This window comes from Streptomyces sp. NPDC054863 (assembly GCF_053610825.1).
Map to the genome: position 1 here is coordinate 1 of NZ_JBSGZD010000025.1, position 51,294 is coordinate 51,294.

General features: G+C 70.1%; 42 protein-coding genes and 7 pseudogenes. 20 read left to right on the forward strand and 29 right to left on the reverse strand.

Annotation, left to right across the window (positions count from 1 at the left end; translation table 11 throughout):
• Positions 1 to 793, reverse strand: a 793-nt coding sequence (locus ACWGIG_RS07695) for a LacI family DNA-binding transcriptional regulator (protein WP_453320665.1), incomplete at its 3' end; no start/stop codon positions are given.
• 261 nt (positions 794 to 1,054) lie between these two features.
• Here ACWGIG_RS07695 and ACWGIG_RS07700 point away from each other — a divergent pair.
• The 7 genes from ACWGIG_RS07700 (at position 1,055) to ACWGIG_RS07730 (ending at position 9,297) form a co-directional block, all read left to right on the forward strand.
• Complete coding sequence (locus ACWGIG_RS07700) at positions 1,055 to 2,551, forward strand: ABC transporter substrate-binding protein (protein ID WP_453320626.1); 1,497 nt, start codon at positions 1,055 to 1,057, stop codon at positions 2,549 to 2,551.
• Positions 2,552 to 2,574: 23 nt separating this feature from the next.
• On the forward strand, positions 2,575 to 3,609 hold the full coding sequence (locus ACWGIG_RS07705; RefSeq protein WP_453320627.1) for a hypothetical protein: 1,035 nt from the start codon (positions 2,575 to 2,577) through the stop codon (positions 3,607 to 3,609).
• Between the two features lie 249 nt (positions 3,610 to 3,858).
• Complete coding sequence (locus tag ACWGIG_RS07710) at positions 3,859 to 4,719, forward strand: isocitrate lyase/phosphoenolpyruvate mutase family protein (protein WP_453320628.1); 861 nt, start codon at positions 3,859 to 3,861, stop codon at positions 4,717 to 4,719.
• Positions 4,720 to 4,836: 117 nt separating this feature from the next.
• Positions 4,837 to 5,808: an NAD(P)-dependent oxidoreductase gene (locus ACWGIG_RS07715; RefSeq protein ID WP_453320629.1), complete on the forward strand. Its 972-nt coding sequence runs from the start codon at positions 4,837 to 4,839 to the stop codon at positions 5,806 to 5,808.
• Between the two features lie 42 nt (positions 5,809 to 5,850).
• Positions 5,851 to 6,957 (forward strand): N-acetyl-gamma-glutamyl-phosphate reductase, encoded by a 1,107-nt coding sequence (gene argC, locus ACWGIG_RS07720; RefSeq protein WP_453320630.1) that lies wholly within the window; start codon positions 5,851 to 5,853, stop codon positions 6,955 to 6,957.
• Positions 6,958 to 7,010: 53 nt separating this feature from the next.
• Complete coding sequence (gene pgk / locus ACWGIG_RS07725) at positions 7,011 to 8,180, forward strand: phosphoglycerate kinase (RefSeq protein ID WP_453320631.1); 1,170 nt, start codon at positions 7,011 to 7,013, stop codon at positions 8,178 to 8,180.
• A 1-nt stretch (position 8,181) separates the two neighbouring features.
• The gene (locus tag ACWGIG_RS07730) at positions 8,182 to 9,297 is read left to right on the forward strand and encodes an iron-containing alcohol dehydrogenase (protein ID WP_453320632.1); all 1,116 of its coding nucleotides are present in this window, start codon (positions 8,182 to 8,184) and stop codon (positions 9,295 to 9,297) included.
• A 674-nt stretch (positions 9,298 to 9,971) separates the two neighbouring features.
• Here the strand turns inward: ACWGIG_RS07730 and ACWGIG_RS07735 are convergent.
• Positions 9,972 to 11,357 carry a sporulation protein gene (locus tag ACWGIG_RS07735; RefSeq protein ID WP_453320633.1) on the reverse strand — a complete coding sequence of 462 codons (1,386 nt, stop codon included), beginning with the start codon at positions 11,355 to 11,357 and terminating at the stop codon, positions 9,972 to 9,974.
• Between the two features lie 357 nt (positions 11,358 to 11,714).
• Positions 11,715 to 12,110 (reverse strand): hypothetical protein, encoded by a 396-nt coding sequence (locus tag ACWGIG_RS07740; RefSeq protein WP_453320634.1) that lies wholly within the window; start codon positions 12,108 to 12,110, stop codon positions 11,715 to 11,717.
• Between the two features lie 1,479 nt (positions 12,111 to 13,589).
• On the opposite strand from ACWGIG_RS07740, the gene ACWGIG_RS07745 reads away from it, so the two are divergent.
• Positions 13,590 to 15,305 carry a GAF domain-containing protein gene (locus ACWGIG_RS07745; RefSeq protein WP_453320635.1) on the forward strand — a complete coding sequence of 572 codons (1,716 nt, stop codon included), beginning with the start codon at positions 13,590 to 13,592 and terminating at the stop codon, positions 15,303 to 15,305.
• 7 nt (positions 15,306 to 15,312) lie between these two features.
• Here the strand turns inward: ACWGIG_RS07745 and ACWGIG_RS07750 are convergent, their stop codons facing one another.
• The 5 genes and pseudogenes from ACWGIG_RS07750 to ACWGIG_RS07770 all read right to left on the reverse strand — a co-directional run.
• Positions 15,313 to 16,002 (reverse strand): response regulator, encoded by a 690-nt coding sequence (locus ACWGIG_RS07750; protein WP_453320636.1) that lies wholly within the window; start codon positions 16,000 to 16,002, stop codon positions 15,313 to 15,315.
• 234 nt (positions 16,003 to 16,236) lie between these two features.
• Positions 16,237 to 16,986, reverse strand: a pseudogene (locus ACWGIG_RS07755) (Rv1733c family protein); the annotation flags it as partial.
• Positions 16,987 to 17,051: 65 nt separating this feature from the next.
• Entirely contained in the window at positions 17,052 to 17,570 is a 519-nt protein-coding gene (locus tag ACWGIG_RS07760) for a flavodoxin domain-containing protein (protein ID WP_453320637.1), read from the reverse strand.
• Positions 17,571 to 17,586: 16 nt separating this feature from the next.
• On the reverse strand, positions 17,587 to 18,318 hold the full coding sequence (locus tag ACWGIG_RS07765) for a CBS domain-containing protein (protein ID WP_453320638.1): 732 nt from the start codon (positions 18,316 to 18,318) through the stop codon (positions 17,587 to 17,589).
• Between the two features lie 40 nt (positions 18,319 to 18,358).
• Positions 18,359 to 18,788: pseudogene (locus ACWGIG_RS07770) on the reverse strand (acetate--CoA ligase family protein); the annotation flags it as partial.
• Positions 18,789 to 19,502: 714 nt separating this feature from the next.
• Here ACWGIG_RS07770 and ACWGIG_RS07775 point away from each other — a divergent pair.
• Positions 19,503 to 21,140, forward strand: coding sequence for an ATP-binding SpoIIE family protein phosphatase (locus ACWGIG_RS07775; protein ID WP_453320639.1), 1,638 nt, complete (start codon positions 19,503 to 19,505; stop codon positions 21,138 to 21,140).
• A 31-nt stretch (positions 21,141 to 21,171) separates the two neighbouring features.
• On the opposite strand, the gene ACWGIG_RS07780 is transcribed toward ACWGIG_RS07775, so the two are convergent.
• Complete coding sequence (locus ACWGIG_RS07780) at positions 21,172 to 21,501, reverse strand: HypC/HybG/HupF family hydrogenase formation chaperone (protein ID WP_453320640.1); 330 nt, start codon at positions 21,499 to 21,501, stop codon at positions 21,172 to 21,174.
• 5 nt (positions 21,502 to 21,506) lie between these two features.
• Positions 21,507 to 21,878 (reverse strand): annotated as a pseudogene (locus ACWGIG_RS07785) (Kae1-like domain-containing protein); the annotation flags it as partial.
• A gap of 236 nt (positions 21,879 to 22,114) precedes the next feature.
• Here ACWGIG_RS07785 and ACWGIG_RS07790 point away from each other — a divergent pair.
• The 4 genes from ACWGIG_RS07790 (at position 22,115) to ppk2 (ending at position 27,181) form a co-directional block, all read left to right on the forward strand.
• Positions 22,115 to 22,987, forward strand: a complete 873-nt coding sequence (locus tag ACWGIG_RS07790) for a universal stress protein (RefSeq protein ID WP_453320641.1) — start codon at positions 22,115 to 22,117, stop codon at positions 22,985 to 22,987.
• Between the two features lie 68 nt (positions 22,988 to 23,055).
• Positions 23,056 to 25,392: a phosphoketolase family protein gene (locus ACWGIG_RS07795; RefSeq protein ID WP_453320666.1), complete on the forward strand. Its 2,337-nt coding sequence runs from the start codon at positions 23,056 to 23,058 to the stop codon at positions 25,390 to 25,392.
• A 40-nt stretch (positions 25,393 to 25,432) separates the two neighbouring features.
• Complete coding sequence (locus ACWGIG_RS07800) at positions 25,433 to 26,284, forward strand: universal stress protein (RefSeq protein WP_453320642.1); 852 nt, start codon at positions 25,433 to 25,435, stop codon at positions 26,282 to 26,284.
• Between the two features lie 54 nt (positions 26,285 to 26,338).
• Positions 26,339 to 27,181: a polyphosphate kinase 2 gene (gene ppk2 / locus ACWGIG_RS07805; RefSeq protein ID WP_453320643.1), complete on the forward strand. Its 843-nt coding sequence runs from the start codon at positions 26,339 to 26,341 to the stop codon at positions 27,179 to 27,181.
• A 37-nt stretch (positions 27,182 to 27,218) separates the two neighbouring features.
• Here ppk2 and ACWGIG_RS07810 read toward each other — a convergent pair whose 3' ends face one another.
• On the reverse strand, positions 27,219 to 27,416 hold the full coding sequence (locus ACWGIG_RS07810) for a hypothetical protein (protein WP_453320644.1): 198 nt from the start codon (positions 27,414 to 27,416) through the stop codon (positions 27,219 to 27,221).
• Positions 27,417 to 27,664: 248 nt separating this feature from the next.
• Between ACWGIG_RS07810 and ACWGIG_RS07815 the strand changes: the two genes are divergently transcribed.
• From ACWGIG_RS07815 to gap, 3 genes are all read left to right on the forward strand, one after another.
• Positions 27,665 to 28,174 carry a flavodoxin domain-containing protein gene (locus ACWGIG_RS07815; protein ID WP_453320645.1) on the forward strand — a complete coding sequence of 170 codons (510 nt, stop codon included), beginning with the start codon at positions 27,665 to 27,667 and terminating at the stop codon, positions 28,172 to 28,174.
• A gap of 150 nt (positions 28,175 to 28,324) precedes the next feature.
• Complete coding sequence (locus ACWGIG_RS07820; RefSeq protein WP_453320646.1) at positions 28,325 to 29,197, forward strand: universal stress protein; 873 nt, start codon at positions 28,325 to 28,327, stop codon at positions 29,195 to 29,197.
• 41 nt (positions 29,198 to 29,238) lie between these two features.
• The gene (gap, locus tag ACWGIG_RS07825) at positions 29,239 to 30,249 is read left to right on the forward strand and encodes a type I glyceraldehyde-3-phosphate dehydrogenase (RefSeq protein WP_453320647.1); all 1,011 of its coding nucleotides are present in this window, start codon (positions 29,239 to 29,241) and stop codon (positions 30,247 to 30,249) included.
• A gap of 72 nt (positions 30,250 to 30,321) precedes the next feature.
• On the opposite strand, the pseudogene ACWGIG_RS07830 reads toward gap, so the two are convergent.
• A pseudogene (locus ACWGIG_RS07830) lies at positions 30,322 to 30,591 on the reverse strand (response regulator transcription factor); the annotation flags it as partial.
• 462 nt (positions 30,592 to 31,053) lie between these two features.
• On the opposite strand from ACWGIG_RS07830, the gene ACWGIG_RS07835 reads away from it, so the two are divergent.
• The 4 genes from ACWGIG_RS07835 to ACWGIG_RS07850 all read left to right on the forward strand — a co-directional run bounded on the left by ACWGIG_RS07835 (position 31,054) and on the right by ACWGIG_RS07850 (position 34,533).
• On the forward strand, positions 31,054 to 31,560 hold the full coding sequence (locus ACWGIG_RS07835; RefSeq protein WP_453320648.1) for a hypothetical protein: 507 nt from the start codon (positions 31,054 to 31,056) through the stop codon (positions 31,558 to 31,560).
• A gap of 209 nt (positions 31,561 to 31,769) precedes the next feature.
• The gene (locus ACWGIG_RS07840) at positions 31,770 to 31,907 is read left to right on the forward strand and encodes a hypothetical protein (protein WP_453320649.1); all 138 of its coding nucleotides are present in this window, start codon (positions 31,770 to 31,772) and stop codon (positions 31,905 to 31,907) included.
• A gap of 144 nt (positions 31,908 to 32,051) precedes the next feature.
• A complete protein-coding gene (locus ACWGIG_RS07845) occupies positions 32,052 to 32,219 on the forward strand; it encodes a hypothetical protein (protein ID WP_453320650.1) in 168 nt (55 codons plus the stop codon).
• 187 nt (positions 32,220 to 32,406) lie between these two features.
• Positions 32,407 to 34,533 (forward strand): BTAD domain-containing putative transcriptional regulator, encoded by a 2,127-nt coding sequence (locus ACWGIG_RS07850; RefSeq protein ID WP_453320651.1) that lies wholly within the window; start codon positions 32,407 to 32,409, stop codon positions 34,531 to 34,533.
• A gap of 19 nt (positions 34,534 to 34,552) precedes the next feature.
• On the opposite strand, the gene ACWGIG_RS07855 is transcribed toward ACWGIG_RS07850, so the two are convergent.
• From ACWGIG_RS07855 to ACWGIG_RS07935, 17 genes and pseudogenes are all read right to left on the reverse strand, one after another.
• Positions 34,553 to 34,837, reverse strand: a complete 285-nt coding sequence (locus ACWGIG_RS07855; RefSeq protein WP_453320652.1) for a LysE family translocator — start codon at positions 34,835 to 34,837, stop codon at positions 34,553 to 34,555.
• Positions 34,780 to 35,211, reverse strand: a complete 432-nt coding sequence (locus ACWGIG_RS07860; RefSeq protein WP_453320653.1) for a LysE family transporter — start codon at positions 35,209 to 35,211, stop codon at positions 34,780 to 34,782. Before ACWGIG_RS07860 ends, ACWGIG_RS07855 begins: the two co-directional genes overlap by 58 nt.
• Complete coding sequence (locus tag ACWGIG_RS07865) at positions 35,208 to 36,470, reverse strand: ATP-grasp domain-containing protein (protein ID WP_453320654.1); 1,263 nt, start codon at positions 36,468 to 36,470, stop codon at positions 35,208 to 35,210. Before ACWGIG_RS07865 ends, ACWGIG_RS07860 begins: the two co-directional genes overlap by 4 nt.
• The gene (locus tag ACWGIG_RS07870) at positions 36,457 to 37,413 is read right to left on the reverse strand and encodes an alpha/beta hydrolase (protein WP_453320655.1); all 957 of its coding nucleotides are present in this window, start codon (positions 37,411 to 37,413) and stop codon (positions 36,457 to 36,459) included. Before ACWGIG_RS07870 ends, ACWGIG_RS07865 begins: the two co-directional genes overlap by 14 nt.
• Positions 37,414 to 37,495: 82 nt before the next feature.
• A complete protein-coding gene (locus tag ACWGIG_RS07875) occupies positions 37,496 to 38,809 on the reverse strand; it encodes an MFS transporter (protein ID WP_453320656.1) in 1,314 nt (437 codons plus the stop codon).
• Complete coding sequence (locus ACWGIG_RS07880; protein ID WP_453320657.1) at positions 38,806 to 40,056, reverse strand: ATP-grasp domain-containing protein; 1,251 nt, start codon at positions 40,054 to 40,056, stop codon at positions 38,806 to 38,808. Before ACWGIG_RS07880 ends, ACWGIG_RS07875 begins: the two co-directional genes overlap by 4 nt.
• A gap of 92 nt (positions 40,057 to 40,148) precedes the next feature.
• Complete coding sequence (locus tag ACWGIG_RS07885) at positions 40,149 to 40,532, reverse strand: Rieske 2Fe-2S domain-containing protein (RefSeq protein ID WP_453320658.1); 384 nt, start codon at positions 40,530 to 40,532, stop codon at positions 40,149 to 40,151.
• Positions 40,520 to 41,938 (reverse strand): iron-containing redox enzyme family protein, encoded by a 1,419-nt coding sequence (locus ACWGIG_RS07890; RefSeq protein ID WP_453320659.1) that lies wholly within the window; start codon positions 41,936 to 41,938, stop codon positions 40,520 to 40,522. The genes ACWGIG_RS07885 and ACWGIG_RS07890 overlap by 13 nt, the downstream gene beginning before the upstream one ends.
• Positions 41,939 to 42,004: 66 nt before the next feature.
• Positions 42,005 to 43,051 carry a 50S ribosomal protein L11 methyltransferase gene (locus ACWGIG_RS07895; RefSeq protein ID WP_453320667.1) on the reverse strand — a complete coding sequence of 349 codons (1,047 nt, stop codon included), beginning with the start codon at positions 43,049 to 43,051 and terminating at the stop codon, positions 42,005 to 42,007.
• Between the two features lie 306 nt (positions 43,052 to 43,357).
• Positions 43,358 to 43,549, reverse strand: a pseudogene (locus ACWGIG_RS07900) (2OG-Fe(II) oxygenase); the annotation flags it as partial.
• Positions 43,550 to 43,594: 45 nt separating this feature from the next.
• Entirely contained in the window at positions 43,595 to 44,308 is a 714-nt protein-coding gene (locus ACWGIG_RS07905) for an alpha/beta hydrolase (RefSeq protein ID WP_453320660.1), read from the reverse strand.
• Between the two features lie 169 nt (positions 44,309 to 44,477).
• Positions 44,478 to 45,386 (reverse strand): helix-turn-helix domain-containing protein, encoded by a 909-nt coding sequence (locus ACWGIG_RS07910; protein ID WP_453320661.1) that lies wholly within the window; start codon positions 45,384 to 45,386, stop codon positions 44,478 to 44,480.
• A 41-nt stretch (positions 45,387 to 45,427) separates the two neighbouring features.
• Positions 45,428 to 46,279, reverse strand: coding sequence for an alpha/beta fold hydrolase (locus ACWGIG_RS07915; RefSeq protein WP_453320662.1), 852 nt, complete (start codon positions 46,277 to 46,279; stop codon positions 45,428 to 45,430).
• 168 nt (positions 46,280 to 46,447) lie between these two features.
• Positions 46,448 to 47,695 (reverse strand): PucR family transcriptional regulator, encoded by a 1,248-nt coding sequence (locus ACWGIG_RS07920; RefSeq protein ID WP_453320663.1) that lies wholly within the window; start codon positions 47,693 to 47,695, stop codon positions 46,448 to 46,450.
• Between the two features lie 137 nt (positions 47,696 to 47,832).
• Positions 47,833 to 50,709 carry an AAA family ATPase gene (locus tag ACWGIG_RS07925; RefSeq protein WP_453320664.1) on the reverse strand — a complete coding sequence of 959 codons (2,877 nt, stop codon included), beginning with the start codon at positions 50,707 to 50,709 and terminating at the stop codon, positions 47,833 to 47,835.
• A gap of 63 nt (positions 50,710 to 50,772) precedes the next feature.
• Positions 50,773 to 51,108 (reverse strand): annotated as a pseudogene (locus ACWGIG_RS07930) (NAD(P)H-dependent oxidoreductase); the annotation flags it as partial.
• A pseudogene (locus ACWGIG_RS07935) lies at positions 51,093 to 51,294 on the reverse strand (hypothetical protein); the annotation flags it as partial. The pseudogenes ACWGIG_RS07930 and ACWGIG_RS07935, both read right to left, overlap by 16 nt.

Below are 51,294 nucleotides of genomic sequence, written 5' to 3' on the forward strand. Positions count from 1 at the left end.
CGGCTCGTCTGTCCTGGCGCAGCAGACTGAGCAGTGGTTCCAGCGCCTGTTCGTTCTGGACGACGAAGCCCGTGACGTCGGGGCGTTCGGTGAAGATCTGGCCGAGGGTGCCGGCCATCGCGGCGTAGGAGCCCTCGCTCGGTCGGTGCAGCACACGCAGTCCGACCTCCCGCGCACGCGTGCGCAGGCCGTCGATGGTGCGCTCCGCGAAGCCGGTCCTGCGCTCGTACACGGCCGGCGCCTCACCGATCACGGCGATCTGACGGTGCCCCAGCTGCGCCAGATGTTCCGCACACAGGGCTCCGGCCTCGGCGAAGTCGAGATCGACGCAGGTGAAGCCGGCGGTCCGGGCGGGCAGCCCGATGAGCACGGCGGGCCGGCCGCTCTCCCGCAACGGGGCGAGCCGGGCGTCGTCGAGCTCCACGTCCATCAGGATGATGGCATCGGCGAGTCCGCTGCCGACCACCCGGTGCACGGCGGCGGGCCCCTCCTCGCCGGTGAGCATCAGGACGTCGAAGCCGTGTTCCCGCGCCTGGGTGGCGACGGCGATGGCGATCTCCATCATCACGGGCACATACATGTCCGTCCGCAGGGGCATCATCAGCGCGATGATGTTGGACCGGCTGCTCGCCAGCGCCCTGGCACCGGCGTTGGGGTGGTAGCCGAGCTCCTGGATACTGCGCTCCACCCGTTGCTTCGTCGTCTCGGAGATGGTCCGCTTGCCGCTGAGGACGTAGCTCACGGTACTGGCGGAGACTCCGGCGTGTTGCGCTACTTGGGCGAGGGTGACCAACGGGAGCTCCATCTGATGAAGCGCTTCGACAGCGCGTTTCGCGTTTAAATTGCCAGTTTGAACGCATAGTAATCCGAGCCAACGACACTTGTCCAGACCATTTAATCGAAGCGCTTTCCTGGGGAAGCGTGGGCCCGCGTCCGCACCGTCGTCCCGAACCCGGGCAACCACAGCCAGGTTAATGAAAACGATTATCATCCTGCTATGGTCTGCCGGACGTACCCCTCCCGGGCCCGGCCCGGCACTCCTGGAAGAAGTCCCGTGCGCCTCCCCAAGCTGCTGCCTCCCGCCGCCCTGGCCCTTGCCTGCGCACTCACCCTCACCGGGTGTTTCTCGGCGAGTACGTCCGACACCGCCGAAGGATCGGACGGCAAGCGCATACGCGTGGCGATGATGAACCCGCCCCGCTCCGGCCTCTCGCCGCTCACCGACGACGCGTTCAAGCTGTCGCGCTGGTCCACCGCCGAGACCCTGACCACGCTGGACAAGGAGGGCGACGCCAAGCCCTCGCTCGCGGCCAAGTGGCAGCGGACCGGAGAGCGGACCTGGACCTTCACCCTCCGCAAGGGCGTGATCTTCCACGACGGCACCGCGCTGACCGCAGAGGCCGTCGAACGCTCCCTCACCAGGGCCGCCACCGCCTCCCCCAAGCCGCGCATCCTCGACGGCGTCGACTTCAAGGCCGAGGCCGAGGGGGACACCGTCGTCGTCACCACGGGCAAGGCCGATCCGCTCGTGCCCCAGCGGGTCTCCTCGCCGCAGTTGTCGGTCCTGGCCGCCAAGGCGTACCGGGGCAAGACGGTGGACCCGATCGGGGCGGGCACCGGGGCCTTCGTCCTGAAGAAGGCCGACGGCACCTCGTCCGCGACCCTCGACCGCAACGAGAAGTACTGGGGCGGGCGCGCCAGGGCCGCCGGGATCGACGTGACCTTCGTCCCGGACGGCGCCGCCCGCGCGGCCGCCCTGCGCAGCGGCGACGCCGACATCGTCGAGGCGATCCCGGTCTCCCAGGCTTCCCTCCTGGAGAAGGACCAGATCACCGAGGTGCCGATGCCGCGCACCAACACCCTGTACCTGAACACCGGCAGGGGTGTCTTCAAGGACGCCGGGCAGCGGGCCGCCGCCCGCGCAGCCATCGACGCGAAGGCCCTGGTCAAGGGCGTCTACGAAGGGCGCGCCGATGTCGCCGATGGGCTGCTCGGGCCCGCTCTGCCGTGGGCGGCCGAGCAACGCGCCGGGCGCACCGGGGCGGCGAAGCCCGCGAAGCCGTCGGGACGGACCCTCACCATCGGCACCTTCACCGACCGGGCCGAACTGCCGGAGGTGGCCGCCACGCTCCAACAGCAGCTCCAGGACGCCGGGTTCAAGGTGAAGCTCGACGTGCGCGAGTACTCCCACATCGAGGCGGACGCGCTGGCGGGGAAGTTCGACGCGTTCATCCTGTCCCGCGCCACGGTCATCGACTCCGGCGACCCGGCCGCCTACCTGCGCAGCGACTTCGCGAGCGACGGCTCCTTCAACCTCCCGCAGCTCGCCGACGCCGCCGTGGACAAGGCCGTCCGCACCGCCGAGGAGGCCCCGGCGGGACAGACCCGGCGGACCGCGGTCCTCGACGCCGAGACTGCCGTCCTCAACACCGACGCGGCCGTCCCGATGCTCCACGAGCGCGTCATCCAGGGCGACGCCACCCACGTCGTGGGCTCCGCGAAGGACCCGCGTGAGCGTGAGCTGATCACCCTCGGCACGTACGTCAAGTGAGACGCCTGAGACGCGTACGTCGCGTGATACGGAACACCGGCCTGCCGCGCCCCCGGCGGTGGACCGGGCGGACCGGGCGGTCCGGGCGGTCCGGGCGGTCCGGGAAGACCCCGTCCACCGCCTGGCGGGCAGGGCTCGCCCGCGCCGCCGCGCTCGCCGTCGTCGTCGCCGTCGTGGGCCTGCTGCCCTGGCTCTCCGGCAGGGATCCCGCGCTCACCGTGCTGCGCGCCCGCTCGGCCGAACAGGAGCCCACCGCCGAGGCCTTGGCCGCCGTCCGCCGCGACCTCGGCCTGGACGCGGGCCCGCTCGCCCTGCTGACCGACTGGGCGAGCGGCCTCCTGAACGGCGACCTCGGTCTCTCCTGGGTCTCCGGCACCGCGGTCCTGCCTTCCGTCCTGTCCGGCCTCGGCGTCTCGCTGACCCTGATGGCCGCGTCGCTCGCCGTGGCGCTGCTCGTCGCGTCCGCCCTGTGTGCGCCCACCCTGACGCGCGGCGCGCGCGGCACCCTGCGGGGCTCCGGCGGCGGGGTGGGGGCGATGCTCGCCGCGCTGCCCGAATTCCTGCTCGCCACCGTGCTGTTGATCGTGTTCGGCGTGTGGTGGGGGCTGCTGCCGGTCTCCGGCTGGCAAGGCCCGCGCCACCTCGTGCTGCCCGCGCTCGCCATGGGCATCCCGGCGGGCGGGCTGCTCGGACGGCTCGTCTGCGACGGGCGCGGAACCAAGCCGAACTCGCCACCGAGACCCGCCGGTTCTTCCGCAGGCGCCAACGCCAACCGCACACCGTCCGCGGCTACTTCGGCGACCCACACGCCCGCTACACCCTGGACGAGAGCCCCATCAGTTTCTGATCAATATGCAGGAGTGGAAGCCGGACACACCAGCATCGCGGTGGACCAACTGCCGCTCCTGCGCAATTACGTCCACGGCAGGATCGTCGTCGAGGGTCCCATACAGGCCATCCGTGCGACTCGGCGCGAGTGGGTCCGGCAGCGACAAGTGATGGGCATGAACGCGGCTGACCTCTGGTTCACCGCCTTCCCCACCACACTCCTCAGATAGCTCTGCGCACGCAAGTTGTCGTGCGCGGCAGCTTGAATAGGCCAGATAGTCAACAAGCAGTTGACTCATAATTGAACACCAGGTTAACGTGTTTGGAGGTATTGCCTCTTAAAGCTTCTTGTGCGGAGCGATGCATCCTACTCTCCGAATTGGCCTTATCGGGTACGTCGGAAAATCGCCACCCCAGTGCAGTTGACCCTGAGAGCGTCTCGGTAAAGTCGTCTTAGCCGGCACGTATTGGAGAAACAGATGCTGAGGCGTTCGTACTCCTCCTTCCGATCGCTGGTGGAAAAGGGAGAATTGGTTCGTGTCGTCGGAGCGCACGATGCACTGGGTGCTGTGATTGCGCAGCAGGCGGGCTTCGATGCCGTATGGTCTTCCAGCCTTGAGGTGTCGGCGGCCCGGTGCATTCCCGACGCTAGCTTACTCACGATGACGGAGTACCTGGAGGCGGCCTCGAATATGCAGAAGGCTCTAGGCATACCGGTCATCGCTGACTGCGACACAGGATACGGAAACAACCTCAACGTAGTGCATATGGTCCACGAATACGAGGCTGCCGGCATTACCGCCATCTGCATGGAGGACAAACTTTTTCCGAAGCTCAACAGCTTCGCAGAGGGGGACCAAACGCTGCTGAGCACGGAGGTCTTCTGTGGCAAGATCCAGGCTGCGAAGAGCGCCCAGGCCACGGAGAGTTTCTTCGTCGTCGCGCGCACCGAAGCTCTCATCAGCGGCTTGAACGTGGACGTCGCCCTAGAGCGATGCCACGCATATTGCGAAGCTGGCGCTGATGCGGTTCTCATTCATTCCAAGTCCAAGACGAAGGATCAGGTCGAGGAATTTCTCTCGCGTTGGGATGGCCGCCGTCCGGTCGTCATTGTTCCTACCACCTACCCGGACTGGCACGCGGATGACATCGCTGGTGCTGGTGTTTCCGTCGTCATCTACGCAAACCATGGGCTGCGTGCCATCGTCACCTCGCTTCGCGAGACGTTCGAGTCGATCCGCCGACGCGGTGACTCCACCGAGCTGGAGGACCGCATCGCCGCAGTGAGTGACGTCTTCGAACTCCAGCAACTCAAGATGTGGCAGAAGCTCGATGCCTGATCACGTCGACTCGACAATTCGCTGTGGGACACACCGGCTTGGGGTTTCCTCGTGCCCCTTCGAGCCTGCGACGGATAGTCCATCGCAGGCATCCAGGCCGACAGGGGGAGACGACTCGTGAACTCAGATGCGCCTTCTTTGCCCGTTCGTCACAAAATCTTGGTCGTCGACCCCATCGCTCCCCAAGCGCTGGAGCAGCTCCGCGCGGCTTACGACGTTACCGTCCGCATGCAGCCGTCCGAAGCTGAACTGGTCCACCTCATGCCAGGCATGGAGGCGATCGTGTTGCGTAGCGGCGTGGAGGTGTCGGCCAATGTCATAAACGGCGCCCGGCAGCTCAAGGTGATCGCCCGAGCGGGCAACGGAACCGACAACATTGATCTCAAGGCGGCCAAGCGTGCGGGTATCCAGGTCTTCAACATCCCCAGCGTGTCCTCCGGTTCAGTAGCGGAACTGGCGCTCGGACTCACCTACGCAGTGACGCGCCACATCGCCCTCGCTGACCGACAGATCCGTAGCAACATATGGAGGAAGTCCGAGCTGGCGGGGATTGAACTGGCTGGCAAGACGATGGGTGTCGTCGGGCTGGGCAACATCGGGTCCCGACTAGCTGCACTGGCGTGCGGTGTCGGAATGCAAGCGGTGGGCTCAGTAGGCCACCCCACCCAGGAGCGTAAAGCGAAGTTTACGCGTGCGGGTATCACTCTCATGAGCATCGGCGAAGTGCTCCGCAACGCGGATGTCGTGGCCTTGACATGCCCCCTCAACGACCGCACTCGCAACCTCATCACCGCGACAGAGCTGGCCACAATGAAGCCCGGCGCCTACCTCGTGAACGTCTCCCGCGGAGGAGTCGTCAATGAGAACGACCTCTACGACGCCCTGGCTCGACGACACATCGCCGGCGCCGCCATCGATGTCCTCGCCATCGAACGGGAGCCAAGCCGACTGTCCGAGCTGGACAACGTCGTCCTTACGCCTCACATCGGAGCCATGTCAGTCGATTCCCAGACCCGCATCGGGGCGATGCTCCTCGACGGTCTGGCTTTGAGTCTCACCTGTCAGGACGCTCCCACCCGCATCGTCTGACCGTTCCGGACAACGTCGCTTCATTATTTAGAAGGCAGGTCCATGCCACTCAAGAACGACAGCTTGAGCGTGGGCGTCGTTGGCGCTACCGGCTACACCGGCGGCGAGCTGTGTCGACTCCTGCTCAACCATCCTCAGGTCAATCAGATATCGCCAACTGCACGGGGCGACGAACAATTCGACCGTGTCCACCGTAACCTCATGGGCAGTGGTCTGGAGTTCCTCGGCGTCGACGACCTCAAGCGCCAGGAAGATGATCTCGACGTCGTCTTCTTCTGTACGCCCTCGGGCGAAGCGATGCGCAACGCACCCTGGTTTCTTGAGCGTGGAATCCGCGTGATCGATGTCAGCGCCGACTTCCGGTTCTCCGACCCCGACGTCTACTTACAGGTCTACGGTTTCGAACACACCGCTCCCGAATTGCTGCCCGAAGCAGTCTACGGGCTCACGGAACTGAACCGCGAGAACATCGCCAAAGCCCGACTTCTCGCCAATCCAGGGTGCTACGTCATCACCGCGATCCTGGCACTAACGCCCCTGTTGCGTGCTGCATGGGCCAATCTGGATATCCCCGTCCGCATCAGTGCCGTCAACGGCACCACCGGGGCCGGTAATAAGCCGAAACGGTCCATCATGCACGCTGAGGTGGTCAACTCCATGCTGCCCTACAGCATGGAGGGACATCGGCATGGCCCGGAACTGGAAACCCACCTCGCTGCTGAAGCAGGCCGCCCACTGACCCTGGACTTCAACACCGCCCACGGCAATTTCGCCCGTGGCATCTTCGTGCAGGCGAGCCTGGCCGTGCATCCCGCCGTTCGAGAAACGATGACACGTGAGCGGATCCTCGCACTTCTCACCGACTTCTACGGTCAGGGAAGCGATAAGGAGTTCTTCGTGCGGGTGAACACACTCCCCAAGACAGGAGAGATGAACTCCAAGGAGTATGAGGTCTATCCCAGTTTGGTCAGTGTCATTGGCTCAAATTTTTGCCACATCGGTGCAGACTATGATGCGCAGCGGGGCCTTATCAAGCTCCTGTCCGTCACCGACAACCTGGTTAAAGGAGCTGCAGGTTCTGCCATCCAGAACATGAACGTAATGTTCGGGTTGCACGAGACGGCGGCCCTGCGGACGTACGGGCTATAACTGTGCCCCCCTTGATAAAGTCCATTGCGAAGCAGGACGCAACCCGGTCGCTCATGAACCGGCGCATCGTCTGGGGTGAACGCTGGGTTTTCTCGGCCGGTTTCAACGTGGCGTCAGGCATGCGTGACACGAGTCGCATAGACGCTGAGGTGGCCGACATTGCCCGTCTCGCCAACGCAGGAGCGCGAATCTCGATACTCTCTCACCAAGGGCGCCACAAGGACGGTTCAGCGCAGCACCTGGGTGACGTCGCTACCTATCTGAGCGGTCGCCTCGGCAAGGACGTGATCTACGTTCCCGAGAACACCACCGACTCGGCAGTAGACCACTCTCGTGCGCTTCCTCCTGGCGGCGTGGCGCTCTTCGGAAACACACGGCATCATCCTGGCGAGGAGACCAACGATCCGATCCTCGCCGCACAGTTCGCCCGTCTGGGAGATGCCGTGGCGGTGGGTGGATTCTCCAAGGCCCACCGCGAGCACGCTTCCAATACCGGACTGTTGAAGTGCCTTCCCGGGTGGGCCGCGCACAGCCTGCTCATAGAGCTTGAACGGCTTTCTCCCTGGTCCGGTGCCGATCCGTCCGTGCCCTCTCTTGCGGTGCTGGGTGGCGTGAAACCCGAGAAGACTCTCGTCGGACTGCGTAGTTTCTCCCAGACGTACGACGTCGTGGTGCCGGCTGGAGCTGTCTTGAACCATGTGCTCCGGGCGCAGGGCTACCAAGTGGGCAACTCCGAACTCGGCGAAGAGCCCGAGCGTTGCACGAAGGCGACCCTTGAGATCTTGGGCTCTGCAGCGGCTCGTATTCACGTACCCCATCGCGTAATTATTGCCCGCAGATCCGGGAACTCCTTCACAGATCCGCGAGAGATCCAAATCGCCGAGGGCATTCCATCCGGATTCGCCATAGTGGACTTTTTCCTGGAGAGTTGGCTGCTGGACCTCATACGGGAGTTCGCCAGCATCGGATGCCGTGCCGTGATTGCCGGAACGCCAAGTCTGTATCTCCAAGGGTTCGGACATGCTTCGACGCAATTGCTGGACTGGGCCTCAGCTCGGAGGGTCAAGGCAATCCTCCTGGGCGGGGACACCGTTTCCGAGCTTCCCTTCGACGGACCCACCTCGACCGGAGGCGGTTCTGCTCTGTGCTATCTGGGCGAGGTTGACCTCCCCGTCCTTCGCGCCCTGCGCGAGAACGCCGCCACGCCTTGGACGGAGACCTGAAATGTTCGACTTCCACGTTCCGACCCGGATCATCTTCGGCCGCGGCCGCATCGAAGAGCTGGGAACACTCGCTCAGGCCTGGGGAGATCACGCTTTGCTCGTGTGTGGTCGTTCCGCCATGCGGGCATCGGGTGTGCTGGCACGTGTCCAAACGATCCTTTCCACTTCGGGTGTCAAAGCCGACATATGCGACTGGATTTCATCCAACCCTCGGTCCGACGAGGTGGATGCTGCGATACAGCAGGCCAGGCGGTTCGGCGCTCGTGTGGTTATCGGGCTGGGTGGAGGCAGCGCGCTCGACGCCGCGAAGGCCGTGTCAGTTGGAATGGGACACGAGTCGGTTGCCGGACTCGTAGGGCGTACCCTGAAGCCCTCCCTCGACTCCTTGCCGGTCATCGCGGTACCGACCACGGCCGGAAGCGGTGCAGAGGTCACCAAGGGGGCGATCATCACGGACGTGGTGCGGGACTTCAAGTCAGGCATACGTGGCGACGATCTCTTCCCGAAAGCCGCGCTCATCGACCCGTCACTGACCGATACGCTTCCCCGCCGCGCTGCTCTTGACTCGGGCTTCGACGCCATGGCCCACGCCGTTGAGGGCTTCCTGGCACGCCGTTCCGGCGAAATGAATAAGGCGCTCTCCGAGCGGGCCATCGAGCTCTTGGCACCGGCCCTGCGCCGCTTGTCCGCCGGTGATGCAAGTACGGAAGTCCGGGACGCAATGGCGTTCGGTGCTCTGCTGGGCGGCATCAATGTGGCCACAGCCAGCACCTGTCTCCCGCACAGAATGCAGCAGGCGCTTGGAACCACTGAGCGCGTAGGCCCATCCCATGGCTCTGGCCTGGCGATGCTGTATCCAGCCTGGCTTGACTCCGTTGAGCAAGTGGCCAGTGACGAGGCGACAGCTATCGCACGCCTTCTCGGGGAAACCGACCTTCGTCACGCTGTCCAGTCCCTGCTTCAGGACATCGGGATGACGGAGAAGCTGGGAGATCACGGCTACATGTTGCGAGATGTCCACGACTTCGTGAACCGCATTTCTGGCAACCTCGACAACGACCCTTCCCCCGAGCCGGGGAACGCTCTGATCGAGAAAATCTACCTCTGCTCACTCTGAGCGTGTCAGTAGGGCAGCCCGAGATGCTCCATGTGACAGGAAGCAGGGCCCAGGGGCGAGGAACCATGAGCCCCCAACAGCAGTGTCCACAGCATGCGTAGTCGCAATGGTGCGGAGGGCGGCCCGACGCGAACAGCGGTCTGAATGATCCAGCGCCGGATGTCCCGTTCGAGTTCAAGGCCGATGCCGTGGCCCTGTACGAGTCCACACCCGGGACGACGTACAAGAGCATCTCCGCTGTCGTGGGCGTCCATCTGGCGCCCCTGCGCGAGTGGGCGCTGCGGGCCCGCGAACGCCTGGCCGTCGGCAAGGGTGAACACCCTGCCACCGCCGTCACTTGGACCGGAAGGAAGGCGTCCGACAAAAGCCTGCCCAACACCGAGCCGAAGCTACGTGAGCTGTCCGCGAAGCACGAACCGTCTCCTCCTTCATCCCGGGCGGGACACCCGGCACAGAGCAAACCCATCGCCGGCTGGGAGCCTGGCCAAGCCGCCGCACGGGAAAGGTGGCCCGGCCCCGGGCCCGCCCGTGTGTCGGCCGCCCGAGCCGGCGCTTCGTACGGAGGCCCTGAAAATCCGGGCCCGAGGCTACGCCACCTCGGCCGGGGGTGACATCCCGGGAGTGAACTGGTGTCCGGTGCACGGCGCGGGCACTGGACAGCCGACAGCCAGAGGTCAGGTCGCGGCCAGTGAACGGGCGGCCTTGCGGACGTCCGCACTGAAGGCCACCACCTGCGCGTCCCTGGGCCAGGACTCCAAGGAGCGGCTATAGACGCGCAGGTACTCCATTCCCCGCAGGCTGCCCAGCCGAGTGAACAGGGCCAGTGACTCGCGGCCCAGGCGCAGGCTCTGGTCCAGGTCGCCGTTCTGGGCGTGGGCGGAGGCCAGCATGGAGAGCCGGACGCTACGGGAACGGAGGAACGCATCGGAGGGCATGGGGCCCGTCGCGTTCCAGGCGAAGACGGCCCGGTGATTCCCCAGGTCACGGAATGCTTCCAGCGCGTCGGTGACGATCCTCTGCTGGGTGAAGAAGCCGATCCACGCGGGGCTCTCCATTCCGTTCGCGCGTTCCTGGAGGCGTTCGGCCTCGGCGATGCACGCGCTCGTCGCCCGCCCGTCGGACGCACGGGCGTGTGCCCTTGCCTCCATCATCTTGGCGAACCCTGCCACTCGCGGATTCAGGCCGCGCCCGCGCTGGAAGGCGCCCTGGGCCATGTCGATCGCCTCGGACGTGAAGCCACGCGTCATCGACTGCATCGCCATGGTGCTGAGGATGTACGAGCCGAGTTCGGCGTCGCCGCCGGCCCGGGCGAGCCTCAGCGCCTGGATGAAGTGACGCTGGGCGACGTCGTGCTGGCTCGCGTCGAACGCCGTAAATCCGGCCAGCCGCGCCATCTCTGCGGTGACACGGAACAGATCACGGCCCACCGGCTCGGAGTAGCTGCCCTGCAACAGCGGGGCCACCCGGTCGTACAGATACTCCGTGAGCGACTTGGCCATGCGATTGGCTCCACCGAACCGCGAGTCCCACAGACGCGCATGGTCGGAAGCCTCCCTGAGCTCCGCGATGTGCTCCCGGTCGACCACCGGCCCCGAGGCACGGGCCCGGGTCGGCTCGGCCGGATCAATCAACCAGCGGGCCATCGGGGTACTGAAAGCAGAGATGGCAAACGTCTGGCTGGCGAGGAACTGACGACGATTCACTGCGCGCCAGAAGGCCGCTGCTTCGGTCACCGCTTCTTCCTGGCGCCGAACGAACTCCAGGCCCAGCTGCGCCGTGTTCCTTTCCGCGCCGGGCATGCCGATGTCCTGAAGGGTCACCGGCCTGCCCAGCACCTCGGACAACGACCGGCAGATGAGCTGCGGAGTAGGCCATTTCGGGACCATTCCACGGCGGCACCAGTTCGCGACGGACGTGTGCGTGTACTGGCTGGATTTTCCATCGGAGGCGGACAGTTCATTCACCCGATGGGCCAACCTCTTGCGGCTCATCCCCGACGCGGCCACGAGCTCCTCAAGCCGCAGATTGCTCTGACTTGCGCCGTCACGTGTGTCAGTCATGCTGCCCCGCCTCCTTCTACCCAAAGCTACCTGGGAGTTGGCTGCTCTGAGCCCCTCCACCGAGTTATGGGCCCCCTTGTGAGCCCTTCCTGCGCTCCGGCCGTTCGGATCCCATGGGGGGACCCGAGGCGCCGCCGGTGCCCCGCACGGGTGGTTCGACAATCCCTCGAAGGAGGCCGGGAAATGTTCGATCTGATCCAACTGTCAGTGATTCTCTCTCCGGCGGCGACATTGGAGCTGCATATTCCGATCGGAGCCGTCCTGTATCTGATCTTTACGCGAACCCACCGGAGGTAGCTGGGGGTTGCAGGGCCGGGCCACACCCCCTCGGGCTCGTCGCCGGTTGACCTCCACCTGTCAGCCGGTCAGCGCGTGTCGGCTGCTGTGGACGAGGATCGTGTCGATCACCGCGACGGCGCGTGGTCCCTCTGGCGCCGTTCGTCGAACATCACACCCATCCGGCCGTGCGGCAGTCCTGCCTTGCCTGTGCGACCGAGACAGCGGCGCGGCCCGGTCGTTTGCGCGGCCTCTGTCGGCCCTGAAGTCCTGCTCGATGTGGTCGCTGCGGTACTGCACGAGCAGGGCCTCGTGCAACCGGTCCTCGACCAGCTCCACCGGGCAGACCTCATCCGCCAGGATCGCCGCGCGGAACCCGAGGGCCTCACGGATCTGCGTACGGTCCCCCTTCGCGGAGCGAGACGAAAGGTCGTACTTCGCCAAATCCTCCACCGGCACCTTGCCCACCTCGGCCACGTAGTCGCACCGTGGGTCAGAGAGAGGAGACCGGAGCCGACACGTTCGGGCTCGGTGGACGGTGCAGTGCGCAGAGGGAGAGCACGTGCTGCGAGTCCCGCCCGTGCGGTACCCCCACGGCAAGGTGATCGCGCGACTCCGGGAGGAGAGCACGAGGCGATCAGCACGGACTGGGAGGGAGTTGCTGGCCGCCCAGCCAGCGAAAGAGAGGGACTCTCCAGACAGTCATGGACAGGTCGTTCGCGACCGTGTGGTTCGGCCGTTGTTCTGGGCCCGCACCACGAAGTACCCGGCGGGGCGCGGAATCCTCCTGGTGCTGCACGGAGAGCTACCGGCCGTGAGGAGCTCGGCCGAGCGGGACCATCTGTTGTTGATGATGGCGGAACTCGCGCCGGTGCGGAGCGAGGACTGTCGAAGGCTGACGCCTGAAGCTCTGCGGTACCTGCGGGCCGGTGTGCCGCCCGATTGGGGCTGAATCCACCGCCGTGATCACGTAGCTCGGCCGCCGAGTGGGATCTCTGCGATCGGCTCCGACGACAGATGCCATCCGCTGGTGTCCTGAGCGATCTCGAAGCGGACGTTCAGCAGGTGGAGGGTGTCGACGTGCAGAGGCGCCCGGCGCGGGGACGACGGTCGCGGACGGCGGGCTGGTCTACAACGGCTACACCGAGACCGTGTCCCTCCACGTGATCACCGAGACCAACATCTGGGCTGAAGTCACTACAGCGGCTTCCGGTCTTCACAGGGGGTGACGCTTCCCACCGCAGCACCCGGACAGGGCCGGCCCCGTGCGGAGTCCATGCCCGCCCTGCGCGGTATCCGGGCCGCCGTCTTCGACACGGACGGCGTGATCACGGATTCGGCCCGGGTCCACGCGGCCGTCTGGAAGGACTCCTTCGACGCCTTCCTGAGGGAGCAACCGCCTGAAGATCCTTACCAGCGCCGGCCGTTCGACGTGGCGGACGACTGTCCGCGTCTTGTGGACGGCAGGTCCCGCCAGGACGGGGCCGCCGCGTTCCTCGCCTCGCTACGACTGCTGAAGGCCCTGCGGCGGGACGGACTGCCTCTCGCCGCCGCGTCCGCTTCCCGGAACGCCTGCGAACTCCTCACCCGGACTGCGTGTCAGGGCTCTTCGACGCACGGGCGGACCGTAGCCAGGCAGGGGCGGCGGGTTCGGTCTGGTGATCGGTGTGGACCGGACGGGCGGACAGGCCGCGGGGGAGGAACTGCGGCAGCACGGTGCCGACCTGGTCGTGCGGGATCTCGGTGAGCTGGTCGCGGAAGGAGCACCGGCGTGACGGACAGCGGCGTTCCGGACACGGACTGGACGTGGAGTTACGAGGGACCAAGGGGGCCCACGGGGCGCTGTTTCCGGCCTTCTGCCACCGGCTGCGCCCCGGGGCCTTCCGTCGGCGCGCCCCGTCGTTACGGTGGAGTGCGGGCGTCCCCTCTTGCCTGCCGGACCGGATGGAGGGATCCATGGGCGGGACCGAGGGCGGGGGCAGTGGGGCGGACGGTCGGCTCGGGAGGTTCCGGCTGGACGAGCTGCTCGACGAACTCCAGGTGCGGATCGAAGCGGTGCGGGGAACGCGGGACCGGTTGCACGGCCTGTTGGAGGCCGTGCTGTCGGTGGGGCGGGAGCTGGATCTGCCGCAGGTGCTGCGGGGGATCGTCGAGGCGTCGGTGGTGCTGGTGGACGCCGAGTACGGGGCGTTGGGGGTCATCGGTCAGGATCAGCGGCTCGCGCAGTTCCTGACCATGGGGGTCGACGAGGAGCTACGGGCGCAGATCGGGGACCTGCCTTCCGGGCACGGTCTGCTGGGGGAAGTGATCCGCCATCCGGAGCCACTGCGGTTGGCAGAGCTCTCGGACCATCCGGCTTCTTCGGGGTTCCCGCCGAACCACCCGCCGATGCACTCGTTCCTGGGGGTGCCGGTCAGGGTGCGCGACGAGGTGTTCGGGAATCTCTATCTGACCGAGAAGCGCGGGGGCGCCGAGTTCGACGCGGAGGACGAGGCGGTGTTGACCACACTTGCCGTGGCGGCCGGGGTGGCGATCGAGAACGCCCGGCTGTACGGGGAGGCACAGCTGCGCGAGCAGTGGCTGCAGGCGAGCACCGAGTTCACGGCCGGGCTGCTGTCCGGGATGCCGGAGGCCCGGGTGCTGGAGGTGATGGTCGAGCGTGCGCGGCGGATCACCTCTGCCGAGCTGGGCGTGGTCGACCTGGTGGAGGGCGCGGAGACGCTGCGCGGGGTGCTGGCGCTGGGGGAAGGCGCCGAGGCTCACCGCGGGTTGACGGTGCCGCGGAAGGGAACCCTCGCGGGCATTGCCCTCCGGACGGCCGGCCTGGTGTCGTCGGTCTCCGTCGCGGACGACCCCCGGGTGACGTTCGCTCCCGAACGGTGGAAGGGAATCGGCCCTGCCGTGGCGGTGCCGATCGGCGAGCGAGGTGTGCTCGTGCTGGCCCGCACGACGGGGAGGCCCCCGTTCAGCGTGGCGGAGACGGCCCCGCTGCCCGGTTTCGCCGGACAGGCGGCCCTGGCCCTGGAGCTGGCGGACCGGCGGCGGGACGCCGAGCAGGTGAGTCTGCTGGAGGACCGGGACCGGATCGCCCGGGACCTGCACGACCTGGCCATCCAGCGGCTGTTCGCCACCGGAATGACCTTGCAGAGCGCCCGGCGCTTCGTCGAGCATCCGGAGGCGAGTGAACGGCTCGTGCGGGCGGTGGACGACCTCGACGAGACCATCAAGATCATCCGGTCGACCATCTTCGGGCTGCGGGCCCACGAGTCGGCGCCCGGTGGCGGGCTGCGGATCAGGGCGGTGCGCACGGTGGAGGAGGCGATTTCGGCGCTCGGGTTCACGCCGGCTCTGCGGATGGAGGGGCTGTTGGACACGGATGTGCCGCGTGCCGTGGCCGACGAGGTGGTCGCGGTGCTGGGTGAGGCGTTGTCGAACGTGGCCCGGCACGCTCACGCGTCGCGGACGGACGTCGCCGTGGTCGTGGGACAGGGCGTGCTGACGGTGACGGTGGCGGACGACGGCGTCGGACTGCGCGAGGAGGAGCAACGGCGCAGCGGGCTGCGCAATCTCGCCGAGCGGGCGGAGCGGCTCGAAGGCCGACTCACCGTCGAGCCGGAAGCGACGGGAGGCACGCGCTTGATGTGGAAGGTCCCGCTCAAGGGACTGAAGTAGCCCCTTGTCACTCACTCCGCGTGTCGGGCGGGGTGAACTGGGTGGCGAGGACGGCCGCCTGGATGCGGCGTTCGACGCCGAGCTTCGCCAGCAGCCGGGAGATGTGGTTCTTGACCGTCTTCTCGGAGAGGTAGAGCTGCTTGCCGATCTGCCGGTTGGTGAGTCCCTCGCCGATCAGTGCGAGGATCTCACGCTCCCGCGTGCTCAGCCCGGCCAGCCGTGAGTCCTCGGACGTGGGCTCCTGCGTGGGGCCGCGCAGACTGCTCATCAGCCGGGCCGTGGTGGCCGGATCCAGCATCGACTGGCCGGAGGCGACCGTGCGGACGGCTTCGACCAGGTCCGAGCCCTTGATCTGCTTGAGGACGTAGCCCGAGGCACCCGCCATGATGGCGTCGAGCAGCGCGTCGTCGTCGTCGAACGAGGTCAGCATCAGGCAGGCCAGTCCCGGTGCGCGCGAGAGCAGTTCGCGGCAGACGGTGATGCCGTCGCTGTCCGGCAGCCTGATGTCCAGGATCGCGACGTCCGGGCGCAGCGCCGGACCCCGGACCAGGGCCTGCTCGCTGGTGCCCGCCTCACCGACCACCACCATGTCGGGTTCGGAGTCGAGCAGGTCGTGCACGCCGCGTCGTACGACTTCGTGGTCGTCGAGGAGGAAGATGCGGATCGGCTGCTGTGGCGAGAACGCCCGTACGGTCATGACTGTCCCTCGCGTTTCTGTGGGCCCCTGGCGATCGTGCCGTGCGTGGGGGTCGACGCACCAGGGCCGGTCGGCCCCAATTGGCCTTCTGCCCAAGCCTGTTGCCCTCCCTCAGCAGATGCGCGGGAGCTGCTCGCCCACCGGCATGTCGATCACCCGCCGGGCGCCGACGAGGGTACGCATCACCACCCGTACGTCGGTACCTCTGGCCCGCAGGGCGAGGAGGTCGGTGCTGCGGGCCGGGGGCTCGTACGTGTCGATGAGGCGCAGCGCCTCGGTGACGGCATACACGACCTCGACGGCCCGCACCAGGATCGAGCGGTACGGGTTGCGGCAGACGACCCCGCCCTCCCAGGGGTCGCCGAGCCCGGCGGTGCGGGCGGCGTCCCTGGCCGTGCGGCTCAGCCACTGCCCGCTGATCGCGAACCGGGCGAGGGAGCCGATGAGATGGCGGCGCCCGTCCGGCGGGCGTCCGGCCGGTCGACGGTCACGCCCGTGTACGCGGTCGACCATTGCCCGGTCTCGACCTTCGCCATGAGGTTGGCCGGCGCGCGGTACCCACCAGGTCCCCGCCAGCGGCAGACAGCCGGCGACCACGGTGACCCAGCCGGTGCCGATGGCCACGGTCCACAGTTCGGCGCCGGTCGACGGGGCGTCGAGCCAGACGTCTGTCCCGCTGCCGACGGGTGTCCCGGCCCCGACCCGCACCACGGCGACGCGCGGGGTGCCGTCGGGACCGGTCCACCGCTCGGACACCGGGTGCACCGTCCGGCCCGTTCCGTGGGCGGCGGACGGGTCGGGGGCGTTCCGGACGACAGTGGCCCGTACGACGTGGTGGGCGGCACGCTGCCGGTCCGCCTCCGAGCGAGCGATGTCGTACGCGGAAACGCCGGTCCATACTCCGACCGACGGCGCCACGACCAGCAGCACCGTAAGCATCACCAACCGGGTCCATGCGTCGACGACGTCGCAGGGTCGGCGCAGCGGGACTGCGCCGCCACCGCCACCCTGCGAGCCGGGCGCCGGGCGGGGTCGGCGCGCTCATGGCGTCAGTCCTCCCGCGCGTCCACCAGCAGGGTGTGGAGTTCGGCGGCGATGTGCCGGGCCCAGGCGTCCATCGCCGCGAAGTCGCGGAAGTCGCCGCCCTTGCCGGAGTCGACGATCATCCGGGCCATCCGGCCCTTCGCTCCGGCGCGCAGACAGCCCCCGAAGGTGACGTGCTCCCGTGCGTCGATCCGGTCTCGGATGCGCCGGGCGCCTCGGACCGGCGGGATGTCCTGCTCGCCCGCACTCGCGTCGAGCGGGCCGCTGCTGAACAGCCACACCGGGCGGGCGGCCAGCGCCGCCCGCTGCCGTGCGGCGAACCGGCGGGCGTCCCTGAGCCACCGGCCCGCGTAGAGCGCGCTGCCGAGCACCACGGCGTCGTACTCCCGTACGTCACCGGCTTCCGCCGCCGGCCGGAGGTCGGCGACGACGCCTTCCTTGTCCAGGGTCTGGGCGATGGTGCGTGCCATTTCCTCCGTGGACCCGTTCTTCGTCGCGTACGCGACGAGCACCTTGACCGTCATCGTGGGCCGTCCCTTCTCAGAGTTTGCGCAGCCAGTCGTCGGCCACGCCCTGGAGTGCCTGCTCGGTGGGCCGGAGGTGGGAGTCGTCCGTGCGGTAGGTGAGCTTGTCGACGACCGCGACGACGCCGTCGATCTGCCGCGTCATGTGCACGGCCACCGGGATCTCGCTGAGGCGCTCCAACTGGCCTTCCAGGGTCACGATTCCGTCCGCGACAGAGACCTTCACCGCTTGCGGGGTCAGCCACAGCGCACGTATCAGCACCTCTGTGATCACCTCGTGGCGGATCGAGTCGTCCGGGCGCAGGAACATCTGGAGCAGGTCGCGGCGGGTGACGATGCCGACGAGCCGGTCCTCCTCGTCGACGACGGGCAGCCGCTCGACGGAGTGCCGGGCCATGGTGCGGGCGGCCTCCGCGAGGGTGCGCTCGGCTTGGACGCAGACGGGGGGCGTGGACATCAGCTGCCCTGCGGTACGGGCTGTCGCCTTGGTCCGCGTGGTGCGCGCGGCCGGGGTGATGCGGGGCAGGTGGAAGCGGCGCGGTGCCCGGTAGGGGTCGGGGGCCTCCGCCTCGCGCACCAGGAGATCGGTCTCCGAGATGACCCCGACGACGTGATCGTCGGGGTCGACGACCGGCAGTCCGCTGATGCGATGTTCGGCCAGGAGCCGGGCCACTTCCTTGAACGGAGTGTCGTGGCGGGCGGTGACGACCTCTGCGGTCATCACGGAACCGATCTTGCTGTGCTTCATCGTGATCTCCTCGGGCATCTCTTCGCTCGGCGGTCGCGGTTCAGCGCAGCCGGCGCAGATGCGGGTCGTGGGCGGGGCGGGACAGCAGCCGAACCCGCACGTCGAGTGCGGTGACTCCGTCCGGCCGTGCCAGTACAGGGTTGAGGGCGGCCTCCGCGAGCTGCGGCAGGTCGCACGCCATCGCGGGCAGCCGCGCCAGGGTCTGCTCCAGGCCCTCCAGGTCCACGGGGCCCTCGCCGCCCTCCCCGAACAGCAGTGGGGCGCGGCGCGGCGCGGTGATCAGGTCGTGCGGGTCCGCACCGCAGTCCCGGCCAGTGCGCCTTGAGCACCACGCGGCCGTCGGCCCCGGAAAGCCGTTCGGCGGCGAGTACCGCCTCGTCCTCGGACTCCCCCCAGGCCCACGGGAGTTGGGGCAGGCCGTAGCAGTCCAGGAGCTCTGCGCAGGCGCCGGGCTCCAGTTGCGCCCGGTCGTCCGGGCCTGCGGTACGGATGCACGTGGTCGTGCCGTCCGCGAGCAGGGCGTGGGCCGGGAGCCGGGGTGCGCGCCGTCCGTCATCGTGGGCCTCCTGAGGGTGGGTCGGCACTTCGAGCGTCCGGCGGAACCGGAGGGGCGGGCAGGGGCTGGACGGGTGCCGGCAGGGGCCGACCGGCCCTGCCGCCAGGGTCGGTCGGTTGCTCGCCCGCCGGGCCGGGCAGCCTCGCTCTCCGGTCCCGACCTTCACCGCGCCCGGGACGGTGCGCGGGACAGCCCCGTGCGCGGCCCCGGCCAGGTCGTGCTCCGTGCCCGTCGGCATCGCGTGCCGTGGGGTGTGGTCGGCAAGTGGCCGCCGCAGTCCCGCAAACGGCGGCCACTGCCCGACAGCCGGCTTCCTGCACTGTCGTGAGGGACGCCTCGACGGTTCCCCGGTCCCACTCGTGGAGAGCCTTGAGAGTGCCGGGACCCGCCGTTGCTCCCTCTGCTTCGACTGTGTCCCCGCAACCGTGGCGGCGCAGTGGCCGACCGGTTCCCTGTCGGGCCCGAACAGGTCCTGTTCCGGGGGCCGTCCGGCAAGGCCTCCGCCCGGCATCGACTTCCGTGCTTCGCTGACGGTGCCTACCCCATCGACACGCCCATCCGTCGGCCGGACGAACAGGAACCGGCCGGGGCAACTTCAATCGGGCAAGAACCCGTCACAAAAGCGCAGATGGTGACAAGCCACCCGCTCGCCGTGCGGCGGGTGCTGAGATGCTCCATGGAACCGGCCAAGCACAGGACACATCAACGCGGCATTCCCGTCACGGAAGAACCGTTCCGGGCCCTGCTGGAAGCGGCACCCGACGCCATGGTGATCGTGGACGACGGAGGGGTCATCCGCCTGGTCAACGCCCAGACGGAGACGTTGTTCGGTTACGGCCGCGACGAGTTGCTCGGCCGTCCCGTCGAAGTCCTGGTGCCACAGCGCTTCCGGGACCAGCACCCGGGCCACCGGCTGGGATACTCCGCCAACCAGCAGGTCCGTCCGATGGGGGCCAATCTCGAACTGTACGGGCTGCGCAAGGACGGGGGCGAGTTCCCGGTCGAGATCAGCCTCAGCCCCCTGGAGACACCGGAAGGCACCCTCGTCTCCGCCGCCATCCGCGACGTCAGCGAACGCAAGGCCGCCGAAGCCCAGTTGGCCCAGCTCTACGACGAACAGCGCCACGTCGCCCTCACCCTGCAACGAAGCCTGATGGGCTCGCCCGCCCCCCTGCCCGACATGGACACCTCCAGCCGGTACTTCCCCGCACGGCAGGGCCCGGGCGTGGGCGGGGACTGGTTCGACCTGATCGCACTGGGCGGCGGCCGGGTGGGAGTGCTCATCGGTGATGTCATGGGACGGGGTCTTGAGGCCGCCGCCGTCATGGGCCAACTGCGCTCGGCCTCCCACGCCCTGGCCAAGACCGGAATGCCGCCCTGGCAGTTGATGCGGGCGCTGGACGCGGTCGTCAGCGAACTGCCCGACCAGCTCGTCACTTGCTGCTACCTGATCCTGGACCCCGACGACAGCACGCTGACCGTGTGCTCCGCCGGACACCTGCCGGTGCTGATGGTGGACCCCACCGGGCAGGTCCGCAGACTCCCGGTTCCGGTGAGCGTTCCTCTGGGCGTAGGCGAAGTGCCTCACCAGGAGACTCGCGTGGTGGTGGAGCCGGCCTCGGTTCTCGCCCTGTACACCGACGGCTTGGTGGAAACCCCGACCAGTGACATCGAGGAGCAGATCGACGCCCTCGCCACCACCCTGGAGAAGGCCAATGCCGACACCTCATGCCTGGAAACAGCCGCGGACTCCGTTCTCGCCGCCCTGCTGCCCGGTCCTCAGGAGTACGCCGACGACGTGACCCTCCTCCTCGCCCGCATCCCCCCGGCACCGACGACCGCCATTTCCGCGCTCCTGCCGGCCCGGCCGGTCAGCGTGGGGGACGGGCGCCGGTTCCTGCGCAGGACCCTGCGGGAATGGGGCTGCGAAGACCTCGTCGACACCGCCTGCCTCCTGGCCTCCGAACTCCTGACCAACTCGGTGCGCCACGCCTGCGACCCCCTGCGGCTGCGCCTGCGCCGCACCAAGGACGAACTTCACGTCGAGGTCTGCGACGGCAGCCCCGTCCTGCCCCGCATCAGGACCGCAGGGCCTGACGAGGAGTCGGGGCGCGGCCTGGCGCTGCTGGACCACCTGGCCTCCGGCTGGGGCATCCTGCCGACGCAGGAGGGCAAGGCCGTGTGGTTCTCGCTGCCCCTGCCGGACTCCACCCGGCGCCAGGAGGCGAGCGAAGCAGGGGAGGCTCGGCCCCATCGGGACAGGTGACTCTCCCGGAAGGCATGCGCAGCAGGTACGGTCACGGCTCGCCCGGAGCAGGATCGGCCACGGCCGTGTGCTCGCGGCGTCCGCCGGGACGGCCGGGCCGGGCCCCGGGCAGCTCCTCACCGAGTTCGGCCTCCACCGCGCCCGCCATCGCACGCAGGACGTCCAGCGTGCGGGCGGCCTCGGACTCGTCGACCTCCGTGATGGCGAACCCGACGTGCACGATGACGTACGTCCCGACGACGGTGTCCGGGGTGTAGGCGAGGCACACCGGCCTGCGCACTCCGCCGAAGTCGACGGTGGCCCTGTGCAGTCCGGCGTCGTCGTGGGTTTCCGGTACGCGGCCGGGGATGCCCAGGCACATGGCCTTCACTCCTTCACGAGGCGGGCGGCGGCGACGGCCGCCTGCCCGTAGCTGATGCCGCCGTCGCCGACCGGGACGCTTTCCGCCACGTGGACCCGCAGCCCCTGGGCGCGCAGTCGGCGGCGGACTTCGGTGAGCAGGCGGCGGTTGACGAAGCAGCCGCCGGCCAGGCACACGGTGCGCGGGGCTCCGTCCGCGACCGCGCGGGCGACCAGTTCGGAGGTCGCTTCGGCGACGGCGAGGTGGAAGGCGGCGGCGAGTTCCGGCACGCCTTCCCCGGCGTGCTGCCGCTGAAGGAGGTCGGTCAGGGTCGGCGCGGGGTCGTACACCCACAGCCCGCCCACCCTGACCAGCCGGTGGGCCAGCGGCACCGCCCGCCTCCACCGCGTAAACGATCAGCCGGGTCGGCAACCGGCCCGGGATCCGGGCCGGTTGGACCGTCTCGCCGAGCCCCAGCCCCTGCGAACTGGTGCTGGACGGACCTGCGGCAGGGGCCGAAAGGCCCTGTCCTGGGCCGGTTGTCCCCTCCCCCGCGCGGCTTCCGCGTGGAAGCGTCCGCAGCAGTGCCCCTGCAGCCCCTCTGCCGAGGGGCGTACCGGAAGGTGGTGTCACGGTGCACGAGCAGCTGATCGTGGGAGTTGACGGATCGGAGCCGAGTCTGGCCGCCCTGGACTGGGCAGCCGACGAGGCGGCAGCACGTGGAGCGCCGCTGCGCGTCGTCCACGGGTGGCGGTGGGAGCAGTACGCCTCACTGGAGCCGGCCATCGGCTACAGCCGCCCCTCCCTCCAGGTCTATGCCGACAACGTCGCCGCCACGGCGGTGGAACGCGCGGTGCGCCGACAGCCCGCGGTGGAGGTCAGGAGCACGGTGGTCGCCGAGGACCCGGCCTTCGCGCTCGCGCGACTCGGCGAGGAGGCCGCCGCCGTCGTGGTCGGCAGCCGGGGGCACGGTGAGCTGGCGGAGCTGCTGCTCGGGTCGGTGAGTCTGGCAGTGGCCGCGCACTCCAGGTCGCCCGTGATCGTCGTACGTGGCGCGAAGGGGAAGGAGGCGGGTGCCGTACGTACGGTCGCCGTCGGTGTGGACGCGCCCGAGGAAGCCGCGCCCGTGCTGGAGTTCGGCTTCCGCGAAGCCCTGCTGCGTGGAGCGTCGGTGACCGTCGTGCACGCGTGGCGCTGTCCTGCCCATGAGGTCCCCGACCATCCCAGGGCCGTGCCCGACGACCACCGACTGCGGGCGGAGCGCCACGTCACGGAAGCACTGAGGGCCGCGGTGAACGCCCGTCCCGAGTTCGCCGACGTCGCCGTCCGGCGCGAGATCGTCGAGGGCCCCGCACGGTCCGCACTGCTGAACGCCTCCCTCACCGCAGACCTGCTGGTGGTCGGGGCACGCCGCCGCAAGGGTCACCTGGGGATGCAGCTCGGGCTCGTCGACCACGGCGTACTGCATCACGCCGCCTGCCCGGTGGCCGTCGTCCCGCACGACTGAACCCGGCCCTGCCGGTAACCCGTACCACCCGACTCGCAGACGGAGAAGGCAACGTGGCACACGACCGCATGGCCGACCTGGACGCCCACTGGCGCGCCGCCAACTACCTCGCCGCCGGCCAGATCTACCTCCTCGGCAACCCCCTCCTCACCGAACCGCTGCGCCCCGAGCACCTCAAGCCGCGGCTTCTCGGCCACTGGGGCACCTCCCCCGGCCTCAACCTGGTGCACACCCACCTCAACCGGATCGTCCAGGAACACGGCCTCGACGCGATCTGCGTCTGGGGCCCCGGCCACGGCGGTCCGGCCGTCCTCGCCAACTCCTGGCTGGAGGGCTCGTACAGCGAGACGTACCCGACCGTCGGCCGGGACGCCGACGGCATGGGGAAGCTGTTCAGGCAGTTCTCCTTCCCCGGCGGCGTGCCCAGCCACGTCGCCCCGGAGACCCCCGGCTCGATCCACGAGGGCGGCGAACTCGGCTACTCCCTCGCGCACGCCTACGGCGCGGCGTTCGACAACCCGGACCTGCTGGTCGCCTGTGTGATCGGCGACGGCGAGGCGGAGACAGGTCCGCTCGCCGCGTCCTGGCACTCCACCAAGTTCCTGGACCCCGTCCACGACGGTGCCGTCCTGCCGATCCTGCACCTCAACGGCTACAAGATCGCCAACCCGACCGTCCTCTCCCGCATCCCCGAGGCCGAACTCGACGCCCTGCTGCGCGGATACGGACACGAACCGATTCACGTCACGGGGGACGACCCGCGCATCGTCCACCCCGCGATGGCCGCCGCCATGGACCGGGCACTGGAACAGATCACCGCCTTCCAGCGCGAGGCCCGCACCGACGGCGCCCGCACCCGGCCCCGCTGGCCGATGATCGTGCTCCGTACCCCCAAGGGCTGGACCGGTCCCGCCACCGTGGACGGCGAACCGGTCGAAAACACCTGGCGCGCGCACCAGGTCCCGCTCTCCGCCGTCCGCGAAAACCCGGACCACCTGCGGCAGTTGGAGGAGTGGCTGCGCTCCTACCGCCCCGAGGAACTCTTCGACGCCGAAGGGCGCCCCACCGCCCAGGTCCTGTCCTGCGTCCCGTCCGGCGCCCGCAGGCTCGGTGCGAACCCGCACGCCAACGGCGGCCTCCTCACCCGCGACCTCCCCGTCCCGCCTCTGGAGCACTTCGCCGTCCCCGTCGACAAACCGGGCACCACCCTCCACGAACCCACCCGGATCCTGGGCGGCCTGCTCGCCCAGGTCATGCAGGACACCGCGCAGAGCCGGGACTTCCGCGTGGTGGGCCCCGACGAGACCGCCTCCAACAGGCTCGGCGCGCTCTTCGAGGTCACTGGCAAGGCGTGGCAGGCGGAGGTCCTGCCCACCGACGAACACCTCGCCACCGACGGCCGGGTGCTGGAGATCCTCTCCGAACACCTCTGCCAGGGCTGGCTGGAGGGCTACCACCTCACCGGCCGGCACGGCCTCTTCTCCTGCTACGAGGCCTTCGTCCACATCGTCGACTCCATGGTCAACCAGCACATCAAGTGGCTGAAGACCTCCCGCACCCTGCCCTGGCGCGCCCCCGTCCCCTCCCTCAACTACCTCCTCACCTCCCACGTCTGGCGCCAGGACCACAACGGCTTCTCCCACCAGGACCCCGGCTTCGTCGACCACGTCCTCAACAAGAGCCCCGAGGTCGTCCGCGTCTACTTCCCGCCGGACGCCAACACCCTGCTCTCGGTCGCCGACCACGTCCTGCGCAGCCGCGACCACGTCAACGTCGTCGTCGCCGGGAAACAGCCCTCCTTCGACTGGCTGTCCCTGGACGACGCCCGCACCCACTGCGCGCGCGGCGCGGGCATCTGGGAGTGGGCCGGTACGGAGGACAGTACGAAGGATCCGGACGTGGTGCTGGCCTGCGCGGGCGACGTACCCACCCAAGAGGTCCTGGCCGCCGCCCAGTTGCTCCGCCACCACCTCCCCTCCCTGGCCGTCCGCATCGTGAACGTCGTCGACATGACGAGGCTGCTGCCGCGCGAGGAGCACCCGCACGGCATGCCCGACTCCGAGTACGACGCCCTGTTCACCCCCGACCGGCCGGTGATCTTCGCGTACCACGGCTACCCCTGGCTCATCCACCGCCTCGCCTACCGCCGCACCGGCCACCCGCACCTGCACGTACGCGGCTACAAGGAAGCGGGCACCACCACGACCCCCTTCGACATGGTCGTCCGCAACGACCTCGACCGCTACCGCCTGGTCATGGACGTCATCGACCGAGTGCCAGGCCTCGGCGTCCGGGCCGCCGCCGTCCGCCAGACCATGGCGGACGCCCGCACCCGCCACCACGCCTGGATCCGCATCCACGGCGTGGACCTCCCCGAGGTCGCCGACTGGACCTGGACCGGCTGACCCCGCACCACCCGCGCTCCACCCCACGGAGGTGTGCACCGTGCTCACCGAACGAACGGTCACCGTCGGCCTCGACGGCTCGCCCGAAAGCCTGGACGCCGCGGACTGGGCCGCCCGCGAAGCACTGCTGCGCGGCCTGACCCTGCGCCTGGTGCACGCCTTCACCGCACCACCGCGGCCCCGGCAACCGTCGGCCGACGATGCCGCCGCCCAGGAGCAGAACACCCTCGACCGTGCGACTCTCCACCTCTCCTACGCCCACCCTTCACTCGGCATCATCGAACAACCGGTCGGCGGCCCGCCCGTACCGGCCCTGTTGGCCATGGCCGAGAGCTCGGCCCTGCTCGTTCTCGGTTCCCGGGGGAACAGCGCCCTCACCGGCCTCATGGTCGGTTCGGTTGCCCGGGCGGTCGCCGCACGCGCCGCCTGCCCGGTCGCTCTCGTACGGGCCGGGGAACAGCCGCAGGACGAGCGCCAGGGCGCACACGACGCCCCGTACCGTCCCGTCCTCCTGGGCCTGGATCTGGAACGCCCCTGCGACGAGCTGCTGGAGTACGCCTTCGACGCGGCGGCGACCCGCCGGACGTCCCTCCACGTGGTGCACTCCTGGGCACTTCCCCTGGTCCCCTCCGCGACCACGACGGACCCGGGGCAGGAGGAGATGCGCAGGCTCTCGGCGGTGCTCGGTTCCTGGGAGCACAAGTTCCCCGGCACCCAGGTCGTGCCGCGGGTGGTCCACGGCCGGGCCGGACACCACCTGCTGGAGGCGTCGGCCGGGGCAAGTCTGCTCGTGGTCGGGCGTCCCGCCGAGGCCGGACCTCATCTCGGGCCCACCACCCACTCCGTGATCCACCACGTCCTGAGCCCGGTGGTCGTGGTGCCGCACTCGTGAAGGACCCCTCGCCGGAACGGGGCGCGGGGATTCGGCTCAGGACAGGAGACACGCATGTCGGCCACCAGGAGCACGAAGCACGGCACGGGCGGAAGGAAGGACGCGTCCGTGGTGCCGCGGACCGTGTACGAGGCCGAGCTGTACCGGCTCCAGACGGAGCTCGTCGTCCTTCAGGAATGGGTGCGGGCGGAGAACGCCCGGCTGGTCGTGGTGTTCGAAGGGCGTGACGCCGCAGGAAAGGGGAGCACCATCAAACGGGTCGCCGAGCACCTCAACCCGCGTGCCGCCCGCATCGTCGCCCTGCCGACGCCCACTGCACGCGAGCGGACCCAGTGGTACTTCCAGCGGTACGTCCAGCACCTGCCGGCCGGCGGAGAGATCGTCCTGTTCGACCGCAGTTGGTACAACCGGGCCGGTGTGGAGCACGTCATGGGCTTCTGTACGCCGCAGGAGCACCAGCTGTTCCTGCGGCAGTGCCCGGCCTTCGAGCGGATGCTGGTCGAGGACGGCCTCCTGCTGCGGAAGTACTGGTTCTCGGTGAGCGACGCCGTGCAGGAGGAACGCTTCCGCCGACGACTGGAAGACCCCACCCGGCGCTGGAAGCTCTCCTCGATCGACATGGAGTCGATCAGCAGGTGGGAGGCGTATTCGCGGGCGAAGGACGACATGTTCGTCCACACCGACATCGCCGAAGCGCCCTGGTACGTCGTCGAGAGCGACGACAAGCGCGCGGCCCGCCTCAACATGATCGCCCATCTGCTGTCCACGGTCCCCTACCGCGCGGTGCCCGGAAGATCGCTGCGGCTTCCGCGACGTCCGCCGGGCACGGGATACCAGCGCCCTCCGAGGGACCTTCAGCATCAAGTCCCCGATCATGCGCGCTCGCTGGGCAGTTGAAAGCCCGCGGGCCCGCCCGGGGCCCGCAGGCTCTCCTTCAGCCGCGGTAGTGGTCGAAGTCGTCGAAGCGGCGCCGACGGTCGTCGCGACCGCCGATGCAGTGGCGCTCGTCGACGATCTTCTCCCGCTCACCGGGCATCTGCCGCCCCTGGGCGGCGAGGAAGCTGATGAGTCCCAGGACGCCGCCCGCCAGGAGGGCGAAGCCCACGACGAACGAGGAATAACCGAAGATCACCACAGCACCCAGCACCTTCGAGCACGGGGCCGTGGCGTCACCCGCAGCGTGCCGCCGCAACCGGTAGCCGTCTGCGGGCCGACGGGTCGCACCCTTTGGGCACCCGGTCCCCTTCGCCTCGCCGTACCAGGGCCACCCCGCCCCTGCACAGGGGCCCCGCGGCATCTCGTCCCGGGGAGGCCGGCGGACGAGGCTGGAAGGGCAAGGCCACCCACCGCGCGGCAGGGCTACCGAACGAGGTGAACGTCATGGACGTCCTGGTGGGCTACGCGACCGCTCACGGTTCCACCCGGGAGATCGCCGAACGTCTCGGAGCGCGACTCAAGGAGCACGGCTTCGAGGCCGAGGTGCAGTCGATGGACCGCATCGAACTGCCGGACCGCTACGTCGCGTTCGTGCTCGGCAGTGCCGTCCACCGCCAGGCGTGGCTACCACCGGCGAAGGACTTCGTCCGCCGCCACGGCGACGTGCTCGGCAGCCGTCCCGTACGGCTCTTCAGCGTCGGCATGCCAGGAGCACTGCGCGGGCCCTGGAAACGGCTCGCGGCCAAGGAGGGGCCGCTGATCGTGGGCGGCCTGCCGGATCTGCCGTCGTACCGGGACCACCGTCTCCTGTCGGGCGTCGTCGCGCGCGACCAGTTCCCGCTCAGCGGGCGACTCATGTTCCGCCTCATGGGCTGCCGGTACGGCGACTACCGCGACTGGGAGGCGATCGAGGAATGGGCCGACGGCATCGCCCGAGCCCTGGCCTCCCGTTGACCGGCGCCGCACAGCGCTTCCCGAATGGGGGCCGATCGGCCCTCGCCCTGGGCCGGTCCGGACCCTGCCGGAGGTGCGGCGCAGCGGCGAGCCTGGCCAGGACAGCTCCTCCCGATCCCCTGAACGACGAGCCGAAAGGTGGGTAACAGCATGGAACTGCCTCTGATCGTGGGTGTCGACGGTTCGGAATCGAGCCTTCAGGCGGTCGACTGGGCCGCAGACGAAGCCGCCCGGAGCGGACTGCCGCTCCGGCTCGTGCACGCCTCGCTGTGGGAGAACTACGACAGCGCCGCCTTCAGCTACGACTTCGCGGGCGCGACCAGGATGGACGTCGCGGAACGCACCGTGATCGCTGCCGCCGACCGCGCCGCAAAGCGGCAGGCCGACCTCACCGTGTCCACCGCGGTCGTGTCCGACGACGCCCGGACGGCCCTGCTCCGGGAAGCCCACGATGCTTCGGCCCTGATCACCGGAACACGCGGCCTCGGCCCGCTCACCGAACTCCTGCTCGGCTCCGTGAGCCTGGCGGTGGCCGCCCGCGCGCAATGCCCCGTCATCGTGGTCCGAGGCGGCAAGGCCAACCGCGACGGCATCTACGGAAAGGTCCTCCTGGGCGTCCAGCAACCGGCCCCCGACCACGCCTCCGTACGGTTCGCCCTCCGCCAGGCGAAGGCACGGTCCTGCGCGCTCGAAGCGGTGGCCGCCTGGCGCAGCCCCGCCCAGGACCCGCGCCTCCTCCCGTCTGCATCAGCCCGGTTCACGCGCAGCTACGAACAGCAGGTGGCGGCCCGCCTCGACGACGCCCTGCGCGCGGCCGACGACCACCCCGGCATCCGCGTGATCCGCACGACCGCCGAGGGCCCCGCCCACAAGGTGCTGCGCGACCTCACCGCCACCGCCGACCTCCTGGTCCTCGGCGCCCACCACAGGCGCACGCCCGTGGGCCTGCACCTGGGCCCGACGGCCCACGCCCTGCTGCACCACTCCCGCTGCCCGGTGGCCATCGCGGCGAACCAGGACTGAACCAGTGCACCGGACCGCCCACCATTCCCGAGGAGCACCCCATGACCGTACGAGTGGGCATCAACGGCTTCGGCCGCGTCGGCCGCAACTACCTGCGCGCCCTCCTGGAACGCGGCGACGCCGCCGATCTCGAAGTGGTGGCGGTCAACGACATCACCGCACCCTCCACCCTGGCCCACCTCCTCAGCTACGACTCCACCTACGGCCGCCTCGGCCTGCCCGTCCAGCACGACGCGACCTCCCTCACCGTCGACGGCAGGCGCATCGCCGTCACCACCCAGCGCGATCCGGCCGCGATCGACTGGGCCGCCCACCGGGTCGACATCGTCATCGAGTCCTCGGGCCGGTTCCGCGACCGCGCGAACGCCTCGCTCCACCTCAAGTCGGGGGCCCGCAAGGTGCTCCTCTCCGCCCCCGGCAAAGCCTCCGACCTCACCGTCGTCATGGGCGTCAACCACGACGCGTACGACCCGCTGGAACACCACGTCGTCTCGGCGGCCTCCTGCACCACCAACTGCGTCGTCCCCATGGCCACCGTGCTGCACGAACGCTTCGGCATCGCCCGCGGCCTGATGACCACCATCCACGGCTACACCAACGACCAGGCCCTCCTCGACGGCCCGCACAAAGACCTCCGCCGGGCCCGCTCCGCCGCCCTCAGCATCATCCCGACCACCACCGGCGCCGCCCGAGCCGTCGGCCTCGTCGTCCCCGAACTCGCCGGCCTCCTCGACGGCCTGGCCGTCCGCGTCCCCGTCGAGGACGGCTCCCTGACCGACCTCACCGTCGTCCTCCATCGCGAGGCCGACGCCGAGGAGATCAACGCGGCCTTCGCCGAAGCCGCGGACGGGCCCCTCCACGGAATCCTCCGCATCGCCGACGCCCCGATCGTCTCCCGCGATGTGATCAAGGACCCCGCGTCGTGCCTCTTCGACCCGGGCCTCACCCAGGCACACGGCGACCTGGTCAAGATCTTCGGCTGGTACGACAACGAGTGGGGCTACAGCAACCGCCTCCTCGACCTCACCGCCCACGTGGCCGAGTACATGTGAGGTGGCGCGATCGGGTGCCGACTTCCCCCAACTGCGTGGGCCTCAAGCGGGTGCTCGAAGGCGCTCAAGGTGTCAGTGGCGTACCAGGGCGATCTGCACCCTGTTCTCGACCGCCAGCTTGGCGAACAGGCTGCTGGTGTGCCCCTTCACGGTGGCGACGCTGATGTGCAGGCGGCTTGCGATCTCCGGGTTGCCCAGGCCGTCCGCGATGGCGCGGGCGGTGTCGAGTTCGCGTTCGGTCAGTGCGGCCAAGCGCTTCCGCGCCGCTTCGCGGGACGCCGTGCGGGTGTCGGATCCGCCGGACGGCCCGGTCGGCGCGGCACGGGAGCGAGCGAGGAGGGCCCACTCCCACGCTTTGGGGGCGCTCGCTCCTCCGGCACCCGACGCTGAGCCCCGTCATCAGGTGCGGTGTGGATGAACATCGCCGTCGTGCTCGCCACTCTGGCGGCCGGCACCGAACACGCCCTGCGCCTCCGCCACAGTCGCCTTCTCGGCGGCGGCCCGGGCTGACCCGCCACCATCGCCTGCCGCAGCAGTCCGGCTGCAACAAGCGGCTCGGAGCCGCGCTCGGGCTGGTCAGACGCAGTATCCGTTTGCCCGCGAAGTCAGCCGGCTCCTGGCTGGAAGACTGCTGGATCGTGGAATCCACACCGGTTCCCCTGCGGCATGTCACGCCCCGCCGTCAAGCGCTCCGACCTGGCCGGACGGGCCGGACAGAGCTACCGCACCAGCCACTCCCCGTTCTCCCAGGAGCTGCGGCTGTGCCTGAGGTGCACCCCGTCGGGAATGCCGATCTTGTGGGCGATGGCAGACCCGAAGATCGGCGAGCGCAAAGGGCCGGCCGACATGCCGGAGGCCGAGGCGGGCGGCATCGCCGAGCACGAGGGCATCGTCCTGTTTGCCCAGCGCCTGAGCTGTTGCCGTTCCGACTGCAGCGGCTGCTGCAATCAGTCCTGCAACCCGGGAACGCACAGTGAGTCTCGCGACCGTCCCCTCGCCTGCCGGGCCCAGCCTTCTACCGGTCCGCCAGGCGTTCTCACACGACAGGCAGCAAGGCACACCATGACAGGCTCAACCGATCCCCTGACGGCTGCCAGGGCCGAGGCCCTGTTCAGCAGCGACCTGCCCACTGGTTCCACCTTGACCCGGCGGGAGGTCGGGTTCGCTGTTCGGCGGGCGATTCGCGCCCATGGTGGAACCCGCGGCTGTGCCGTTGTCCTGGCCGTTGCCTACGGCGACTATCCGGAGACTTCCGCGGCCCGCATGCGCTGGGCCTTGGACCAGATCCGTACGTGCTACCCCCGCTTCTGACGGCGCAAGCAGCGCGTCCGTCCACCGAAACCCCCCACCGCCTGCATTCCCCGCTCCCACCAACCCTGTGGAAAGGCACACCATGAGGTTCCTGTCGACTGAACGGGCCGTCCTCGATGCCCTCCTGCCAGGTCCGGACGCCAAGTTGGCCGCCTCCCCACTCGGTGATCCGGGACGGCTGGGCGGTCCCGGTATCAAACTCCGGGAGTGTGACGGTTCCGCGCGAGGACGATCCCGGCGAGCAACTCGCCGTGGTCCTCGTCCCCGCCGACGGGCCCGGCACCCGCGTCACCCCGTTCTGGAACAGCCTCGCCCTGGCCGGTGCGGAGAGCGGCAGGGATGAATGAACAGTCCTTCGGCGACGAGGATCTGTGCGTGTACTGCATGCTCGATGGCTTCGGGGGCCACATCGGCCGGCTGGGCGTGATCGTGGCGGCCGGGGCGTTCGCGTGGGTGGCTCTGCGCGCACGCACGGTACGCGCTGGATCGGCGTGCCGAGCCTGACCCTGAGCCTGGTGCTGGTACCGAGCGTGGTGCTGGTGATGACGGTCTTCGTGAGGGCGACCGGACTTTCCGGCTTCCAGGGCGTGGCCGGGCCGGTGTGGCTGCTGATCGCGTTCGCCGGACTCGCCGCCGGGCGCAGCACGATCGTCCGCTGAGCGCCCCGCTCCGGAAGGGTCGTGCAGCGTTTCGGAGGCAAGGTCCTTCCGCATCTGATGATCCAGGACTCGCCGGATCGCACGCCCCTCACCGACCGAGGCCCTGTCCCGACGAGCGGGATCGTAAGGACCCACCCACCAGCCAACCGGTGAAGCACCGGCCGGCCACCGCAGGAAGGACACCACCATGCCCACAGCACGCCACCCCCTCGATGCACACGTGCGCGCTCATCGGCGGCGTACCGGGCTGACGCAGAGCCGGCTGGCCGCGGCCGCGGGGATCAGTGTGCGGGCTCTGCGGGACATCGAACGTGGACACGTACGCCGGCCGCAGCGACGCACGCTGTGCCGGCTGGCGGCGGTCCTCGGGCTCGACGTCGAGGAGATCCGGTGCCCGCTCGCCCCCCAGCGAGCACCGGCCCCGAACGACAGGACCGGCCTGCGCATCGGCGTCTTCGGCAGCCTGAGCATCGAACTGGACGGTGTCGAGCGGGAGATGCGGGCCTGCAAGCTGCGGCGACTGCTGGCGCTGCTGGCGCTGTGCCACCCGCACCCGGCCGGGCTCGACGAGATCGCCTGCACCCTGTGGCAGGAGGAACGGCCGCGTTCCTATCGGAACCTGATCCACACCTATGTGAGCCAGGCGCGCACCTTCTTCAGGTCCGCGAGTTCCGGCTCGGGCTCCGGCAGCCCCTCGTACCTGGTCCGGACGCCGACCGGCTACGCCCTGTCGGTGGGGCGCGACCAAGTTGACCTGACCCGCTTTCGAGACCTGGCGGAGCAGGCACGGCAGGCCCACGCGCGCGGCGAAGAGCGGGCCGCGTTCGAGTGCGCGGCGCTGGCGCAGCAGGGCTGGCGCGGCCCGGTCCTGTCGGCGGAGCCGCTGCTGGCCGGGCACCCGGCGGCCATCGCCGCGAACCGGCGCCGCATCGAGAACCTTCTCCTGTACGCAGACCTCGCGCTGAAGTTCGAACAGCCCGGGCTGGTGGTGTCCGCGCTGCGGGCCGCCGCCGAGGACGAGCCCCTGCACGAGGGGGTGCAGGCCAGGCTCGTACTGGCCCTGGCGAGCTGTGGCGAGCAGGCCGAGGCGCTGCGGGTCTTCTCCACCGTCACCCGACGCCTGGACACCGACCTGGGCCTGCGGCCCGGACCCGAGATGCGTCATGCCCAGTTGCAGGTGCTGCAACAGCGCCTCGCCCGGCCGAAAAACGCACTGACCACCGCGGACTCGCTGCCGAAGTCCCCGCACCCGGCCCGCTCTGCGCAGCAGCAGACCACGCCTTCCCAACTCCCGGCCAGACCAAGGCATTTCGTCGGACGCACCGCCCTCGTCCGGGAGCTGGACCAGGTCCTCCTCGCGCCCGGGGCGCGGGCTGGGCAGGTGCCGGCGGCCCTGCTGACCGGGCCGCCAGGCGGCGGCAAGACGGCGCTCGCCCTGCGGTGGGCGCACCGGGCCGTCGAGCACTTCCCGGACGGGCAGCTCTATTTCGAGCTGCGCGGTCACGCCCGCACCCGTCCGCTGACCGCCCAGGACGCGCTGACCTGGTCCCTGCGTGCGCTCGACGTCCCCGACCGGAGCATCCCTCAGACGCTCGACGAGGCCGAGAGCCTCTATCGCACGAAGCTGTCCGGGCGGCGGGTCCTGGTGGTCCTCGACAACGCGCGCGACGAGGACCAGGTACGCCCGCTGATTCCCAGCGGTGCGGGCTGCGCCGTGCTCATCACCAGCCGCAACACTCTGCCCGGCCTGGTGGCCAGGGACGGCGTGCGGCGCATCACCGTCGACATGCTCGACGACGAGGAGGCACTGCTGCTGCTCACCAAGCTCCTCGGTCCGCAGCGGATCGGGGCGGAGCCGCTGGCCGCCAGGGCCCTGTGCCGCTACTGCCACGGGCTGCCGCTGGTGATCCGCACCTACGCCGCCCAACTGGCCCAGCACCCGCGCCTGGGCATCACCCAGTACTACGAGGAGCTACGGGAGACCGGGATCTTCCAGCAGCAGCCCACCGAGCCGGACGACCAGCTTCTCGCCTCGGTGCGGGCCGCGTTCGAGCTGTCCTACCTCGCACTACCCGCGCCGGCGCGGCGGGTGTTCCCGCTGCTGGGCGCACTCGGGCGGGGCACCCTCACCGACGACACCGTCGCGCGGGCCGCCGGACTGAGCCCCCCACAGGCGCGGCTCGCCCTGCACCGGCTGGCCGAGGCAAGTCTGCTGCGCGAGCACACGCACGGCCGGTTCAGCCTGTCCGCGCCACTGCTCTGGTACGCCCGGTCCTTGCGTGACCCGGGGCAGCAGCAGCTCCCCACCGCCTGAGCGGCTCCGGACGCCGCAGTCAGCCACCGAGCGCCAGACGCAGCGCGAACGTCGCGAACACCACGGCGGTGAGCCCGCTGATGACCCGCCGCGCCGCAGGCGAGTCCAGATGCCCGGACAGCCGGTGGACAAGCTTCATCCACACCAGCAGCCATGCCAGCCCCAGAGCGAGATAGCAGCACGCCAACAGCGCAAGGCCGGCAGTTGGCTCCATGCCCGACGGCACGAACTGTGGCAGGAACGCCATCAGGAAGATGCCGACCTTGGGGTTCGACCCCGTGCACAGCAGTCCCAGCCCGAACATCCGCCACCAGCCCCGCCTCCCCGCCCCCACGCCCCCCGCCCTCCGACCGGCGGGGCACCGCCCGGAGAGGAGGCCGGCGCGGCCCCCCCCGGCCCCAGAGCCGCACGCAACGCCAGACCCGCCCACACCAGCAGCACAGCGGCCCCCGCCAGGCGGAACGCGGCGAACAGGTCCGGGCGGGTGGCGAGCAGCGCGGCAAGCCCCAGCGCCCCCAGTGTCACCTGGACGGCCCCCGCCGTGATCATGCCGAACGCGGCCGGAGCGGCCGTACGGGGCGAGCCGTCCAGGACGAGCCGGGTCATCAGGGCCAGGTCGGGCCCCGGCGCGACGATCACCACCAGGGAACTGGCCAGGAACGCCAGGGCGTTGATCACTCTTCTCCGATGACGAGCTGCTGCTCCAGGGCGCGGATGGTGCGGTAGTCCCGCTCGATCTGTCCGGCGTCGGAGTGGGCGAGGATGGCGAAGCCGAAGTGGAGGCTGTCGACCAGGTCCCTGGTGACCGGGACGTAATCGCCGTCGGACAGGGCCTGCACCGAGAAGTGGTGGCTCGCCAGCCGGGGGATCGCGTCCAGGACGCCTGTGCCGCGCACGGTCCCCGAGCGCGGGGCGATGTGGAAGACGCATGTCTGATGGGTCAACAGCTCGTAACTCTGCGGGAGTTGACCACCGGTGAGCCAGCGCACCGTCCGGTCGATCTGGCTGTCGCCGGTGGCGTTGCGGTTGAACTGCGGCTGCCCGCCGCCATGGGGCCGGGCGCCCAGTTCGATGAGGACAGGACCGTCCGCGGTGTCCATCACCTCCACGTGCGCGGAGCCGAAGCGCATCCCGACCGCGTCGAGGACGCCGTGTACGTAGCCGGCCAGTGCCGTGACGGCGGGATCGCCCGGGGGCAGCCAGCGCATGCGGTCGTAAACCGCCATGTGAGGGCCGTTGTCGGTCTTTCCGTAGGCGCAGACGTCGACGAGGGAGTGCTTGCCGTCGTGGCTGAAGGTGTCCACGACGTACTCCGTGCCGGTGACGAACTTCTGCACCAGAAGCCGCTCGTCCCGCTCACCGAACTGGTTGACCCGGCCGAGCTGTGCCGTGAACACCTCGCGCCACCCCGACCCGCCGGGCACCTTGATGACGCCGTCGGTGCTGGCGCTCCTGGGCGGCTTGATCACGAGGTCGGACCCGGTCAGGCCGGCACGGTCCAGCCAGGCCGCCGCCTCCTCGACCTCGCCGGTGCAGATCTGCGGGATCACCGCAAGCCCGGCGGCCCGCACGGCCGCGGCCATCAGGCTCTTGTCCCGGCGCGCCCCGGCCAGTTCGGGCACGTTGCAGCGCGCGGGCACCACCCGGGGGGCGATCTGCTCGGCCAGTTCCACGCCGGACTCGCAGCCCGCGATGACGCAGCGCGGGGCCAGCTCGCGCACCCTGCGTACGGTCTTGTCCAGGTCGCCCTCGTGGACGATGACGTCGGGGAAGTCCGCCGGGCGATAGGAGGAGGCGTACGCCTGGAGCGGGCTCGGGCCGGTGACGAGTGCCGCCACGGGGACGCCCTCGGCACGCAGGGCCGGTGCGAACAGGGCGCCCGACGAGTAGGGGTCGACGATGACGCAGGGGCCCCGGCCCGGCTCAGCGCCCGTCATGGGGCACCTCCCCGCGGGCCAGCGCGGCGACGGCGGCGCAGTAGCGGGCGAAGAGGTCCGCCGCGGGCTCGCTGACACGCCGGGCGCGCACCGGGGCGTGCACCATGCCGTCCTCTCGTACGTACGTCACCGCCGTGCCGCTCTCCCGCAGCAGGGCGGTGTACTTCTCGGCGTCCACGCACAGCGAATCCCGCTCGCAGCCGACGACGTGGGCCGGTGGCAGCTTCTCGAACGAGGCACCGAGCAACGGCGAGACCCGAGGGTCGGCCGCCTGCCCGGGCTCGGGGCAGTAGCAGGCGGTGTAGAACTCCATCTCACCGCCCGACAGCAAGGGCGCGTCCTCGCCGCCGTGGCGCCAGCGGGTGAAGTCCAGAACGGGGCTGATCACGGCCTGGGCGCGCAGCCGGGGTCCGCCGCGGTCGCGCGCCATCATCGACAGGACCACCGCCATGTTGGCGCCGGAGCTCTCGCCGCAGAGCACCGCGCCCTCCGGGTCGAGGGTGCCGAGGCCGAGCGCGGGCAGGTCGGCGAGGGTGCCGCACAGGCCCGCGTAGCAGTCCTCCAGAGGGCCGGGGAACGGGTTCTCCGGCGCCATGCCGAAGTCGAGGGCGACGCTCACCAGGCCGGTACGGCTCGCGAGTTCGGCGACCAGGCTGTGGTGGCTGCGCAGCGAGCCGATGACGAAGCCGCCGCCGCGGAGGTAGAAGAGCACTGCGTGGCCGGTGCGCCGGGCCGGTTCGTAGATGCGGATGCGGGCGGTGCGTCCCTCGTGCGAGACGGTTGCGTCCCGGTGCGTCACGCCGTCGGGGACGGGGATGGGCAGCACTTCGGTCAGTCCGTCGTACAGGGCGCGCTGCCGTGCGACGGGGTAGGTGTAGAAGTCGGGCGGTAGCGCGCCGTTGACCGTTTCCACGAACTTCTCGATGCCATCTGCGTATGCCATGCGTCACTCACTCGCTTCCGAGGACGGGTGCCGGGCCGGGTGGCCCGGACCAGAGGGAGAGGGAGAGGGAGAGGGGCGGAAGTCAGCGGGTGTCCTTGGCGGCCGGAGTGCCGCCGCCCACCGGCTCGGCGGAATCGGCCGGCCCGACGGCCGGGCCCGCGTCGGCGGGCTTGCCGGCACGCGGGTCGCGCATGCCGACCCAGGCGGCGGCGACGGCCCCGGCGGTGAGCACCCCGGACAGCCACCAGACCGACGCCGAGGACGCCTGCCATGCGGCGACGCCGAGCACCGGGCCGATCGCGTAGCCGATCTGCATCGGGAACGCGGCGGCGGCGATGTAGCGGCCCCGCAACTGCCCGGGGGCGACCCGGCCCGGCCAGGCGGAGGCCGTCGGGGTGCCGATCATCTCGCCCGACGTCCACACAATCGTGGCCACCACGTACACGGCCATGCCGGGCCCGGCCACGTACAGGTTCATGCCGACGCCGACAAGGCCGACGCCCAGGGTTACGGCGATCCGTCCCGGCAGTTGCTGCACGTACTTCGTGAACAGCAGCTCCAGACAGATGACCATGACGGCGTTCAGCGACAGGAGCGCGGAGTAGAACCCCACGCCGTGTCCGTCGGCCTTGATCTGGAGCGGCAGTGCCGAGGTGTGCTGGATGTAGACGACGGCGTTGAGGAACAGCGCGAGCAGGAACAGCACGTAGCGGGTGTCCCGCAGCACGGCCGTGTACGAGTGGGACTGCCCCGGTGTGTGGTCTTCGGCCGACGGCTGCGCGGAGCCGCCGCCGGAGCGCGCGAGGGTCAGGGCGAAGACGGCGAACACCAGTTGCGCCGCGGCCTCAAGGTAGAAGATGACGTGGTACGAGTGGCTGATCAGGAGGGCGCCGAGCAGTGGACCGACCGTGGTGCCGAGGTTGAACGCCATGCGGTAGACCGCGAACACCATGACGTGGTGGTCCTCGGGAGTGCGTTCCACCAGGAGGGCCGCGGATGCCGGGCGGTACATCTGTGCGAGGAGCCCGATGAGCGCGGACACCACGATGATCGGGGGCAGGACGTCGAAGTGGGGCAGGATCAGCGTGCCGAGCCCGGCGAGCGCCATGGAGCCGGCGATGGTCCAGGCGTGTCCGATGCGGTCGGAGGCCGAGCCGCCCATCAGGACGCCGACCACGGAGCCCGCGCCGTAGGCACCGAGCGCCAGGCCCGCCTCGGTCGCGGAGAAGCCCTTGGCGGTGAGGTAGAGGATCAGGAAGATCTGGAGGAAGTTGCCGAGCCGGTTGACCAGCATGCCGACGAGTACGAGCCGGACGGGGCCCGGGATGCCACGCAGGGCCTGCATGACGGAGGGGTGCGGTCCGCCGCCGGGGGCGGCGGACTTCTGCTCGGTCATCGGGCGGGCTCCTCGGCCGGTCGGTGCGTGAGCTCGACGATGTGCGTCGCCTGCTCAAGCGCGGTCCGCGCCTGCTCGACGGTGTCGGCGAGCGCGATGACGCGGGCGTAGCGGGAGATGTAGCCGCGTGGCGGCAGCCGCAGCACGGCGCCCGGGTCGGCCATGGCGTCGGCGCTGTGGATCTCGGGGGTGAACCGGTCCTCGTGCACGGCCACCGTCTCGATCTCGACGTCCCGCTCGGGGTACAGAAAGGCGATCGCCGCGGCCCGGCGGCGGGTCTGCTCGGTCCGGGGCCGGCATCCCGCCGCGACATCGGCCGCGGCCAGGGCCACGTCGACGCCGGTGGCAAGCTCGCCGAGGTAGGGGATCATGTCGCCGCCGAGGCGGGCATTGACCTCCATGAGCCGGGGGCCGTCCGCGGTGAGGCGGAACTCGGTGTGACTGACGCCGGTGTGGAAACCGAGCGCGGCGTGGCTGGCGCGCAGTGCATCCAGCAGGCCGGGGTCGGTCAGCAGCGGGTCGGCCGCGTCGACGTCGTGGCCGGTCTCCTCGAAGAACGGCGCGAGCCCCACGTGCTTGCGGGCCACCGCGAGCGGTGTGCCCTCACCTTCGAAGAACACGGCGTCGACGCTGATTTCAGGGCCCTCGACGTACTCCTCGACGAGTACGGAGGTCTCGAAGACGGGCACGCCCGGGTAGGACGCGCCGGACGCCGCCAGGTAGGCACCCGCCACGTCCTCGGAGCCGTCGGCCCGGCGTACGCCCATGCTCCCGGCCAGGCCGCGGGGCTTGAGCACGACCGGGAAGCCCAGCTTCCGCGCCGCCTCGTGCGCCTCGTCGAGGGAGCACACGCCGATCGAGGCGGGCTGGGCGACCGAGGCCCGCTCCAGCGCGATGCGGGTGGCCATCTTGTCGCGGCACGCGATGACCGTATCGGGCGGGTTGCCCGGCAGGCCGAGCGCCCGCGCGACGTGGGCGGCCGGGGTGACCAGGCCCTCGTCGTAGCAGAACACTCCGGCCACCTCGCGCTCGGCGGCCACCTGACGCGCGGCCTCGACGAGGAGTCCGGGGTCGGTGTTGTCCACCTGTGTGCCGCCGACGACGTAGGGCTCCTCCCAGGTCACCGGGGCCGGTTGCAGCAGCCAGAGCGCATAGCGGCCGCTGACCGCCTTGAGGATGAACTCCCGGCTGCGCCGGGCGCTGCTGCCTATCAGCAGCAGCAACGGCTTCCCACCGTCCGTGCCCATGATCCGCTCTCCTCGCGTGTGGTCGTCCGTGGTCCGGTGCGCAGCCCAAGGAGCGGGCCGCGCACAGGACATCTGTGGAACACCGGCCGGTCTCAGGGCGTCGCACGCGCCACCGGCCGGGAAAGCCCGGGTGACAGCGGCCGGTGCTCCAGGACCGCACCGGGACAGGCCGCCCGCGGCGCGGGCCGGCCACCGGCCCGCGGCCGGTCGGGCAGGACCGCGGTGACCCTGTTGCCGGTGCGCACCGCCGGGATCTGCGCGCGCAGCCGGGTCAACGAGGTCTTGCGCTCGTGCCAGGGACACACGAGCCGGATGCCGTCCTCGGCCAGGTCGGCCAGGTGGAGCGGGCCGCCGCGGTGCGAGCAGTCGGCCCGCATCACGAACCCTTGGCCCCGGGCCGTGGCGTAGACGTAGGGTGTTCCGGCCACGACCGCACAGTTGTCCCGCCCCTCGGCGGCGAACGTCACGACAGGCACTTCCGGTAATCCCCTACGGAGTGGATCTCGTAGACGCACTCGTCGGACAGGATGTCCGCGCCGTGCAGTCGGTTTCGTTTGATGACCACGCCCTCGCCGGCCTCCAGGGTCAGCGAGGAACCCAGACCGCTTTCGAAGCGCATGGTGCCGGAGACGATGTGGCAGAGCTCGTCGCCCTCGTGGCAGTGCGTGTTGGAGAGCTCGTTGAAGGGTTCGACGAGATGGGCCACGGGCGCTTGTACGCGGCCCTCGCTGATGGCCGCGTGGACGGGGCCGTGCAGCTTCTTCAGCTCCGGCTGGGCGTCCATCCAGGCGATCTGCTCCCCGAAGTCGAAGTCGGCGACGTCCAGGAGCACCCGGTACTCCTCGATGCCGCGCACGATCTCCGGAATGATCCCCTCGCCGTGGGCCTCGACCAGCGGCTTGATGATCTTCTCCCGGGCCATCCGGCCGTGGTGCTGGTCGATGTGGACGTGCTCGGTGAAGTAGGTCGTGTCGACCGATTCCCCGAAGACGTCCTTCAACAGCCGGTCGGCGCGGCGGCAGAAGTCGACCAGGGAGGTCTCGGTGTAATAGAGCGCGCCCACGTAGCGGAAGAACAGCTCGTGGTTCTTGCCCAGGTAGTGGAAGTAATTGTTCATCAGCAGGCTGCTGTTGAGGTAGTACTGCCAGTACCGGTGGAGCTCGGACGCCAGCCCGACCGACTCCAGGGTCTTCTCGAACAGGGTGCTGTGCTTGGTCTCGTGGACGCCGTAGCCGTACTCGTCTATGAGGACCTTGAACCACTCGGACTGGGCGGGTCCGTAGTAGCCGAGTACGTTCCGCATCATCGGCGACGCCTCGGAGAGGAAGTCCGGGATGAACTGGACCAGCCACATGCGGGCCGCCCGCTCCTGGTCGGCGGAGCCGCGGACGGCCTGCTCGGCGGGCGACGCCTGTGCCGGGGCGCCGGCGTCCAGGGAGTCGAGGTAGGCGTCGAGACTCTCGGCGGTCCAGGTGCCCGAGGTCTCCACCTCGTCGTCGAGGAAACCGAAGGCGTAGCGTTCCAGGGCCGGCCTGATCCGCTCGCCGAGAGCCCGGTTGGCGGGACTGTAGAAGGCCTTGAAGTCCTCCTCCTTGCCCTGTAGGCCGGACTTCGGGAAGAACACCAGGTCGGCCTCGTAGATGCTGGTCAGAACGCGCTGCGCGGCGAGGCTCGCATAGTTGAGGATGCCGTCGCGTGCGGGTGTGCTGTCGAAGTCGAGGTGCGGCAGGACCTGGGGCCTGAGCTGGCGGCGGTAGGGGTTGTCGTGGTTCAGCCAGTCCAGGTTGTCGTGGTAGATCGGGGCGGTGGCGTACTGGACCACCGCGTCGCGCAGTTCTGCCCCGCTGAGTTCGAACGGGACGTGGACGGGAACGTGACTCATCGCTGGCCTCTTGGTTCGCAGGCGGATGGGGATGTGCTGCGGCGCCCTTGTGACGCCGGTGCGGGGTCAGACCCGTACGCGCAGGCTGAAGTCGCTCCAGGACAGCCGCAGCGGTACGGGCTCGCCCGCCTTGGTCGGCACGGGTTTGTCCAGGGGGATCCAGCCCTGCATCCAGTGCGACCCGGGGTGGTCCGGCGAGTTGGACAGGACGATGCCGTGGCCCATGTCCAGCTCGAACCAGACCACCAGCGCCTGGGCCTCCCCGTCGGCGGTGGCGGGGATCGTCAGAGCGCTCTCACCGGGTTGCAGGGCGTCGCGCGCCAGGTCGAACGTGGCGACCGGGACGGCCTCGGACAGCAATTGGTGCGGCCAGGTGTGGAGCCGGACCGGGAAGTGGCCTCGGGTGGCCAGCATGTTCATGAGCGAGACGTCGATGCCACTGGCCGCGGTGACCTGGTTGAGCCGGAGCACCGCATCGCTGCTGGCCAGTTGGCCGCGCAGCCGGCCCACCGAGGGCAGCATGATGCCGCCGGGTGTGAGCAGGTGCTCGCGGGCGTGCCGCACCGAGGGCAGCAGCCCCTCACCGATCAGGCCGCAGTCGACGATCTCGGACACGAGGACATCCACGGGTCCGCCCAGGTCGCGTTCGGCGTCGAGTTCGGTGGAGGGCCTGCCGATCACGGTGATCACGTCGGACAGGCCGTGGGCGTCCACGATGTTGCGGGTGACCTCCGCGAGCAGGGGGTTCATCTCGCAGGTGAACACCCGGCCTGCGCCGGCTCGCGCCGCGGCGACGGCGAGCAGCCCGCTGCCCGAGCCGATGTCGAGGACCCTTGCGCCGGACGGGATGCCCCGCTCCAGCGAGGTGACCAGGGCCTCGTTGCGAGCGGTGTCGTTGAGCATGGCGAAGTGCCAGCGTGGAACGTTCCTGCGGGCAATTTGAATAAAAATATCCGCTTCCGGGGTGAGGCTCTCCGCGGACGTCCTCAACAGCACGGACGTCTCCTCGGCGAGCGCGCTCATCTCCCGTGCGAGCGACTCCAGCAGGGCCGCTCCCAGGCAATTCGGGGTGCCGCTCGCCGGTGTGACTCGCGCCCCTTGTACGTCTTGCATACGGGTGCCACTTCTCCTCATGTCGATTCGCGGGTTCGTGGGACGACGCGGGCCGGTGTGCTTCCCGTCGTCGCACAAGGACCGTACGTAGCCGCGATTCGGCGCTTCTCCAGCGGCACTTGACCGGCAGCGGCGGGGTCTCTCGTCAGCGGAGCGCCGCTGAGCAGGGCCGACGCGGCCGTTTTCGGTCTGCTGGAGCGAGGCGGCAGAACGGACCGGCGCACCGGTCGTGGACGAGTTCGCCGCAGGCCTGGGCGCGGGGACCGCGCAGGGCGCCGCGCAAGGCCGCAACCGCGCATTCTGGAGGATCACGCCGAGGACGTGGCACCGCCCGCTGTGCACCGCGCCGACGCCGTGCCTCAGCACCACCCGGTTCCGGCCGCGCGCCGATGGCACCGGCCGGTGATGCACGGCGAGGTCGAGGCCCTGCTGCGGGCGCCGGACCATGGGCCGGGACCGGGCCCGCGGTCGCTGCTGGGCGCGGAGCAGGGGTGGCACCCCGGCCGGTCCGGTTCCGCTGCTGCCGTCGCGGAGGCCGGTCGGTCAGCTCGTCGCCCGTACCGCTTCTCTGATCAGGTCGGCGACCCGTGTGGGCTCGGACAGGAGGACGGCGTGGGAGGCGTCCGGGAGTTCGACGGCGACGGCTCCGGCCCGGGCGGCGCCGAAGCGCTGGACCTCGGGGCCGATCGTGCGGTCCGCCCCGGCCACCAGGGCCCAGGACGGTTTGGTCCGCCACGCCGCCGCGGACGCGGTCTCGGTGAAGGCGGCGGTGGCGAGCGGGCGTTGGGCCGCCGCCAGGGCGCCGGCGACGTCCGCGGGCACGTCCGCCGCGAACACGGAGGGAAAGGCCGTCTCCTCGATGGTGACCTCGACTCCGCAGTCGCCGTCGAGGAGCGGGTAGGTCCACTCCTTCAGGCTGCCCGTCAGCGGGGACTCGGGGAAGCTTCCCTGGAGCCGGCCGAGGCTCTCGCCCTCGTGGGGCACGTAGGCGGCCACGTAGACGAGCCCCACGACGTTCTCCGCTGCGCCGGCCACGGTGATCAGCGCACCGCCGTACGCGTGGCCGACGAGTACGGCCGGGCCTTCGACCTGGGCCAGGACGGAGGCGAGGTAGGCGGCGTCCGACGTCAGGCCCCGCAGCGGGTTCGACGGCGCGATGACCGGGATACCGCTGCTCCGTAGTTCCGAGATGACGCCTATCCAGCCTGTCGCGTCGGCGAAGGCACCGTGCACGAGGACGACGGTGGGGTTGGTCATGCGTTGTCTCTTCTCGGTGTCGAGCCACGTGTGGGGCGTCGCCACGACGGTCGGTCGCGGCCCGGAATGCGGCAAGCGGTCCGTGCGAGGGTTCCTCACGGTAGGGCCGGGGAAGTGGCTCTTCTTGTACGTGCGCGCATCCGCGCCGGCACGACGGCGCACACGCGTCTCAGCGCCTTCGCTCGTCCTGGGCACCGGCAGACGTCGTCGCGAAGGCCGATGTCGCCAGCGCCTGCCATTCGCTGGGGCTCATGCCGTAGGCCCCGCGGAAGGTGCGGCTGAAGTGCGACGGGCTGCTGAAGCCCCAACGGTGTGCCACCGCGGCCATGGTGACCCTCCGGTGGGAGCGGCCCAGCTCGAACCGGCAGAACTCAAGCCTGCGCTGCCGCACCCACTGGCTCACCGTGCTGCCGTCGTTCTGGAAGAGCTTCTGCAGGTAGCGGACGGAGATGTGGTGGGCGCGTGCGATCGACTCCGGTGAGAGGTCCTGGTCCATCAGGTGTTCTTCGATGTAGCCGTGGATACGGGACAGCATCTCGTTGACGGCCCCGGACGCGTCGTCCGCCTCGTCCGTCGTATCCGCTTCGAGGAGTTCCATGACCAGGACGGAGAGGAGGTGTACGGCCGTCCGGGCACGCCGGTCCCCGATCGTGGACCGGCGGAACTCCGCCTTGGCGGCGAGCGCGGTCAGGAAGTCGGACGCCAGCGCCCCGATCCCCTCCCCGCCGCGTACGGGTACGCCGAGCACCTGGTTCAGTTCCGGCTCCGTGACGCCCAGATAGCACCGGGGCACCCGGAAGAAGATCATCTGGCAGTCCTCTCCGAACTGCAGCAGATGTCGTCGGGCCGGGTCGCAGAAGACCAGGTCGTTCGGCTCCAACAGGGTCTTGGCGCGCTCGTGGACGACGGTGACCCGCCCACGGACATGAACGCCGAGGTAGACGTGGCTCCGGTCGTTCGTCTCCGGCATCTCGGAGAGCATCTGGACCAGCCACCCCGGGCGGGAGGGGGGCGAGGTCGGATCGGGCGCTTCCCGGGGCACCTGTTCGGGCGCACGGGACATCAGTGTGAGGGTCATGAGGGTTCCTAGCCGTAGGTGCGTGCGGGCGGAGGGCGGATTCACGCCCCGTGCGCCGCCTCCTCGGCCAGGAACTTCTCCACCACGGCGTTGAAGGCCGGCGGGTTCTCCAGGAAGGGGAAGTGCGAGCTCGCCACGTCGGAGGCGAAGACGTGCAGGCGTGCGCCGGGAATCCGCTCGGCGACGAAGGCCTGCGAATCGGGGTGCACATGGCTTCCCTCACAGCCGATCACCAGGGTCGGCACGTCGATCCGGGGAAGCACGTCGCGCCAGTCCTGCGCGCAGTGGTCGAACAGGAGCGGTACGCCCGCGTGGGCGGGTGTCGACCGGACCTCCTCGCCGACGAAGGCCAGCACCTCGGGATCGGGATCGCCGGAGAACATACCGCGCACGAAGTCGGCGCGGACCGTGTCGCCCTCCGGCCCCGCGAGGGACGCACCCAGGTACAGCAGCCCCGACACGTCGAAGATGGCACCGCAGTCCCGCTGTTCCCGCTCGGTCATCCAGGGCACGGCGGCGACCGCGGCGGGCTGGTCGACGGCGACGAAGCGCCGGATCCGTCCGGTCCCGTACTGGTCGATGAAGCTCCACCACACCGAGACACCCATGGACCAGCCCAGTGCGTCGAAACGGTCGAGACCGAGATGGTCGACGAGTTCGAGCACATCGCGGGAGAGCCGGGCGATGCGGTGGCCGTGGTGCGGTTTGCCGGACTTGCCGTGGCCGCGGAGGTCGACGGTGACGACGCGACGGCCGGGCGCCAGCCCCTCGGTCTGGTGGCGGAACATCGCCTGCGTCTGCCCCCAGCCGTGCAGCATCACCAGCGGGACGCCCTCGCCGCCGGTGTCCTCGTACGCGAGCCGTACGCCGTCCGTCGTGATCAGTTCCTTCATGACCTCTCCCCTGGTCAGAGGCGGTACATCGGTCCCGCCCGTCCCGAACATCATCGAATGGGGCCCGCCGCCCGCACCACCGCGAGCTGTAGGAATCGGGCCGTGAATCCTTCTCGCTTTGTCGAAGCACGTTTGTGGTCGGAGGGGCCGTGGTCGGAGGGGCCCTGGTCAGAGGGCTCCTTCGCCGCCCGGGGCGAGGAGTTCCTCGATCCTGAGGCCGAGGTGCAGAGTGAGCCTGTGGGCGCCGTCGTCGAGGTCGAGCCCGGTGATCTCCTGGATCTGGCGCAGGCGGTAGTAGAGCGAGGTGCGGTGGATTCCCAGCGTGTCCGCGGTCCGGGGAATCGAGCCCGCGTGTTCGAGGAATGAGCGCAGGGTGTCCCGCAGGCGGTCGCCGCCATGAGTGCCGCTCAAGGCACGGAGCGGCTTCGGGACCAAAGACGCGTTCAGGGCGTGCTCGGGGAGCTGGAACAGCACCGCGAGCTCCCCGAGCAGCTCCCAGTCACCGGCGCTCTTCAGGGTGGGCAGTCGGCGTGCCGCGCGTGTCGCCACGAGCGCCTGCTCGTACGACGTCCAGGCGTCGTCCAGGCCCGGGTGCCGACCGCCGACGCCGATCACGGGGGCCGCCGACGGGCCCAGGAAGGTGCGGAGTTCGTCCAGGATACGAGCGGACTGGGCGGTGACCTCGTCCTGGCCGGGTGGGCGGTCGCGCAGCTGGAGAAGTATCGCCCGCTCCTTGCCGATCGCCAGGAGCCCCTGGGCCGAACGCGTCTGCCGGAACCCCTCCAGCGCCCCCCACAGGGCCGCCTCCGACTGCCGTACGAGCTCGGTGGCGCAGCTCAGCCGGACGACGGTGACCAGGACGTGCTCGGCAGCTCCGAGCAGTCCGAGTTCCTTGCCCCGCCGCTGTGCGGTGGTGCGGGTGGCGACGTCGGCGGCGACGAGTGAGAGGACGAGGTCCTGCTCGTCCGTCTTCCGGGTGTCGGTCGCGATGTGCTCTCCGTGCATCTGGGCCGCCATGGCGTCCGCGGCCCGGGCGATGGCACGTGTCTCGTGCTCCGCGAGCGTCTTCTCGGGCACGACGACCATGAGCAGTCCGAGGAGATGCCCGCGCTCGCGCAGGGGCGCGACGTACCGGGGCAGCAGTCCGAGATCGTCACGGCCGTCGATGAATCCGGCCCGGGACCACTGGGTCACGCCCTGGGCGAGGACGTAGCGGATGGCCGCATTGTCCGCGCGGCCCTGCAACAGGGTGCCGATGCGGACCGGGTCCTCGTCACCGAAGTGGCGGCTCGTGCAGACCAGGCGGACCAGCGGGTCGTCGACGGCGACGGACCGGCCGAGCCGCTCCGCGAGCTCATCGACAAGCGCCTGGAGCTCGGGGCTTCCGGGACGGGCTCGCTGGAGCCTTGCGGTCATGCGCTGTTCCTCTTTCGATCAACGGTTCCCCGCGGACTTCCTACTTCCGCGGCTCTTGATCATTCTGAGGAAACGACGGCGTCGGCACATCACACGAATCGCCCATTGCCCCGGCACCCACGGGGGATACGAAGCGACTACTCTGCGCTGTCGCGATGCTTCACCAACCGGGTCAGCTCCACGCGTGAGGTGAGGTCCAGCTTGGTGAAGGCCCGGCGCAGGTGCGAACCCACCGTGTGCGGCGAGAGGGAGAGGTGCTCGGCCACCTGTCGGTTGGTCAGCCCCCGGGCCACGAGCCGTACCACCCGTATCTCCGCGGCCGTCAGTTCGGGCCATGCACCGGAGAGTCCGGGCGTCGAGGGGCGGCGGCGGACACCGGCGGCCCGCAGGCGCCGGCGGACGCGTGCGACGTCCCGCTCGGCGCCCGCTCGCACGTAGAGCGCGAGGGCCGTGTCGAAGTACGGCACCGCTTCGGACTTGCGGGTGGCCGCCAGCTTGCGCCCGGCGTCCTCCAGTGCCGACGCCCGGGCCAACGGCCGAGGGCAGTCCTCGTACAGTCTGACGGCGCGTACGAGAGGGGCGAGGTCGTTGTCGAGGAGCCCCCGGGCGTGCGCGGCGGTCGCGGCGAGGAACGTGAGGTCGGGGTTGAGCACGGCCAGTCGCTCGGACAGGGCCACTGCCTGCGCGGCCCGTTCGTGCGCGCCGGCGCGCAACGCCAGGCGGACGAGGACCGGGGCGTCGGCGGGGTCGACCAGACCGGCGTAGGCCGGCCGGTCCGCGGCGGGCGACGTCATCACCTCGTCGAGTTCGGCCATGGCGCGGTCGGGCCGGTCTTCGGAGTCGGCCATCAGCGCCAGCATCCAGGAGCCGAAGTGCCGGACGACGGGTGCGCCGTCGCTCCGCATGCGCCTCGCCTGGGCCGCGTACACCCGTGCGGTCCGCCGGTCGTCGGTGTGGAGGGCGACGCGCATCATCACGTACCGGAGCGTGACGTCGGCGAGGTTGCCCGGGCCAAGATCGTCGGTCGTCGCGGACGCGGCTTCGGCGTCGGCCCGGGCCTCCGTCAGCCGTCCGGCCTCCAGAAGGATGCGGGACCTGGTCATGAGCCACATACGGGTGGCCACCGTCCGGCCCTGCTCCCGGGTGACGCGGATGCCCTCCTCCGCGGCGGCGAGCGCCTCCGCCGGGCGTCCGGTGGTGTTCGACAGGAGAGCGTGCCACAAGGCCTCCGGAACCCACAGCGAGGTGCTGACGCCCAGTGCGTCGGCCAGCGCGGCGGCCCGCTCGGCCTGCCGGAACGCCTCGGTCAGGTCCATGCGGTGGAAACTCACGGCCGAGCGGACCGTCGTCAACGTGGCCTCGGCGGAGCGGTCCCCCGCCGCCGCCGCGGTCTCCCACGCCTCCGCGGCCACCCGCTCGGCCGCCGAGTGCTCGCCCGCCATCGACAGGGCAACGGCGAGCATGGCGAGCAGTCGCCCCCTCACCCCCACGGGGATCCCGGGCAGTGCCGCCCCGGTACGGGCCTGCCGGGCCGCCTCGGAGAAGTCGAACGGTGCGGCGAGCCGGGCCAGGGCAAGGCGGATGCGCGCCTCGTCCTCAGCTCCGGGACCGCCGGTCGCCAGTGCACAGACTCCCAGCTCACGCGCCTGGGCGGCCCGGCCCGTCTGCCAGAGCAGCGGGATCGTCTCGGCGATGATCCTCGGACGCTCCGGAGCGTCCGCCGTGGTGAGTTCCAGGGCCTTGAGGCTGTGTTCCGCGGCGGGCCCGGGAGCGGTGGCCGCGAGTTCCGCAGCGGCGATGCGCAGCCGGTCGGCCTCCGCCGAGTCTCCCGGTCCCGCTTTCCCGGCCACCGCCGCACCTGCCGGTGCCGCCCTCCCGGCCGAAGGCCCGAGACGCCCGGCGGGGAAGGCCGCGCTCCCCGGCGACAGCCCGGCGGCCTGGCCACGCAGGGCCTGACGCAGGGGCAGGGGCAGGCCGGCTTCGACCGCCTCGCGGACCAGGTCGTGGCGGAAGGCGAGGCGATCGCCGCTTTCGGTGAGCAGATCGGCGTCGAGGGATTCCCGTACCGCTGTGATGAGTGCGGCCGAGGACCTGCCGAGCAGTTCGGCCAGCAGCGCGACGGTGACCGGGGCGCCGACGACGGCCGCCGTCTGCACCAACTCCCGTGCCTCGTCGGACAGCTGGTCGAGGCGGCGCACGACGGAAAGGAGTTCCCGTGGGGCGGGTGGTCCGGCCGGCAGCCCGGCCGTGCCGTTCTCGATCGTCACTGCCTCCCGAAGCGAACCGGCCAGCTCGACCAGCAGCTGCGGGACTCCTTCGGCGCGGCGGGCGACGCGGAGGACGTCCGGGTCGGGAGCGGCGCCGAGGACGTCCTCGGTGATCCGTGTGATCGCCCGGTCGTCCAGCGCCCCCAACGCCAGTTCGTGTGCGCCTGCCTTCCGGATCCGGTCCAGGGTCGTGCGCACTCCCGACGGCACGCTGCCGCCGCGCACGGCGACCAGCCACAGGATGGCGTGCGACGAGAGCCCGGCCGCGAGGGTGTTGAAGGTGAGAAGGGTCAGGTCGTCGCACCACTGGAGGTCGTCGAGGACGACGAGCAGGGGGCCGTTTCGAGCCGTCTCCCGCAGGCGGTCCCCCAGTTCCTGGAGCAGCCAGAAGCGCTGACCTGGCGTCGTGGCGAGGTCCCTGAGACGGCCGGCGCCCGACAGCGGTTCCTCGCCGGAGAGCAGACCGTCGAGGAGCGGGCCGAGCGGCACGAACTGTTCGTCGGGGTCCGCCGCTCCCTCGAACACCCTCGTCCCGCGCCTCCGCGCCGCCGCCGCGGACTCCGCGAGGAGCCTGGACCTGCCGATCCCGACGGGGCCTTCGACGCGGATGATCCCGCCTTCGCCCCGGTCGAGCGCGTCGAGCCGCCCCTCGATGAACGCCAGTTCGGCGTCCCTGCCCCGAAGGGGCGTCCGTACACCCTCGGGTTCCTCGGGCACGGTCCTTGTCGTCACTCGGTTCACGCTCATACGGCGGATCAGTATGAACCATGTGCACCACCACCCCGCCGTCGCCCGCCCCGAGGGCCCCTCTCAGTCGAAACGCAGGTCGGCGAGTTGCCGTGCGAGGACGGTGACGTCGTCCTCGGGCTCTTCACCCGCCGGGCGCGCCGCCATGAGCGCCGCGAGTTCGGTGCCCGCCCGGCGGACGCGGCCGGGAAGGCCGTCGGTGTACGCGTCTCCTCCCGAGCCCCGGTCCTCGGAGGCCGCGAACACGGCGGTGGGGACGACGACGGCGCGGAGGTGGGCGAAGAGCGGGCGCACGGCGTGGTCAAGGACCAGGGAGTGGCGGGCGGTACCGCCCGTCGCCGCGATCAGGACCGGCTTCCCGGTGAGGGCGTCCGGATCGATCACGTCGAAGAAGGACTTGGGACGAACGGCGGTTGTGGTGCTTGCCGGTCACGAAGACGTCCAGGCGACTTCCTCGGCCTTGAGGGCGATGGCGACCATCGCCTTGATGCTGCCCCAAGCTCTCAAGGAGCAGGGGAGACGCCACAGTGTTCGGTCGGGGTGCGGCCGTGGTTGGGGCCGGGGGTCACGTCCCCGACGGTGAAG

Coding starts and splice junctions, on each gene's coding strand:
- ACWGIG_RS07925 (WP_453320664.1), bottom strand. CDS start 50,709: ATGAGCGTGAACCGAGTGACGACAAGGACCGTGCCCGAGGAACCCGAG.
- ACWGIG_RS07910 (WP_453320661.1), bottom strand. CDS start 45,386: ATGACCCTCACACTGATGTCCCGTGCGCCCGAACAGGTGCCCCGGGAA.
- ACWGIG_RS07850 (WP_453320651.1), top strand. CDS start 32,407: ATGCCCACAGCACGCCACCCCCTCGATGCACACGTGCGCGCTCATCGG.
- ACWGIG_RS07890 (WP_453320659.1), bottom strand. CDS start 41,938: ATGAGTCACGTTCCCGTCCACGTCCCGTTCGAACTCAGCGGGGCAGAA.
- ACWGIG_RS07795 (WP_453320666.1), top strand. CDS start 23,056: ATGGCCGACCTGGACGCCCACTGGCGCGCCGCCAACTACCTCGCCGCC.
- ACWGIG_RS07730 (WP_453320632.1), top strand. CDS start 8,182: ATGTTCGACTTCCACGTTCCGACCCGGATCATCTTCGGCCGCGGCCGC.
- ACWGIG_RS07920 (WP_453320663.1), bottom strand. CDS start 47,695: ATGACCGCAAGGCTCCAGCGAGCCCGTCCCGGAAGCCCCGAGCTCCAG.
- argC (WP_453320630.1), top strand. CDS start 5,851: ATGCCACTCAAGAACGACAGCTTGAGCGTGGGCGTCGTTGGCGCTACC.
- ACWGIG_RS07855 (WP_453320652.1), bottom strand. CDS start 34,837: ATGTTCGGGCTGGGACTGCTGTGCACGGGGTCGAACCCCAAGGTCGGC.
- ACWGIG_RS07865 (WP_453320654.1), bottom strand. CDS start 36,470: ATGACGGGCGCTGAGCCGGGCCGGGGCCCCTGCGTCATCGTCGACCCC.
- ACWGIG_RS07780 (WP_453320640.1), bottom strand. CDS start 21,501: ATGTGCCTGGGCATCCCCGGCCGCGTACCGGAAACCCACGACGACGCC.
- ACWGIG_RS07915 (WP_453320662.1), bottom strand. CDS start 46,279: ATGAAGGAACTGATCACGACGGACGGCGTACGGCTCGCGTACGAGGAC.
- ACWGIG_RS07870 (WP_453320655.1), bottom strand. CDS start 37,413: ATGGCATACGCAGATGGCATCGAGAAGTTCGTGGAAACGGTCAACGGC.
- ppk2 (WP_453320643.1), top strand. CDS start 26,339: ATGTCGGCCACCAGGAGCACGAAGCACGGCACGGGCGGAAGGAAGGAC.
- pgk (WP_453320631.1), top strand. CDS start 7,011: ATGAACCGGCGCATCGTCTGGGGTGAACGCTGGGTTTTCTCGGCCGGT.
- ACWGIG_RS07765 (WP_453320638.1), bottom strand. CDS start 18,318: ATGAAGCACAGCAAGATCGGTTCCGTGATGACCGCAGAGGTCGTCACC.
- ACWGIG_RS07905 (WP_453320660.1), bottom strand. CDS start 44,308: ATGACCAACCCCACCGTCGTCCTCGTGCACGGTGCCTTCGCCGACGCG.
- ACWGIG_RS07835 (WP_453320648.1), top strand. CDS start 31,054: ATGGCAGACCCGAAGATCGGCGAGCGCAAAGGGCCGGCCGACATGCCG.
- ACWGIG_RS07875 (WP_453320656.1), bottom strand. CDS start 38,809: ATGACCGAGCAGAAGTCCGCCGCCCCCGGCGGCGGACCGCACCCCTCC.
- ACWGIG_RS07745 (WP_453320635.1), top strand. CDS start 13,590: ATGGGCGGGACCGAGGGCGGGGGCAGTGGGGCGGACGGTCGGCTCGGG.
- ACWGIG_RS07710 (WP_453320628.1), top strand. CDS start 3,859: ATGCTGAGGCGTTCGTACTCCTCCTTCCGATCGCTGGTGGAAAAGGGA.
- ACWGIG_RS07735 (WP_453320633.1), bottom strand. CDS start 11,357: ATGACTGACACACGTGACGGCGCAAGTCAGAGCAATCTGCGGCTTGAG.
- ACWGIG_RS07895 (WP_453320667.1), bottom strand. CDS start 43,051: ATGCAAGACGTACAAGGGGCGCGAGTCACACCGGCGAGCGGCACCCCG.
- ACWGIG_RS07775 (WP_453320639.1), top strand. CDS start 19,503: ATGGTGACAAGCCACCCGCTCGCCGTGCGGCGGGTGCTGAGATGCTCC.
- gap (WP_453320647.1), top strand. CDS start 29,239: ATGACCGTACGAGTGGGCATCAACGGCTTCGGCCGCGTCGGCCGCAAC.
- ACWGIG_RS07815 (WP_453320645.1), top strand. CDS start 27,665: ATGGACGTCCTGGTGGGCTACGCGACCGCTCACGGTTCCACCCGGGAG.
- ACWGIG_RS07760 (WP_453320637.1), bottom strand. CDS start 17,570: ATGACGGTCAAGGTGCTCGTCGCGTACGCGACGAAGAACGGGTCCACG.
- ACWGIG_RS07820 (WP_453320646.1), top strand. CDS start 28,325: ATGGAACTGCCTCTGATCGTGGGTGTCGACGGTTCGGAATCGAGCCTT.
- ACWGIG_RS07750 (WP_453320636.1), bottom strand. CDS start 16,002: ATGACCGTACGGGCGTTCTCGCCACAGCAGCCGATCCGCATCTTCCTC.
- ACWGIG_RS07880 (WP_453320657.1), bottom strand. CDS start 40,056: ATGGGCACGGACGGTGGGAAGCCGTTGCTGCTGCTGATAGGCAGCAGC.